The organism is Lysinibacillus sp. BSL11 (assembly GCF_052928325.1).
In genome coordinates, this window is sequence record NZ_JAVGCX010000013.1 from 115343 (window position 1) to 168484 (window position 53142).

Consider the following 53142-nt stretch of genomic DNA (forward strand, 5'->3'; position numbering starts at 1 on the left):
TAAATATACGATGCTTTCCAAGCAGCCTGTGAAGGATAAGGAAATTCAATTAACTTTATCCAAAACACGCGAAACCTTAACTGATTTGAATGACACAATTCAAATTGATTTAAAGGATGCGCTTGCAAATGATATCGATCATCTGCAAATGGAGATTGAATTCGCAAATCGTTCCAATCTTAGACGTAGAGAACAATTGGACTGGCGAGGCGATGATAAATGACAGCAAACGAACACGCTTTTCAACTAAATACCATACCAGGGCTTTCTCCACTAGTCCAATCCTATTTAGAAACAACTCCGCAAAACGAGGCGATAGCGACTTATGAAACGCTATCGCCTCTTGCACAAAGTCGTGCATTATTGTATGCCAGTCAAATCGATTTGGCTGATTTTGAATCTTTGCTGTCCCTTGGGCAAGATTCACAGCGAGCTCTGTCTCAATTTGCCGACCGTATGCTTGCTCAAGTAAAGCAAAAAGATGTCACTAAAATTGGTCAAATGCTGGATTCTTTAATGCAGACGTTAGATCGAGTAGATCCGACTGCTTTGGAACCTAAGAAGCAAACCTTTTTCAAAAAAATCTTTGGCAAAACCGAGCCTAATGTGAAGCAAACACTCACAGAATTTGAGCGTATTAGTATACAGGTGGAACGTATTGGTGTACAACTGGAGCGTGCACAGCTCCAGCTGATCAAAGATGTCGAAAACTTAGAGGCGCTTTATGCCCATAATCGAGGATTTTTTGAGGAATTGGCAACAGCCATTGCCGCAGGACAAATGAAAAAGCAGCAAGCCATTGAGGTAGAACTACCTGCACAAATAACGAGTGTCCAAGCAACCAAACAGCCACTTGCAATTCAGCAATTAAATGACTTTGCTGCTCAAATCGAAAGACTGGATCAACGTATTTATGATTTACAAGTATCACAGCAAGTCGCCCTGCAAACAGCTCCTCAAATCCGTATGATTCAACAGGCCAATCAAACCTTAGCTGAAAAAATTGAGTTTTCTATCGTTACCTTGATTCCGCTCTGGAAAAACCAACTGGCGATGATGTTGTCGATGCATATGGATCATCATTATGCACGTTTAGAGGAGCGATTATCAAGGGCTCATGATCGCTTCTCAAGTCCCACGTTTGAACAGCAAGTTTCGAAGTTTAAAGAAACACAGCAAGAACTGCAAACAGCAATTAAAGATGTTTTTGCCCTGCATACCGCAACTGAACAAGAGAAACAGCAGCTACAGGATGTGGCGGGTGCTAGCAGCTATCAGCGAGATTAACAAAAAAATGGGTGGCTCAGCAAATGTTCTGAACCACCCTGTTTGTTTTTATTCAAAATATTCTTTATAGTAGCCACCGACATTACCTGTGTTGTCGATGATAAAAATGAACTCTTCTGTTTCATTTTTCACTTCATACTCTTTCCCTACAGTTAATACGTTTGATACTAAGTATTTCGATGCATTTGTATGTTTGCAAGTAACCGTTCGTAATGTTGGCGCATCTTTCCATTTTAAATGTAACATATTCTCTCTACCTCTCTTTACTAGCAAAAGCTAATGTCTATTGTTTATTTTATAATATTTTTGGTCTTTTGTGGAGAAAAAAGAAATACTATACCTATTCTATCCAAAAAAATGAATATTTGAGGTGTTATGATGAGTTTTGGTGGAGTACCGCAATGGTTTTTTATCATTGCTGTAGCATTCGCAATCTGCTTTGTACTTTATGCAGAATGGAATTCTAGAAAATAAGTGAGTCCAACAGGTTGGACTCACTTTTTTGTGCTTATTTTAATGTACGCTTTAAAAATTCCTTCGTACGTTCATGTTGTGGATTGACTAATACTTGTGCTGGAGGGCCTTCCTCCACAATTACACCCTTATCCATAAAGACAACACGATCTGCTACTTCTTTGGCAAATTCCATCTCATGTGTCACAATGAGCATCGTATTGCCCTCGTTTGCTAGCTTACGCATTACCTTTAACACCTCACCCACCATTTCTGGGTCTAATGCGGATGTTGGCTCATCGAATAGCATAACATCAGGATTCATTGATAAGGCACGAGCGATGGCCACGCGCTGCTTTTGTCCACCTGAGAGTTGACGAGGCTTGGCATTCACATATTGATCCATGCCAACGATTTTCAAGTATTTAAGCGCCGTTTCTTCTGCTTCTTTTTTCGAACGTTTTAACACTTTGATTTGGCCCACTGTGCAATTACTTATGACATTATGGTTGTTAAATAAATTGAACTGCTGGAACACCATGCCTAAATGTGTACGATATTCTTGAATATTGTGCTTTTCATCTAGGATGTCTTCCCCTTTATAAATAATTTGACCGCCACTTGGCGTTTCTAATAAATTTATGCAACGAAGCAATGTGGATTTACCAGAGCCAGAGGAGCCAATTAAACAAACTACCTCTCCTTTTTCCACTTGGAAATTCACATCTTTTAACACTTGGTTACGTCCAAATGATTTACTTAAATGTTCGATTTTAATAACTGCCATTTGTGCGTCCCCCTATACGGCTTCTTTTTGTTCTTTTTGATAGGCATCAGGACCATCTAGACGTTTTTCAACATAAAGAAGGATGCGAGATGCGGTAAATGTCATGATGAAATAAAGAACACATGCAACGAAGAATGATTCGAAATAACGGAAGTTGTTACCCGAAATTGATTTTGTTTGGAAGAATAATTCCGTTACTCCAATGACATTTAATACGGCTGTATCTTTAATATTCATGATTAATTGGTTACCTGTTGCTGGTAAAACATTACGCGCTACTTGTGGTAAGACTACATGAAGCATAATTTGGAAGTGATTCATGCCAATTGCTGATGCTGCCTCGTATTGCCCATTATCAATGGATACAATACCGCCACGAACAATTTCTGCCATATAGGCCCCTGTATTGAGGGAAACGACTAAAATACCTGCTGTAATAAAGTGCATATCGATACCGAATGCGATATCTAATCCGTAGTAGACAACCATAGCTTGTACAATCATTGGTGTACCACGGAAAAATTCAACATAGCATGTTAGTATAAAATTAATGAGCTTTAAGCTATAAAATTTCACACCTTTTTTACGAACTGGAATCGTATGCATAATTCCGATGAAAAATCCGATAAATGCACCAATAATTGTACTAATACTCGAAATCAGTAACGTATAATACGCACCTCGTAAAAACATTTGCCAGTTGTTTTCAATAATTGAAAGTATCCATTCAAGACTCATGATGTTCCTCCTAACAATGTCATCTTGCTCGCTTATTTCTTTTGTGTCCTAGCTCTTTCTACCATTCTATGATTTGTCACGCTAGGACATTATCATTATGTAGAGAGGTTCTCATTTTGATAATGATGAAATGATCATGTACGGACTAGACTGGTTGCTAGTCCGTGCCATGTCATTATTGTGCTGCGGGTTGTTGAGAAATAGCTTCTTCCATAATCGCTTGACGATCATCTTCTGAAATGCCTTTTAGGATTTCATTGATTTTTTCACGATTTGCGTCATCTTTACGTAAGCCTACAGCAATTGAAGTATTTGATAGGTCTGTATCAAAGCCTTCTTCAAATGCTACATATGTGAATTTATCGTTGGCTGCAGAAGCGGAAATGCCCTCTGGACGTTCAGCTACATAGCCATCAATTTTACCTGCTTCTAGTGCAACACGCATTGCTGGGAAGCTCTCCATTGCCGTTTGCTTTTCTACGCCTTTAATTTGATCGATAACTGTGTAGTTTGATGTATTTAATTGTGATGTAATTTTAGCACCTGAGAAGTCTTGAATCGATTTTGCGCCTTCATATTTGCTACCTTTTTTAATAACCATAACAAAATCAGAAGTATAATAGTTTTCTGTAAAATCAATTGTTTTCTTACGTTCTTCTGTTGGTGACATACCTGCAATAATTGCATCAATTTTATTCGATTGTAGCGCTGGAACTAATCCGTCCCACTCCATTTTAACAATGACTAACTCTTTGCCTAAACCTTCAGCGATTTTCTTTGCCATTTGTACATCATAGCCACCTGCATATTCTGCATTATCCGCAATTTTCACTGCGCCATTCGCATCGTCTTGCTGTGTCCAGTTGAACGGTGGGTAGCCAGCCTCCATGCCAATTCGGAATTCACCGCCGCCTTCTTCTTTGTCAGTTCCAGCATCACTTGAACTGCCCTCTTTTTTGTCACTTGTGCCACATGCAGCTAGCACAATTGCCGTCAAGATAGAGATCATTACTAACAACCATTTTCTTTTCATGAAAAACTCCCCTTTTCTGTAAAAAAATAAGACAACTGTACTAAAAAAGACCTAAGTTTATTGAACTTAGGTCTTACCTTTTATGACAGTTGCCCAAATCCTCACTATAATTTCCATGTTTCCGAGATAGCACAACCTAGTAAATCTGGAAATCCATTTACTAGGACAGTCCTGCACTTATTCACTGCAGACCCAGTATAAAAGTACGAGCTCCTTTTATACTTCGGCGATATTTCCTTCTTCATTGCGTCTTCGCTTGCTTTTACTCAACAATGAACTAATAAATACCGCGCCTCTACCTCACTGGTAACAATTCGTGAGGTTTGTTTATTTAATTGATATTTAGATACTACTATAAAACTAATATGTTCGTCAAGACGATTTTAACATTTTTCTGACTAATGACAATATTAGGATATTGTGCGCTCTGCTTCCACTTTAAATCGTTAAACTTTTGTTGATATTTCTGAAAATTACAACAAATATTTATTATAGAGTATGTTCTCTATGTGAGAAAAGTTGCGTTTTTTCTTTCTTTGCTCCTCTAAACGATACAACATTCGTACTCTTTCAAGCATAGAATCGGTCAATACCTTTTATCATACAAAAAACCCTGCTGAACATTGTTCGCAGGGTTTAATGGCATTATGAATTTAATAATAAATCTTCAGGATTTTCGATTAATTCTTTAACTGTTTTTAAGAATCCTACAGAATCTTTACCATCGATGATACGGTGATCGTATGAAAGTGCTACATACATCATTGGACGGATTTGAACTTCACCATTTACTGCAACTGGACGGTTTACAATTGAGTGCATACCTAAAATACCAGCTTGCGTACCGTTCATAATTGGTGTTGACATTAATGAACCGAATACACCACCATTTGTGATTGTGAATGATCCACCAGCCATGTCATTTAAGCCTAATTTTTTATCACGAGCTTTTGTCGCTAAGTTAGCGATATCTTTTTCGATTTCTGCAAAGTTTTTGCTATTTGCATCGCGTACAACTGGTACGACTAAACCTTCTTCAGTTGATACAGCAATACCGATATCAAAGAAGTTATTTAAATGAATTTCATCGCCAGAGATTTGAGCGTTTACGTATGGGTATTTTTTCAGTGCTGCAACAACAGCTTTAGTGAAGAATGACATGAAACCAAGTTTGATGTCGTTTGCTTTTACAAACTCTTCTTGTTTACGTTTACGAAGTGCCATGATGTTTGTCATGTCAATTTCGTTGAATGTTGTTAACATTGCTGTTGATTGTTTAACTTCTAATAAACGTTTTGCAATTGTTTGGCGACGACGGCTCATTTTTTCAATTGTTACACGGTCAGAATTAGCTGCTGGTGTGAATACTACTGGGCCACCTGAAGTTGCTACGGATGTAGGTGCTGCTGCTGGCGTTACAGCGGGTGCTGTACCGTGAGCTGCTACATCTTGTACACGTACACGTCCTTGTGGATCTACTGGAGATACCGCTGCAAGGTCAATACCTTTTTCACGTGCAAGACGACGTGCTGCTGGAGATGCAACAACACGCTCACCAGAAGTTTCTTCTACTACTGGAGCTGCTGCAACTGATGCAGGTGCTGCTTGTGGCGCTGCTGGTGCAGGTGCTGCCTCAGTTGGTGCTGCCGCTGGAGCTGCTGCTGCGCCTTCGCCTGCTTCTACTACTGCGATAACTTGACCAACTAGTACAGTATCGCCTTCTTCAGCTAAAATTTGTGTTAATACACCTGCTTCTTCAGAAATGATCTCAGCGTTTACTTTATCTGTTTCAAGTTCAACGATGAATTCACCTTTTTCAACGCGATCGCCCACTTTTTTTACCCACTGTGCGATACTACCTTCTGTAATCGATTCTGCTAATTCAGGGACTTTAATTTCAGCCACTTTCATTTCCTCCTTTGATTAACGTGCATGACGCACATAGAAGGGCTACTGCTTAAGGGCAAGTAGCCCGGTTTCAAAAATTGATATATGATTATTTAACCTTTACTGGCTCAGCAACCGCTTCTTCAATAAGAGCTGCTTGTGCTGCTTTATGAGAATCTGCATCCCCTTCAGAAGTTGAGCTCATTGCAGGACGGCCTACATAGCGAAGTTTTTTACCTTCTGAAAGTTCGTATAATGTTTCTAATGCATAATTCCATGAGCCTTGGTTTTTAGGTTCTTCCTGTACCCAAACAATCTCTTTTGCATTAGGATACTTAGCAATGATACCAGCAACTTGCTCTTTTGGGAATGGGTAAAGTTGTTCTACACGAATAATGTGTAGGTGATCGAAGCCTTCGCCGTCTTTCACGCGCTCTGCTAAGTCGATCATCACTTTACCTGTACCTAAAACGATACGCTCTACAGCTTCTGGTTTAGCCCCTAAGCCTGGTTGTTCGATCACTTCTTGGAATGAACCATTTGCTAATTGCTCAGCATTCGCCGCAGCTAGTGGGTGACGTAATAATGATTTTGGTGATACGACTACAAGTGGACGTACCCCTTCTGTACCTAATAATGCTGCTTGACGGCGTAATAAGTGGTAGTAGTTTCCTGCATTTGAACAGTTCGCTACAAACCAGTTATTTTCAGCTGACATTTGTAAATAGCGTTCCATACGGCTTGAAGAGTGCTCTGGACCTTGACCTTCATAACCATGAGGTAAAAGGATAACTAGGCCAGATTTTTGACCCCATTTTGAGCGTGCCCCTGAAATAAAGTTATCAAACATCACTTGTGCCATATTCGCAAAGTCACCGAATTGTGCTTCCCATACTGTTAGTACATGGCTATTTTCTAGGTTGTAACCATACTCAAAGCCTACCACCCCAGCTTCAGTCAGCGGAGAGTTGTGTACTGTAAAGGATGCGTTCGCACCAGAAATATGGTGTAGTGGCGTGAAGACATTGCCATTGTTTTTATCATGCAGTACTAAGTGACGTTGAGAGAATGTACCACGTTGTGCATCTTGACCTGTAAAGCGTACTGGTGTGCCATCTTGAATAATCGTTGCATACGCTAAAGTTTCAGCATGACCCCAGTCAACTTTTGCAGACGCATAAGCATCACGGCGTTTTTCTAAGATTTTACCAAGCTTTTTCTGTGGTTCGAAGTTTTCTTCAAACACTAAAAGCTCTTCATTGATTTTTTCTAAACGTTCCGCACCTACTGCTGTATCAATTTGTGGGAACTCTACTTTTAATTCTTCTGGCATTTCTAAATGATGATGATCATCTTTTTCTGCCATTTCTTTGACATGGTCATAGGCTGCTTGCATTTCGGCATAGATAGCTGTATCTAGTGCCGCTACATCATCAGCAGTTACAAGACCTTCTGCCACTAATTGTGCACCATATAATGCACGCACTGTTTCATGTTTAGACACTAATTTGTATGTTTCTGGGTTTGTCACTGTTGGGTCATCTGTTTCATTATGACCATGGCGACGGTAACCTACTAAGTCCACAATAATGTCTTTGCCAAATGTTTGACGGTAGTTTGCCGCAAAACGTCCGACTTGCACTACTGCCTCTGGGCTATCTGCATTGACATGGATTACTGGTACTTCATAGCCTTTTGCAGGGTCAGAAGAATACACAGAAGAACGAGAATCATAATGTTCTGTTGTGAATCCGATCATATTGTTTGCGATAATATGGATTGTTCCACCTGTTGTAAAGCCTTCTGTTTTAGCGAAGTTTAACACTTCTGTTACAATCCCTTGACCTGGGAATGCAGCATCACCGTGTACAAGAATGCCTAAGCCCTTTGTACGGTCAAAAATAGGTTGCCCTGGTTTAGATGTATCATCTTGTGTTGCACGAGTAGCACCAAGTACTACTGGATTGCCCACTTCTAAGTGAGATGGGTTGTAAGCCAATTTCACATTCATACCAGATTCACGGTTGTAAGAAGCACCCATGTGGTATTTCACATCACCTGTCCAGCCTTTTGTAATTTCAAGTCGGCCATGCTCTGGCATAAATAAATCATTGGAAACATGTGCAAAATCAGAGAACATCATGTCATAAGGTTTATTTAAAATATGTGTTAAAACGTTTAAGCGACCACGGTGTGCCATACCAATACGTACGTTTTCCACATTTTTTGCTTCTGCCGTTTTAATAATTTCATCAAATAGTACGATTTGCGTATCTAAGCCCTCACCAGAGAAACGCTTTTGTCCTACAAAAGTTTTATGAATAAATTTCTCGAAATTTTCAACGCGAGTTAAACGATCTAATAAGGCTTTCTTCTCATCCGCAGATAATGCTTGTTTGAATGAGCCTGATTCGATTTGCGCTTGAATCCAATCACGTTCTTCAGTAGCTACTACGTGACCATATTCAAATGCTACTTTATCTGTATAAATAGCTTTTAAATAGTCGATTGCATCCTTACCATTTTTCACGTTTGCTGGCACATCTTTGAAGAAGATTGCTGCAGGAATTTCAGCTAAATCTGCAGCGCTTAAGTTGAACGCGCTTTCTTCAATTTGAGCTGTTTGTAGTTCACGGTTTTTCAGAGGATAGATATCTGCTGCTAAATGACCGCGTGAACGAATTGCATCTGCTAGTTTTACAGCGGCTAACACTTTTTTGTAATCGCCAGCAGGAGCCGCTGCTGTATGACTAGCTACAGCTACTTCACCTTCTACTACTACTGGTGCACCAAATTGTTGGAATAAAGAAACTAACTCCGGTTCTACTTCTTCAGGAGACTGTAAGAATAAGTCGTATTGCTCCATCACATATCCTAGGTTAGGACCAGAGAAAGCTGACCATGGAGAACTTACAGTTGTAACGTTGTTCGACATGAAAAATGACCTCCAAATTTTGCCTTTCGGCAGTTCCATTAATTAAATTGCAATTAATTATATAATATTTAGCCGTTCTTTAAAAGAATGTTTCACACTACTTTTCCATATTTTAAAGAACGTTTTTTCCATCTCAATCTTACTACTCTTCACAAAAAATACAACTCTTTTTAGCAAATTAAGCAATTTTTTTCGCAAAGGATAGAATAATGAAATAAAGCATGTATTTTTCTTAATATTTTAGCGGGATTTTCAGCAAGAAAACGGTTCCAATATTAACCTCACTCTTGACTTCTACTGTGGCATTATATTTTTCAAGTAACATCTTCGAAATACTAAGCCCTAAGCCTGTTCCACCAATTTGGCGATTTCTTGCTTCATCCACTCGATAAAAACGATCAAAGATAAACGGAATATTGTCTTGTGCTATTCCTATACCATTATCAGTAATTTCTAAACATGCATAATTTCCAGCAACAGAAATAGAAATTTGTATCTCAGGAATTTTTTCACAATAACGAATAGCATTCTCTATTATATTACGAACGATTTGACTTAGTGCATTTTCGGTAATAAATAACGGACCTATTTCACCATGTTTCGACAGCGACATTCGCGCTTGAGGATGAACAAGCTTTACCTCATCCATCACTGCTTCGATGACCACTAGTGCATCGGCCTCACTTGTTTCATCTTTTTCCTCACGCCGTGCAAGTTCTAATAATTCTTCAATCATTTTGCGCATACGAGCAATTTCTGTTAAGGAGGTATCAATGGATTCCTCTAATATAGCAGGATCATGTTTGCCCCATCTTTTTAAAAGAGAAAGATGCCCTTCAATTGCTTGAATGGGCGTACGCAGCTCATGAGAAGCATCGGCGACAAATTGTTGCTGCTGGGTAAATGAGATTTGCAGCTCATTCATCATGGCATTGTACATCTTCAGTAAATCACCAATTTCGTCATGTGATGTATAGGATAGCTGTATAGGCTCGTTAAATCCTTGATCCATCACAGTTTTCATGGATGCTCGCAATTCGTGCAGTGGCTTCATTAAATAGTTCGCGAGATAATAGCCAATAGAGCCAGATAACACTAAGGCTCCTAACCCTGCAATCAGCATGGCTGTCAAGAGATAACGCATGAGAGATTGAAAACTAGTTAACGGGTGAATCACTTGAATATAGCCTTGGAAAAAACCCATCCGAATCGGTTCATTAATGACCAACACATCTTGCTTATCAATGGTCATCTCAAAAATTTCTTGCAATGAATTAAGTGGTGCAGCAGCAGAGGTATCATTGATTCGTAAAATATCCACCCCATCAGCATTAAATATTCGGACCGTCTCATCACGATCCGCAATCGATTTGAGCAAGCCCGTATTGTGCTGAATTTGCTGAATGGTAATTGTAGGACCTTGGGACTCTAAAAAAGAAATGATATCCTTACTTGTCCGATTGACCTTACTCTCCTCATCGTTTAATAACCATGTATGCAGAGAAAGATAGACGACTACACAAATAATCGTAAAGCTAATAAAGATGACACTGCTTGAGGTCAGCATCCATTTTTTTTGCAGGGACTGATGACGTAAATAATTTCTTAACTTATTCATTCTCGCATCACATACCCAACACCGCGAACGGTTTCAATATAATCATTCATCGCCCCAGGGAGCTTTGTACGTAAATGTCTGATATAAACATCTACCACGTTGGTCTCGATATCCGTATCATAGCCCCAAACGGATGTTAAAATATGCTCTCGTGTGCATACTCTATTTTTGTGCTCGATTAATAGTTTCAATAAGTCATATTCTGTCTTTGTTAGATCAAGTTTATTCCCCTGAACGAAAACTTCATAGGCAGCTACATCTATTTCAATATCCCGTAGGCATAAAGATTCACTGTTTGTCTGCTCTGGCGTGACACGACGTAAAATCGTCCGTATTCTAGCCAGCAGCTCTTCAATCGCAAATGGCTTGACGATATAGTCATCAGCCCCAGCATCGAGTCCTGCTACACGATCCATCACAGCATCTCGTGCCGTTAATAAAATGATCGGCACTTGTGATTGTGTTCGGATACGGCGGCAAATCTCTATCCCATTAATACTTGGTAACATCACATCCAGTAAAAGTACATCAAAATTTTCCGACGTTGCCAAAGACAATCCTTCTCGACCATCAAAGGCAGTTTTCACTTCATAGCCTTCGTGTTGTAATTCAAGTTCCACAAAACGAGCGATATGCTTTTCATCTTCTACCAACAATATCTTCTTAGGCATCGTATCACCTTCTATTCCAAAATAACGATGTAGGATTTTTATCCCTATACTGTTATAGCATAACATCAAATAAAAAGTCTGTCTCACAAGGAAAACCTTGTGGACAGACTTTTTAGTGTATGTCGGAAATAGAGAGGTTGTTTTTCCCCGACTCTTTTGATTTATATAATGCTTGGTCAGCTAAATCCATTAGCTGATCCAATGTTTGAGCATGGTCTGGGTAATAGGCAATGCCAATTGAAGCAGTTGGTGTAAAAAGATGGTCCTCTATCATCCAGCCTTCTGCTAATTCATCGCGTATGCGTCGAATTATATGCATAATTTGATGATGTCTTTTTTCTTGATCTCTTGTTAAGCCAGTTAAGATGACAATAAATTCATCGCCACCTATTCGAATAACCATATCATGGCTACGAACAGTTTTGTTCAAGGAACTGCCGAATCGCTGAATAAACGCATCGCCAGTCTCATGGCCAAAGTGATCATTTACTTCTTTAAAATCATCACCGTCTATATAGAGCATCGCCACACAGGTTTGATTTTCATTTGCTTCTGCTAGGATTTTAGGAAACTCCTTTTCTAAAAAACGCCGATTAGGTAGCTGAGTTAAAGCATCATGATACGCTAGATATAGCAAATCATTTTCCCTTTCTTTGCGATGCGTAATTTCACGAGACACCATCATAATTTGGGAAACTTTTTCACGTTCAGGATCATGCACAACCGTGACATTTCCTTCTGTCCATATCGGGGTTCCATCTTTCGCCTTCAGTAAAAGTTCAAACTGTGAATCTGTTTGCCCTGTATAATTATTTAAGAATGTTTGCCATTCGTCTTTACTTTCTCGATCAATAATGTCACTGTAAAACTGTCCTTGTAGCTCTACATTTTCATAACCTAAATAAATACCATAGGACGGGGAAGCATAAATAATGATGCCATCTTCATTAGTAATCACAATTAAATCATTTGTATTTTCTGTGATAAGTCGGAAAGTACGTTCAATATTTTTTAATTCTGTGAACATTCTTTTCTTATCCGTAATATCATAGTTAATGGTTAAAATTTGTTCAATTTGACCAAACTCATCTTTTAATGGAACAATGGTAGCTTCTACCCAGTAATCGGCATGATATTTCGTTCGATAGCAAAGTTCTCCACGCCACACTCCCATCGTATCCAGCTTATCTTCAATTATTTGAAAAAGGTTTTGCCCACGGAATCGAGGTTCGATCAATGCGTAGGGCTGACCGATTAACTCCTCCGCCGTGTAGCCAGAAGCCTGTAAAAACATCTCACTCACTTCGGTAATGTTACCCTTACGATCTAATACAGCAATGGCCGTAGCTGAATTTAATGCAGATTTAAAGACCTCTAGTCCATGAGACTTCGAACGTAATTCTGCTTTTTGTAAAGTAAATTGTGTAAAATCTTGCATGATAAGAAAAATGGCAAATGAATTATCATCCTGCATCACTGGTGATAGTGACAGTAAATACATACGTTCCTGCTGGTCCAATGTATGCAATTTAATAAACTTCTCACCAACGTTTTCCCCTCTTGCAGCTTTTTGCAAACAAATTTTAATTTGTTCAACTTCTTCCTTTGGAATAATCGGTAAATCCACAAACATTTTCTGTTTGACGGCTTCATTATCTAATTGAAAATCTTCCATAAAGCTTGAATTCACTTCGTATATCATTCCTTCAGCCGATAAAATGACTGTTGAGAAAAAGGCATGGTCAAACATGGACCGCATAAATAAAAATTTATCTTCAATACTGCGGTCATAGAGTATTTCCTTCGTGATGGCTAATATATAGTCTTCATTCTTATATTTCAACGGTCTGACGGATGTTTCATATTTACGAACCTCCGATTGAACATATGCATAATCTACATAGTCAACCTGTTTATGTTGTCTAATGGCCTCATGGTAATTTTTCTGAATGATCAAAAAATTACGCTTTGAGGTAACGGTCGAAATCATTTTGCCAATCGCCTCATTCGATAACAGATCTTGAGCTGCTTGATTTAAGCGAATATATTGATAATCGTCCCCTACTTTTTTCACGAGAAAAACAAAATCCTTGCCAATAAATAATGAGTTAAAGAAATCTTCGCTTAAAATATACTCCATGCTGTCACCTCCAGAAAAGCCATTGCCATCATGATAGAAATGTTCGTATGTATGTGTTGTTAGAATAAAAATAATACTACTATTATAACATAAAAATAAAAAATTACCTTTCTAGAATCATAAAAATTATATCCTTTTAAGGATAATATTTGATATATTACCTATTCTAACAAGCAACCAATCCTACTAAAGATGTAGATAAATGATTAATATTAGATAAAATTGATAGGTTAGACTTAAGGCTATAAAACAACAATTTTATGGATAATCTCGCTTCACTTGTCAGAATATACTGACAATTAACCTCAAATTTTGTTTTTTTACGAGCAAAATGATTGCATCGAACAGATAATATGTTATATTATATTTAAAAAACTAGCCTTTTTTCGGTATGGTCGAAATCAGTAAGACAGCGGGAGATTATGGAATATCATAGTTATAACGTCTAGTTCTTTGGGTTTTAATTCCAGTACGAATTTTAGTTTTCTTCTTTATGCTTCAACGGAATTGTTTTAACTACCCTAGTAAAGGAGGCGTTTCGTATGCTTAAACATCGAGACCTGCATGAATGTACAGAGCTTTATGAGCTATTATCACACCCTTCTGTATTCCCTTTTGTCCGTCAAAAAGCCACATCCGCTGATGAATATTGGTTTATGACAAAACAACTGATTGAAGAGGAAGCGAGAGGACTCGCTATCTCGAGGACCATAACTGATGATTGGGGTCAACCAATCGGCACCATTAGTATTCACGATGTGGAGGACGGTGCAGGCTTTCTAGGAACGTGGATTGGACTCCCTTACCAAGGTAAAGGTTATAATCAAAAAGCAAAAATGTTATTTTTGAACGAGTTATTTTTTGACTATAATTTTCATACGGTCTTTCTCCGTATACGTGTTGAAAATTTAAAATCACAGCGTGCTGCTTTAAAGCTTCCTTATGTGGTGAGTGCCAATGAAAGTCATCCAACATTATTAGCGCAGGTTAATAGCGGTGAGGCACAATTTAATTTATTTAAAATACCAAAAGATTTATTCTACCTAACAACAGCACATCAAATGCAAGAAGGCGAAGAGCAAGCAATGTAGTGTGTATATATAAAAGAGAAGCTATAAGGTTTTGTCATTTCGACCTACCTCATAGCTTCTTTTCTTTTTTCAAATAGCACTTATTTCTTATACCGTAAAATTAATGACGCCATTTCATCTGGTGTTTTTGGTTTTTGCGTTTTTGCCATTGTCTCCACCATTTCCACTTTACGCTCTGTTAGTGTATGAACAGACTTCATAAAAGATTCCTTTGTCAACTCGTCTTCCTGTAGCACTTCTGCGTAACCTTGTTTTTTAAACAAGTTGGCATTTAAAATTTGATCCCCACGGCTTTTTTGCGCTGAGAGAGGTACTAATAGCATCGGCTTGTGAAGCGCTAAAAATTCAAAAATGGAGTTAGAGCCTGCTCGTGAGACAATAAAGTCTGCAGCATGTAGTAAATCAGGTAACTCTGTTGTCACATACTCAAATTGCTTGTAGCCTGGCATTGCCTCCAATGCTTGATCATAATTCCCCTTCCCACATAAATGAATGATGTGAAACTGCTTGAGGAGCTCTGGTAAGTTTTTACGTAGTGCCTCATTTAAGACAACAGAGCCTAAACTCCCTCCCATAACAAGTAAAACTGGCTTTAAAGTGGAAAAGCCGCAGAAAGATAGCCCCCTTGCTCTTTCTCCCTCAAATAACTCAGGACGAATAATGGAGCCTGTGCAAGTAGCCTTCTCTTGAGGTAAATGCTTCAGTGTTTCTTCAAAAATCGTGAATACATGTGAAGCAAAAGGTAAGGCTATTTTATTGGCAAGACCAGGTGTGACATCAGATTCATGGATGACGACTGGCACACCTGCTAATTTCGCTGCCATCACAACGGGTACAGAGACGAACCCTCCCTTTGAAAAGACAACCTGTGGCTTTACTTTTTTTATAATACGAAAAGCCTGCATCATTCCAGCAAGCACTTTAAATGGATCTGTAAAATTTTTCATGGAGAAATAACGACGCAATTTACCACTCGCAATGCCATAAAACGGAACATCGGGGAACGCCTCGCCAATTAATTCTTTTTCAATACCTTGCTCTGAGCCAATATAGTGGACATCATAACCAAGTTCTAGTAAAGACGGGAGTATCGCCTGATTTAACGATACATGGCCAGCTGTCCCACCACCGGTTAAAATGATTGTTTGTTGTTTCACACAAATTCTCCTATTCCTTAAAAACCATTGTAGTTAGCACTACTTTTTGTTTACAGTGTTCTATTTTACTATATGCTGACGAAAAGATATAGATGAAGCATGAAAATTTCAGCTTTTCTCTCTTTACATATGCTATACTTGTTCATTATGTTCATGAAGGAAGTAGAAAATATGTATCAAACATCCACAATTAAGGAAAAATACGTGCTGCTTTTAAAAATGATTGTCCCTATTTTAGTGACACAGGTAGCTATTTATCTTATTTCATTTTTTGATATTTTAATGTCTAGTCGTTACGGGACGGTTGATTTAGCAGGTGTTTCGATTGGTTCCTCCATATGGATGCCGATTTATACTGGACTTTCAGGTATACTCCTAGCTATTACCCCAATTGTCTCCCAGCTTGTGGGAGCGAAAAAAGAGATGGATGCAAAAAAGGCAGTCCAGCAAGGCATTTATGTCGCCATATTGCTAGCGATCCTTATTTTTACAGGACTCTTCTTTGGCATTGATTGGATACTTAGTAAGATGAACTTAGAATCTGCTGTACATAACATTGCAAAAGGCTACATCTATGCGATGTGTGCTGGTCTTTTGCCACTTTTCTTATTTTTTGTGATGCGTTGCTTTATTGACGCTCTTGGTCAGACACGGGTCACGATGATCATTACCTTAATGACAACGCCAATTAATATCATGCTGAACTATATCTTTATTTTCGGCAAATTCGGTGCACCTAAGCTTGGCGGCATCGGGGCTGGTGTAGCGACAGCAATAACGTACTGGCTAATATTCATGATTACTGTATGGATTATCGCTAAACGAGTACCGTTCGAACGATTCCGCCTGTTTCATGATTGGCCTAAGCTTGAATGGCTTCGATGGAAGGAAATTTTATTAATTGGGGTACCGATCGGTATTTCCCTATTTGCAGAAACGAGTGTATTTTCTGCTGTGACCATGATGATGAGTAATTTTAGCACAGAAATCATCGCAGCCCATCAGATTGCTATCAATTTCACTTCTCTGTTATACATGGTTCCGCTCAGTATTTCTATGGGTGTCACAATATTAGTAGGTTTTGAGATCGGCGCTGGTCGCATGCGAGATGCTCGTATGTATAGCTATCTATGTGTCGGCACAGCCATTTTATTTAGCTTTATATCAGCTTGTATTTTGTTTATTTTACGTGAACCTGTAGCACATATGTATACGACAGATAAGATGGTACTTGAATATGCCGTACAATTTTTAGTCTACGCAGCCATTTTCCAGCTATCTGATGCGATACAAGCACCAGTACAAGGCGCATTGAGGGGCTATAAAGATGTCATGATCACGTTTATCATGGCCATTATATCTTATTGGGTGATTGGCTTGCCAGTTGGGTATACCCTTGCCACACACACGGATTTCGGGCCATTTGGCTATTGGATTGGCCTTGTGGCAGGTTTAACAATGGGTGCGGTTACTCTTTTAATCCGTCTGTTGATTGTTCAAAAAAGAGTCACTGTTTAACGACAAAAAAATCGCTTTTCTCTAACTTGAGAAAGGCGATTTTTTAGCGTAAAACACCTGTACGAATGATTTTCACTTGAACAGACGGCACTAGCTGTAAGGATGCATAGATAGTATGCCAATCCTTCTGAAACATCTTGGGGTGATAAGCACGAATATATCGACCAATCCCCAACATATCCGATTGCTGAACTTGAAGAATTCGCAAAACCTCCTCAAACTCTGCCTGCACATGGTCTTGAATCAACTGCTGAACCTCCTTGAAAATGGGGTCTTTATATAAATGGTCATGTGCAAATTCCTCAATTTCTACCTCGATGAGATAATCCATGTCTATTCTTTTTAATTCCTCATTCACCCTCCATTGACGCTTGATATGAATGACATCAGCCGTTATTGGCATCGCTTTTCCATCATGTTTCCACATATAGCTCATCCGTGCTTGTTTGCTAGGTTGATTCATTAAGAGAAGCATCGTGAGCGATTGTTTTGGTGTTAATACTGTACCCGTAAACGTTTGACCTGAGAACAAAGCAACGCCTGCCGCAACAGCATGCTTTTTATCCTCACTTAACTGAATATAAGGTAGTGCAATATCAATTGTCTGTTCAAATAGCATGGAGCCAACCGTCTGTAAATCTAATTTCGGAAAAATTGTATTTTCCTCTGTGCTTTCCATAAAACGTTCATAATAGCCTCCTGCACCCCCTGCTAAATCCTTTGTTAGCTCAATAAACGGCTTGACATCCCCTTCAGTTACAGCTATTTTTATCGAAATCGGGTTTTGGGGATCACGAAAATAAATATCTAAAATATCATAAAGAGGCTCTCTTACCGTTTGATCCGATACAAGGATGGTCGATAGCTCAGATAAATCAAGTGTTTGTTCTACTTTTAAATTGGCTTGATTCCGTACATCTCTTGGTGAAATACCGTCCGCTTCAATCACTTCATTTTGCTGAGCTGCTGTATTCGGATAGGCATAATATCCCTTGTATGCCCCTATATATCCGTCCACCCCAACGAGCGTCACAACGGAAGCGTTTTTATAAAGTCGTTCATCCCAACAGCCAGCTAAAAGTAACATAGACAAGAGGAGCATAATCCCTTTACGATACACGTTTTCCCCTCCATTTATTCCAACAAATTATCATCATTGGTAGTAGAATCGTAAACACTATGAGTACGTAGTGTATAGAATTTTTGATAAACTCAATGCGCTGAAATTGCATGACAAGTAGCGGTAGGATGGCTAAGAGAAGATGATAAATAACAATAAATCTTTTCGGATGCTTTCGCTTTTTTGACAAATAAAGCACACGAAAGGACAAACCAAAGATCATAACCGTAACAATGGACCACGAAAGCCAAATATAGATGAAAAAAATATCCAGCCGTTTTACAAAAGTCACTTCCTGTGATTTTAATATATACATAATAGGCTCTGGTATCAGTTGAACCTCCTCCAAAGCAAAGAACATTTGTGTAAAGACAACCGAAATAAAATAAAAGATAAAAATGACAAGTTGGTAAATCAATAAGGGCTTTCCCTTCACTTGTACATCCTGTTTGAGAAATGGACGATAAAGGAGGTACATTTCAATCCCAAAATAAGCATACATGCTATGAATCATGCCCGCCATGATTTGCCTAGTATTGTTCCACTCAACGGGAAAAAGATTACTCCACGTTAAATCTGGAATAGCCAGCATTAAAAAAATGACAAAGAGGAAAATGATAGGAATTAGCATGACACCAATATTGATGATGGTTTCTGGTCTAACTAAATTGGCATACAAAGAGAGCCCTACAATCATCATGACAACAATCCATTCAGGTGTTTGGGGCAAGACCCATGAGGCCAGAACATACCCCATATAGGCAATTAATACAGCTGATATTAATAACCAATAGATAAGATAGACCCAGCGAAAGAACCCATTTAAAAAGAAAAATTGATAATAGCGTTCAAAAAATAACAGCAAGCCGTAATGGAAGATGCTAGCAAGGAAGAAGACATACCATGCACTATGTTGGCTGTATATGATTAACGGTGTTTGAAAGGCAATGTAGACAACACCTGTCTGAATGATAAAGAGTAGTAAAAAAAATTGTGCCTTTGATAGAGAAAAATTCATGGTGTATCCTCATTTTTTCCCTTTTCATCCTTGGGTGGTTGAAAGGAAGTGACTTGGACTGTCGGTTTAATGAATGGCCAGCGTAAAAAAATTTTATAAACAGCTTTCGGTTGAAAAGGTACGATAGGTGAAAAATACGGCTGTTTCAATGACGTTAAACTAATTAAATGAATTAATAGGATGACAACCCCTACCACAATGCCTAAAAACCCAAATAATGAGGCAAGTAGCATAAACGGAAAACGGAGCATGCGAATCGTGCTATTCAATTCAACAGACGGAACAACATAGCTTGAAATGGCCGTTAAGGCGACAACTATGACCATTAAGTTCGACACGAGTCCCGCACTTACAATGGCATCTCCTATCACTAATCCCCCTACGATCCCAATCGTTTGCCCTACTGATTGTGGTAAACGAATACTTGATTCTCGAATGAGCTCCATAATAATCTCAAGTATAAGTGCTTCAATTAACGGTCGATAAGGTATATCATTAACATCATTCTTTACTTGATTACTTAATTCTAAGGGTAATACCTCAAAGTGAAAGCTAATCACAGCAATATAAAATGCTGGTAAAAAAACCGCCGTTACAAACGACAGTAAACGCACTATTTTATAAAAAGAGCCAACCACTACCCGACTATTATAGTCATCAGGTGTTTGATAGAAAGAGAAAAATGTCACAGGGCCAATCAAGGCAGACGGCGAAATATTGGTCATGACCACAACTTTACCCTCCACTAAGTGGGCTACCACACGATCTGGATGCTCTGTATTTAACAATTGTGGAAATGGCGATAACACGGAATCCTCTAGTGCATCACTTAACTGGCCAATGCTATAAAAATAGTCGATTTTAATGTCCGCAATCCGCTTTTCCATCTCTTGTAAGGTTTCAGGCTGTATAACCCCATCCATATAGAGATAATAAGCTTTAGTGTTAGTTTGTTGTCCAATTGTAAAAGATTTGACCACAAGAGCGGGATTATTCACTCGTTTTCGTATCAATGTTAAATTGGTATCCGCCCGCTCCACAAGACCCTCATGGGAGCCTCGCAGAATATGTTCATTGTTTGGCTCCTCAAGGTTACGACGAACTTCATTGGTAATCGCTAACGTCAGCATTTTTCCCGTATCAGGCAAAATCACGAGCGTTTCACCTTGGCAGACCCGTTCAATCGCTTTCGGTAGCGCAAAATTATCAAGTGTTGTAAGTAGGGTTTCACTCCAAAAAGGTTTTTCTGTATCTAAACGTGCATAAATCGTATCCAGTATTTTTTGTACTTCCTTCGCATCAACAAGAGAAGCGTAAAAGCATAAAATAGCCGTGTCCCCTTCATGCCAATCTATTTGTCTGACGGTCAAATCCGAGGAATGGTAGAATGCTTTTTGTAGGCTTTTCATCATATACTCCACTTTATCCATAAAACGCCTCCTCTACTGGAGAGTATAAGCATTTTTCGTGTATTTCAAACGCTTAGTTCGTGTGATTCCACGCCATGAAAAAAAGATGCCCTCTAGAACATTTGGGCATCTTCATGATCAGCTATTTTTTAAAATAAGCTTCAATATCCTCATACATAAAGGGCGTTCCCTCTATTTTTTCATGGTGATTATGCAATGCTGTCATTCGATTGATAATTGGGGCTAATTTTCCTTCATCCTCCTGCGTCAAATTGAAGGCGACGCCATAAGAATAGATTTGGTATTTTTCTTCTAAGGTCCATCTAAAAGTACCCTCTAGGTTAAATGATTGATTCATTAAAATAAAGCTAAATTTAAATTTCATCGTTTGATTAACGGGTAGCTTCAAAGAAGAGCGAATCTTCATCCCGCCTAAGCTAATATTTTCAATGATGATCGGCGTATGACCGATATTAATTTTTTGCTCATTCATTTCGATAATCGTCATGAAGCCCTTCACATAGGCCGGGAATTGAAAACGATAATATTTGCGCCGTTCCACCACAGGTTTTTTATGAACAATGGCTTTTTGTGGTGTTAAAATGCCTTGTACCAGCATTTTTTCAAAGGCTTTCGCGGGAACAGCCTTCGTATAAATACTACCTTGCAAATAATCACATTCTTGCTGCTTTAAAAAGATAAATTGCTCGTAACTTTCAACTCCTTTTGCCACAACCTGAATACCAAGCATTTTGGCTAAATAAATCGTTGTTGAAATGAGTCCATTTTCAATCGGACGATCATAACGAATTTCACGGATAAACGCTTCATAGATATGGAGTGTCGTTGGTTGGAATGTTCGCAATGATTCTAAGGAAGAGTAGCCTGTTCCAAAATCGCCAATAGCAATTTTAACACCGATGTCTTGTAATTCTTTGAGAACGGCCATCACACTTGTACTATTTTTTAAGATGGTACTTTCGCTAATCTCGAACTGTATATAATGAGCGTCAATCGAATTTACCTGTAATTGCTCTTGGACAAACTGAATAAAGCCCTTTTTCATCAGACGGATTGGCGATATCTTAATACTAATTGTTCGCAGCACATGCCCTTGCTGCTTCCAGTGCTGTAACAACACACATGCTTTTTTAATCACCCAATCTGTAATGATGTGAATCATATGGTTTTCTTCCGCTAATGGAATAAATTCACCAGGTGACACAAGGCCCCATTCTTTATGATGCCAACGAATTAACGCTTCTGCACCGTTGATAACCCCCTTTTGCGGCTCCACCAATGGTTGGAAATATAATTCGAATTCCTCATTTAACATGGCTTGTCGCATATCTCGGTCTAACACGTACTGTTTATAGGAAGTAATATCCTCTGTAAAGGCATAAATATGAAAACGATTCCTTCCCTGCTGTTGCGCATAGCATAAAGCTGAATATGCATTTTCTAATAAAATATTTCTCGTTAAGCCCTCCTCTGGGTAAAAAGCAATACCTATGCTAGCAGATAGGTGCAAGCGATAGTCTTTTATCGAAAAAGGTGTATCAAAGGTTTTCAGTATACGGCTAGCCAGCGCGTAAATATGTTGCTTGCTCACATATTTTTTAATGACAATGATAAAATGCTGATTGTCTAAACGTGCCATGTAACTGTGATCATCTGTTAGTGTTGAAAAGTAGTTGGTCACCGTGCGCAGAAGCTCATCACCAATTTTTGTACCTAGCGCATTATTTAAGATATGAAAGCGGTTAATCGAAATATATAATAGTGCGAAGGGTTCGCCAGCTAAGCATAAGGTATCAACTTTATCATGTAAGCTCAAGCGATTTGGTAAACCTGTCAATTCATCATAATACACTAAATAATTAAGCTTCTTTTCCCGTTCAATCTCCTTTGTAATATCCGTTACTAAGCCGAAAATATGGTTGACCTCCCCTTGCTGATCTAGTCTCGGCACAATCTGTTCCAGTAACCACTTTGTCTGATTCTCCCCCGTTAGGATACGATAAATCACTTGATAGCTTTTGCCTGAAGCGAGATGATCTGTATACGCTAATACTTCCTCACGATGCGCAGGATGAATCATATTAATCCATACTTCTGAGTCTTCGTAAAGCCTGGCTAATGGAATACCTAGAATTCCTTCCAGTCCTTTAGAGGCGAACAGCATATTGCCACGAATAGAATCTCGCATCCAAATCCCTGCATCTAAATTGTCAAAGATAGAATGATAGTTGGCTAATGTATCATTTAGCGTTTTCTCAAGTAATTTGAAAGCCGTTTCGTCTTTGACAACCCCAATCATCTTAAAGGGCTTGTCATCCTTCCAAATGACTTCAGCGGCCGCCTGTAGAAAACGCAGTTCATTGGTTTTACCGTGATAAATTCGGAAGTCACTGTCAAAATTAGTCCCTTTTCGAGCATGATTAAATGTATCATATGTCCTTTCATAATCATCTGGATGAATGAACTGGAAAACGTGATCAATACCATCGTTATCTGAACGTGCAAAGCCAAAAATATGATAAAAATTATCCGAGCAAAACAGTTTGTCATGCTGAATAAAGTACTCCCAGCTCCCAACTGCCGCAATATGCTGGGCGTAATTTAAATGCTTCTCATGGAGCATTAACTGATGCTTCATGGCTGAATACGTGGACATATCTTCAATGATTAAATAGAGCCCCTCCGCCTGATTGTCGTCATTTTTGATTGGTATAAATGTCAGTACTAGGCTTAGATTTTGTCCTTGATGCTGTAGTCTTTCAATATCAATTTTGACCGACTTTCCTCGTAATGTTCGATTGAACGCTCTTTTTAATCGTTTATAATCTACATCAGTCAGAATTTTCTTGAAATCTTCAGCATGACTAGGTCGATCTTGTAATACTTCATAGAGTGCTTCTTGATTGACGTAAATAATTTCGCCATCTGCCGAAAACACAATCATCATATCGGGGTGATACTTGGCAAAGGACATGGCATATGAAAATAAACCATGGTCTTGAGCTGTTGCCAGCGCAATCGTATGTGGTCTTTCTTCCTTTGTAAAAAATTGCTTTAATAGATTCGGCTTTTTCATCCATCTCACCTCTCCCTACTTTTTACCCACTACTTATTTATCAATTCCCCCAAAATACAGTTTAAAAACTACTATTTAGAAAAGGGAAAGAAAAGTTTCATCGACCTTTTTTCGCTGGAGAACCGCTCTTTTTTTAGGGGGACTGCTCTTTTTATTTGGATAACCGCTCCTTTTCGAGGGTGAAGCGCTCTTTTTTTCAGGATAACCGCTCCTTTTCGAGGGTGAAGCGCTCTTTTTATCAGGATAACCGCTCCTTTTCGAGGGTGAAGCGCTCTTTTTATTAGGTGATGCCCCCTATCCAAAGAAATAGTTCATGTGTTTTTCTTAAGGTACTACGATTAATTCCATATCCAATAGCCAGCGATCAATGGCTTGCTTCGGATAATAGACTTTGTCTCCTACCTTCACATGAGGGATTTCGCTTATGTAACTATTTGATCCATCTGGCACTTCTGTTAATTTTAGCACTTCCACTACACTGATTCCTAAATAATCAGCTGCCTCTTCTTGTGACAAAAGCTGGTGTTGCACGGATTCCTTTGGCTGCTCTTTTAAACTAGTGGCGATGAGCCAGCTTCCTATTAAAAACGACACCGCTAAGGAGAAAATCGCCATTGTTATGCTATATTGTTTCAATTCTATCCTCCCTTTCTCATCAAATTTTACCATTAATTCAATAAAAAAAGATGCTCTATAAGCCTTTAAAGACTTGTAGAGCATCTTTCTATTCATAAATGATTATTTTTGGATAAATTGTTGTGTCCAGTAGTTACCTGATTTCACATAACCTACACCGATGTGTGTAAATTTACCGTTTAAAATGTTCGCACGGTGTCCTGGTGAATCCATCCATGCTTGTACTACTTCTTGTGGTGAACGTTGACCTTGAGCAATGTTTTCACCTGCAGCTTTATAAGCGATGCCTAAAGCTTTCATACGATCAAATGGTGAACCAAATGTTGGGCTCGTATGTGAGAAATAGTTTTTACTTTGCATATCTTGTGATTTTTCACGAGCTGCAGCCATTAATTTTGCATCTGTTTGAAGTGGTGATAAACCAGCTTTTGTACGCTCAGCGTTTGTTAATTTTACTACTTCTTGTTCAAATGCGTTCACATCTGAAGTTGTTGTTGATGGTGTTGAAGTAGTTGGTGGTGTTGCTGGCTTTTCATTTTGTGATGATTGATTATTATTTGGCTTTGTTGGTGTTGTATTATTTGTTGTTGGCGTCTCATTAGATGGTGTAGATGCCTGTGGAAGCTTAATCGTCCACTTATGATTATTGTTTGACCATTTATAATAATAAACATTACAGTTTGTTGATTGCTGTACGGAATTCCCCTCTGTTGTATTGGCAGCAGCAGAAGCTATTTGAATTGGAGCTGCTAAAAGAAATGTTGCACAAATTGCAGTTAGTGTTTTTTTCATGTTTGCAATTCCTCCTTCTCTGCCACTAATCGTAAGGGATGATTTTCATTAAAATCTTACCAACATCTGCTAACTGCACCAACGAAGAAGAAAATGCGCGAAAAACCACGTTTTTTTCGCGTTATTTTTTAGCAGGTTTCACCAATCTATGAAATACTTACGTTTGAAAGAGGGTTGACACCCCTCCTAAACTCGTAAATATTTTAGAAAATAAACAGCTAATATGAATAAAAAATGTATGTTTTATACACTCATTTTTTAACCGCCTTGCTTCATTTTTCTCTTTGCATCACCCTAGAAATGGCTAGTGTCGTAGCCTCATGTCAACCTAATATTACAATCGTGTTACAAAATCGTTACATTCCGTTTACATAAAAATAAAACAACCTGTGTAAAGCTACACGGATTGTTCCGGTGCAAAATTCACAGGTTGCTTTATTCTTCAATTAGTCCCAATAACAGGTAAAGAAACGACATTCTCTCCTATAATAACAAGTTTTGCTGGCATTTTTAGATATTCTGGGAGCCATTGCACCATTCCATAAGCATATTGGAACAACATTGGGTTTTTGATGCCCTTAATTGGTACATAGCCTTTCATACGATAAATCGTTTCAGGTAATGCACGCACCCAATCTTCAAACTGCTCCTGTGTAAATTCCTGATCTGTGAAATCTACTAAGCGAGAGCCTAGCTGCATTGAGGCTATTGGTGCTTTAACTATATCTGCTTTATCGACCTGTGTCGTTGCCTTCAGCCCCTCTAATAAGCTGAGTGGTACACGTCCATTTGTTGTTTGCAATATAAAGGCATGGGGGTTTAAGCCCTGCAGTTCATAGACCACCTGACCTTGCTCTGCCTCTGTTAATAAGTCTGTTTTATTTGCTAATAATAGATGTGCATGGCGAATTTGCTCTAGAAATAAAGAGCGCACTTGAGGTGTTAACGTATCACGGTGTAGCCAGAGCTTAGAATCCGCCACCGTAATAATACCTTTCACATTGAGCTGATCTGCAAAAAGCGGTGAAAAAACGGCATCCAAAGCTTCTACAGGATGTGCTGCACCTGTTGTTTCGATAATGAGCACATCAAAATCACTATCTAATAGAAGAGATTGAATTTGTGCCTCTGTTTTTTCAGCACCTGAACAGCAAATACAGCCCTCTAGCATCTCCTTGAGCGGGATATCTTTTTCCACTGCCTGTGAGTCAAATGGTAGCTTCCCGAGCTCATTCATAATAACAGCAGGCTTTAAATTCTTTTCTTTTAGCTGGCGAATGACATCTGTCAGCATGGATGTTTTGCCACTCCCTAAAAAGCCACTAAATAGGTACACATCTTTCATGTTAGCTCCTCCTATAAAAAAAGCTGTCGCAGATGCCGTGAAAGACAACTGTTGCGACAGCTACATTGTTAGTTTGTTGTTTCCTCTGTTTTTTCGGCTGTTCCTACAAGAAGCTCTTTCGCTTTTAGTAACTGAGGATCATCAGCTTTCATTTTTGCACGTAACGCATCCATTAATGCATACGTTGTATTACCTGTTAGAATGCCTGTTTCTTCAAGGTTGTTCGCTGCTTGTAGTTTTTCTACTGCCTGTGCGGTATTGTCATCAAAGATCCCATCTACTTCACCAGGCTCATACCCTAGCACCTGAAGCATCTCCTCTGCTGCTTTCACAGATTCAGATTGTAGGCCTGCCTTCATTTCTAAAGAGGCATTCAAGTATGGTAAAGAGGCATAGGATGGATACGCAACTTTGACATCAGGCACAATTCCTTTTTCATTAATCCAGTTGCCCTTCGGTGTTAACCATTTACCTGTCGTAAATTTCAAATTAGAGCCGTCTTTTAATGGTGTAACATTTTGGACAGTTCCTTTACCGAATGATGTTTCACCAACAACTTTAGCACCAACTGACTCTTTTAATGCTCCTGCCAAAATCTCAGAGGCTGAAGCACTGCCACTATCAACTAGTACCGTAATCGGTAGGTTATATTTTTTACCTGCAATGGCATTTGTAATTTGAGGCTCCGCATCTTTTTCTTGTACCTGCACAATCGCCTTTCCTTCTGGTACAAAGAAATTAGAGATATCGACTGCAGCCTTTAGGTAGCCACCAGGATTTTGACGTAAATCTAATACAATGCCCTTCATTCCTTTGCCTTCATACTCAGTAAGGATTTTTTCAAGCTCTTGGGCAGTTTGTTCACTAAATGTTGTAACTTGAATATGGGCAATATTGCCATCCAGCATTTCACCATAAACGGTTTCGACTGGGATGTCATCACGAACAATCGTCATTTGAATAGGTTCCGTATTTTCGCCACGTTTTACCGTTAATTTTACGGGTGTTCCTTTTTCGCCACGAATGAGTGCAACTGCCTCTGTTGCACTTAAGCCCTGAATACTTTTCCCATCAACTGTTAAGATAATATCTTTTGGTAATAAGCCTGCCTTTTCAGCAGGAGAATTTTTGATAGGTGACACAACTGTAATATAACCATTACGTTCTTGGATTTCTGCACCAATTCCTTGGAAGCTCGAAGATAAGCCAGAATTAAATTGATCCGCTTCTTCCTTTACCATGAAATCGGAATAAGGATCGCCTAATGCATCAAACATACCATTGATCGCACCATCGACCACTTTTTCATCGTCAATATCTTGGTAATAGTTATTTTTCAGTAAATCAAATGCTTCATATAATTTTGTAAATTCCTCTCGTTCAATCGGAACTTTCACTTCTACTACTTTCTTATCACCAAAGGTTAACGCAAATATTGTTAAACCTGCCGTAATAAGAATTGTAAAGAACATTAGCATGATAAATTTAAACGGTTTCAGTTGTATAAATTGTCCTGCTGGCTTTATTTCAGCTGGAGTCGGCTCCTGCTGCTGTTCTGTACTTTCTTTTTTCTGTTCATCCATCTTGATTGTCACCACTCTCATTTACACTAACTTGTTGTCACACTACTACCATCTTAACAGGTTATCCAGAAGACGAAAAGAAAAAGACTGTCAAAATTTCATGACAGACCTTGTCCGATCATGCTTCATTCTAACTAGCATTCCAGCACCTATTCAGCCATCATACTACTAAGTTTAGGCATATTATGGTACTGCCTTTTAATTTTACTCATTTCCTAGTAGCAGTCAACAAAAAACTCAAAGAATCATAGAAATGCTATAAGAATATAACGTGCCAGTGTCCAAAAAAGTTGCATCCTATCAGGAATTATTCATGAGTTTTTGCAGTTTTTTATATACGGAATGCACGGTTAATCGATGAAAGGCAATCAATTGTCCTTTATAAACCACTGAAAAAATACCATATGGTGTCGGTGATTTCTCCATCAGCTCTTCTCTCGTTTGAAGATCCACCAGCACTGGCTGCAATCCTAATTTTTCTGCAGCTAATTGAATATTTTCCGTGGCGACGTCTACATATGGACATTGAAAGGAACGTAAAATCGTTAAATGAGGAAATCTCGTTAATCGTTCCTGCCAATTATCAGGAAAGTATGGCCGTTCAACGCTTTCATGAAATGGAAAGGCCCATAATTCAAAATCATTGAGTGCTGTTGCCATATGTTGAAACTGGTGCTGTAAAAATAAATCCTTGCTTGGCGTCCAGGAAGTTTGGTCATTTGTAATGACCACCACTCCCTTTTTCCCACGTTCCTTGGCATCCTTTAAGCACCTCTTCAGTAATTGTGTACCATAGCCCTTACCCACTGCACTTACCCATAAACAGTGAATCACCACATAGCCATCTGCATGTACAACTCTTGAAGAGTATTCCGCGTCTGTATATTCTATAAAACCTACTTGTTTTTGATTTTCAAGTACTTGTATGTAATGTAAGCCCTTTTCAAATTGTTGATTAAGCCATTTGTTTTTGTTCTGATAGCCTTTTGTTTTTTTCTTGCTTCGTAAACAAAAGCTGCCCTTCCCCTCTAACAGCTCACTATTCATTTCAATCAGCTCTATATGTTGTGTCAATGCTAGTCCCCCCATCCATTGATTGTACTAATTTTACCATTTTAAGTGAATCATTCAACGATCATCGGAATCGCCTTTTCACTTGTTGTCGCATATGATGCAAGTAATGACAAATGTAAGGAGGAAGAATAATGGGGAGAAATAATAAACCGAGCCAAGGCAATGAATCCATAGAAATTTATGCGGCTAAGCTAGCCTATATTGGCACAGCCATTTCAACATTAGGGGATGGTTTACAAACCATTGCAGCGGGACTCGCATTAGAAGCGCTCCAAAACGCGAACAATGATTCTTCTCAACCTAATAATGGCAATGGAAATGGGAATCAAACAGTTAAAATAGATAATATGCAGAAACAAATTGATTATTTAATTGCTGAGCTTAAAGAAATCAAAAAAATGCTTAAATAACCTTTACATAAAGAAAAGTGTTGAAGACGTTTCAGCTTCAACACTACTGTTTTTTTTCCATTTTCTTATGTGTCCTTTGGATTTCCAATAATTCAGAAACTGTCACAAACTGATAGCCCTGTTTTTCAAGCTCTGGTATGATTTGTTCCATTGCCTGAACCGTTTGTGCTCGATTTCCCCCACCGTCATGAAATAGGACAATATTACCTGCCTTCACACCTTTTAAAACCGTATTCACGATGCGATGAACACCAGGGCTTTTCCAGTCAAGCGTATCTAAATGCCAAGACCACATAACAACCTTATAGCCTTTTTTTGAAATTGCATCAATCATCGCATCTGTATATTGTCCTTCAACTGGTCTAAATAATGTTGGCTGATAGCCTGTAATCCCTGCAATCACTTCATCTGTTTGCTGTATTTCTTTCATTAAATTGGTAACATTTGTTCTTAAAGGGTGTGTATAAGTATGATTGGCCAATTCATGCCCTTCGTCATACATTCTTGTAATCAGCTCAGGATTTTTTTCTGCATTTTGACCGACAATAAAAAAGGTTGCTTTTGCATTATACTTGTCTAAAACATCAAGAATTTCCGCTGTATATTTGCGATGTGGCCCATCATCAAAAGTTAAGGCAATGATTTTTTCATCTGTCTGAATTTCCCAAAGAATTTGACCTGCTTCCTCATAATACTTTCTTCCTTTATTTTCAGAAGAACTCACTTTTACATAAAAAAGCGACACCGTGATTAGACTAAGTGGTAGTAAAAGCAATAAAAACTTTTTCACATTTTCACGTCCCCAAATAATTATTTTCGTACTTTATTATTTGAGGATTTCCTAAAAAAATGCTTATGTTTCGCATTCATTCATTAAAAATTTGATGATGGATATGATGGGCCGGATGTTGCATATACTCCTCTATCAACCATCTCAACGTTCTTTGTTGTTGATTCAACACACATGGCTGGGCCAATGTCTCTTCAGCAAGGTGGTCCAGTACATACATGATTTTTTTATTGATGCTTGTCCACAACATTAAAATATCTTCTATTGGTAATTCCTGATAGCCCTGTAACGCGACCCATTGTACTTGGTCGTATGTAGTCACTACATAGGGTGAAGCTTCATACTGCATTTGAAGAAATCGTTCGAGATTGACAATAGCCGAATCACATAAATGACCAATTACTTCTTTTTTGGACCATTTATTTGGAGCAGGTCGTTGTGTTATTTCCGCTTCCGTCATCACACGAAATACTTCTGGTACTTTTATAAGCCAATAATGTAATTGTTCAACTGTCTTTTGCATGAAGGTCACTCCCTTCGGAAACAATTGTTACGTAATATTCTAATAATGCAATCACTGCCTGCACCCGCTTATGTTCGATTTCAATTTTAAAGGAAATCCATATAATGGCGACATTAAAACTCAAGACGGCTAATGCAACGATTTGGACAAGTGACATGCCGATCATGAGCTTGCTATTCATGGTTGTAGCTAGCAATGTTAGCACGGATAAAATAACACCACTCATGGTAATAAACATGGGCTTCATGCGGATTATCTCATTTGCCTGTACCATTAACAAATGGACAATAAATCGCAGCTCTTGCCTTGTATATTGTTGTTGAAGGATAACAAAATAGGACTGATATACATCCTCATCAAGCTGTTTATGCAATATATTTTTATGCATCTTCTGCACAAATTGATCACAGAAATCATGCGCCAACGCTTGCTCTGGCTGTAGCTGTTCTTCTTTGTGTTCTATAAAAGCGACCCTCAAACCTCCTCATCCTCTCATATTAAAACTTTCACTCCATTTATTATATGAAGGAAAGAGAGCCGTGTAGTACGAATTGAAGCAAAGTCGTTTATTTTTGAGTGTCTTTTCGCCGTCCTCTACTTAATCCAAAAATAGCTGTTGCGAAAACAAAAACCGCCGTACAGAGCCACATAGTTAGCCCATTCCAAGTGCCTTTAGCAATCGTAAAATTCACCAATAGCGTTATTTGCATGATACAAATGGCGATATAAAGCATAAATGTGTAATTCAACCGAGAACCTCCATTTTCTAAGATCCAAAAGCGAATACAAGATCCGTCTCACAAACTATTTCTCCATCTACCAGTGCAATCCCTCTGCCTTTCCCGACAGCGCCCTTCACACGCGTAATCTCCACCTCTAGATGTAGCTGATCACCAGGCTTTACTTGCTTTTTAAAGCGACAATGATCGATTCCTGCTAATAAACCTAATCTTCCCTCATTCCCAGCCTTTGTCAGCATAATCACTGCACTAACCTGTGCTAATGCTTCAACAATTAGCACACCTGGCATCACAGGATACTGTGGAAAATGACCTTTAAAAAACGCTTCATTAATCGTTACATTTTTCAGCCCCACTGCGCGCTTGCCCTCTTCTAACTCCACAATACGGTCTACCAAAAGAAATGGATAACGGTGTGGCAAAATAGCTTGTAATTGTTGACTTGTTAACATATGAATTCCTCCAACGTATTTTTATAATCTTATTCTAACACTAAATATTAGTACTAGGTAATAAAATTTCATTAGTATTATTCATTAGTTTTCTGAATTATTTTTCATTATTTTTTCAATATTTCTTTATCGACAGCTACACAATAGCTAGAATATAATATTCCATGCATTCACCCTAGAATGATTAGTTTATTAGAATAGGATGGTTTCGCATGTTATCTTTTATCGCAATAGTTCTTTTATTATTTTTAATTCCAGGTCCTGCAGTAATTATTACCATTACACAAACATTAAAAAGCGGAAAAAAGAATGGTATTTATACAGCTTTAGGTATCGGTCTTGGTGACTTGGTTCATACATTAGCGGCTGTTTTAGGTCTCTCTGCTATTTTAATGAAATCAGCCACTGCCTTTGAAGTGGTGAAATATATTGGTGTGGCATACCTTGTTTACTTAGGCATTCAGATGCTCCTCACAAAGCCAAAGAAAATTGAGCAACCGACTGTCGAACAAAGTCCTGCTAGTACTTCATTCCGTCAAGGCTTTTTAGCAGAAATCCTCAATCCAAAGACGGCACTGTTTTTCCTTGCCTTCCTACCGCAATTTGTTCAGCATAACGAGCAATCTGTCACAAGCCAATTGCTAACACTCGGTATAACATTTGTCGTGATGAGTGCTTTATATACAATCCTACTCGCAGTTATTACAAGCTTCATTGGTGAAAAAATCTTTACAAAAACAAGCGGTAGCTCACACTGGCTCGAAAAGACAGTTGGCTTCGTTTATATCGGTCTCGGTGTGCGTTTAGCATTACAGACACAAAGTAGATAATTTGGAGAAGAACACAAAAAGTGTTCTTCTTTTTTTGCAGGAAAATGGAGGATTATAGCCAATAATATTAAAAAGGAGGGTTACATGTGAATCAACGTCAAGAAAATTTATTTCAGCAGCTAGCCAATTATCGTGGCGAGCTGCTTCACTTACTGGAGCATGTGTCAGAAGAAAAAGCGAATATCATCCCAGCTGGATTTCATAATAATATTCGCTGGAATATGGGTCATGTTTATCTCGATCAATATTTATGGATAGATGCATTAACAAAAGAAAAGAATACAGAACTAGAAGCTCTCAAGAAATGGTTTGGGTTTGGTACATCGCCAAGGCATTTTGACGACGAAACGCCATCCTTTGAGGAGTTAAAAATGTATTTGGCTCAGCAGCCTGCCCAATTAAAGGAGCAGTATGGTCACCGATTGTCAGAGGAATTCCGTCCTATTGATATGGGTATGCAAACCATTGAACAAGTACTGTTACGCACCATCTTTCATGAAGGGATGCATTTACAAGCAATTTTAACCATTCATCGATGCCTAAACGAAGCAACAGACCGAGTTTGATACTGGGTCTGTTGCTTACTTGTTTATTGATAATTTTCAAGATAGTTGCCTTTTTCAAAAATTTCTTTCGGACTTAAAGCAGTCCACTCCTCTATCGATACATCGGGATGCAAATCAAGATAGGATTTTACCATTTTATATCCCTCACTATACCCATATTGATAGGGTAGATCATTTCCACCTCTAATTATATCTAATGCACGATTCAGATCAGGCTTATCCAAATCTGCTGCAACATCTGCCCAGTAGACTTTGTTGTAATCTAAATCAACTCGCGTAAAGTTCAAATCAGGGTAAACTAATTTTTCAAACATCACAGCCCTTCCTTCAAATATGAGATGATCTAGCACTTTATCTTCACCACGTGGGCGGTTTTCAGTTGCAACACTATGATGATATTCATGAGCGATAATGGCCCTGATAGATTCATCGGTATAATATTTATTATAGAGGGCTGTTATTTTACCTGCACCTATCGTTACCATATTCGCGTTAACATCTGTGGCTGGAAACACACATACCGTTGTTTCATTATTAGTTGGAAGAAATTCAGAAGATTTGAATAGACCCTCTTTGATACTCTTTTCAGTTGCTTCCCTATCAATTTTTTCGCTTAATAATTGATTTTCTTTCAATTGTTTGGGCGTGATATTCAACACCGTCTCAGCCATATTTATATATTCACCATTCTCAAAACATGCACTATAAACAGGATCAATGACCTCTTCTCGATAGATGTCCAATGGCGAACGATCTGGGTCACTTTCTACCTTTTCTGTATAGTTTTGAAAAAGCTCATAAGCATGAATTATTTTAAATGGTTGCTTTGTTTCAGGATGTTCGAATGAAACTGTGATACTTTCTACATCTGGTTTCTCATGAGAAGGCTTTTCTGTTTGTGCACAGGCACTAAGCATGAAACATAACATTATTAATACGATAAAACCCTTTACATAATTCATCCTTTTCATCCATCCTTTTCATCAATAAATATTTTAACCATGCTAAAGTCATTAACGATATGCCCTGTCGCTCGACTGTTTGTGTTTGCATGATTTAGTATCCTTTCCGTTCAAAAAATGGGCTCGCTAGAAGACTAGCATCCGTGCAAATATGCGTAAGACCAAGCTTTTTTGCATGCGCTTCTATTTCCTGTCCCTGAAAGTCCTTATGTACATAAAGGCTGATCCTAATAGCCTCCATTGTCATATCCCCAAAGCCAACAATTTGATGATGCGCCCTTGCGACATAGGTCTTATTACGGTCTTATTATTTCTTAAAGACTGTTGCCAAGCCGCTACATTAACTGGCTGAATTGCTAACGGTGCCCAAGCATCCAATTGTGTCTGTGAATTATCTTGAGCGTTTACATTATGTACGGTTTCGTAAAATAATTGCAAAATTTCTTCTAAATCATCGTCATAATAGTTTGTAAAATCGAGCATTTATACACCACCTCTTCTCACAATCAATTATACCAATGATAGATATTTATGTAAAATTATAGTAAGCTTATAGATCAAAGTAATCTATAAGCTTTTGTTCTACTGTTTCGGTGTATTGGCTGTCAGCGGATTCGCATTGGCAACTAATTGTACAGGCGTCGTTGTTTGTTGAAAGCTATCCTTCTGTCCTTGATTGGATTTCCCGTAGCCTTTCATCACAGCAAATAATGCCGCACCAACAATGCCCCATGTCAAAAACTTCATTCAATAACCTCCTTTCAGCGTTAGTATTCGAGAACAAATACAGATTATACGCTGTCAAAAAGTAGCTATTAGCGATGGTGACTTTGTTTCATTATACATCTGATAATTAAAACGGTTATTGAATTTAGAGAAAAAATAGTAAGATTTTTATTATATATTGAAGAATATTATGGTAAAATTTCCGATGGTGGTAAATGTTAAAATATAAGGAGGTTATATACCATGAAAAAATTTTTTACAGGGCTATTTTTAACATCTACATTATTTGTAGCAACACCTGCTGATGCAGCAACTCCACAAATCAAAATCGACGATGTTGTGGTAAAATCTGATACAGCACCTGAGCAAAAAAACAATCGAACAATGGTGCCATTACGTGTGATCAGTGAAAATCTTGGTGCACAAGTTCATTGGCAGGATTCACAAATCACCCTTTCAATGGATCAAGCAACCGTTAAATTGAATCTTAATAACCGAACAGTCATTAAAAATGGTGAAAAAGAGCAATTGGATGTACAACCATACATGAAAAACAATCGCACCTATGTACCAATCCGCTTTATTGCTGAAACATTCGGCAGCCAAGTGCATTACAATGAAGGCAAAGTGAATATTACGACTGAACCATTGCGAATTGAAGATGAAAAAATCAAGGTACTACGCTATGAATACCATATGACAATGGGTGGTGTCATTCAGGACATCAAGGGCAATGCCTATCACCAAGCACTTTTCAAAATTTTCCAAGAAAAGAAAGGCGACAAAGTAGAGGCTCCGAAAGATTATTATTGGCACCTAAATCTAGAAACTCCTGGATCTTATTATAAGCTTGGTCAATTTGATTTTATGAGCCATGATCATAACAGTGTCAAACAATATGATATCTATACATTAAATAAACCTTTCCCAGAGGAACTATTACAAGGCTATCCTGAGTATTTACTCCATGATTTCGATGGCGATAACTGGTATATTTTCTCTGAGCAAGCAGTAAAGTCAATACAGCAGCTGATTAATAGTGCATATAATAATGGCTTTAGCAAAATAATTAGTAATACGGTCGCTTAAAAGATTTTTTAATGGCAGCTATACGCAACATATTCTGTAAAAAAATGTGCAAAATATTCATATCAACAATTGATTGATGGAGGTTTGCCTCATGCAGAAATTCCTGTCATTTAGTATAGCGCTACTATTCCTTTTATCTGCTTGTTCGTCGGAAGAAGCTCCGCCCAGCGAGGAAGCAGAAGCCAAAGAACAGACCGTAAATGCACAGCCAAAGGAAAATCTAAACGTTTTGAACGATGATAAAGGTTTGGTAATGGCTGAGTAATGAGAAAAGCGTGTTTTGATATTTTTTATCAAAACACGCTTTTCTACACTATCTTTGTATAATCTGAATAAGGTTGCCACATGTATCATTAAAAACTGCTATTGTGACTTCTCCCGCTTTTGTCGGCTTAAGTGTAAATTCAACGCCTTTCTCCTGTAAACGACTATACTCCTTTTCTAAATCAGCAACTCCAAACATTGTTGCTGGAATGCCTTCAGCGAAGATATTCCTTTGATAGTCCTTTGCTGCAGGATGCTCATCTGGCTCGAGTAATAACTCAGTGCCCTCTAAATCATCAGGCGACACAAGCGTTAGCCATCTATATTTTCCTACTGGGACATCCTCCTTTTTTACAAACCCTAGCTTTTCCGTATAAAATGCTAGTGCCTTTTCCTGATCTTGTACAAAGATACTGTTGACAATAATATTCAATTGCTTTTCCTCCTTTTGAGCGTTTAAGAAGCATCCTTCACACGTAAGCTTTACTCTACCCATCCTTTCAGTAAATCTTTAAGTGGTTCCTTATTGAAGAGAATGACTCGATATTTTCCCTGCCGCTGTGATAGGACGAGTCCAGCACTTTCCAATACAGAGAGATGCTTAGCAATCCCCTGCCTCGAAATTGAAAGTTCATGTTTCATTAGAAGACGCACCGTCAATTCATACAACGTCATCTCATCACACTCAGCCAGTTCATCTAATATCAGTCTCCGAGTCGAGTCCCCTAGTGCTTTAAAAACAGCGTCTGTATCCCAATTCATAGCTTGAGTATAGGCAACTTGCAGGTTGCGTGTCAACTATAAGCAACTTGCAGGTTGCGTGATTTTTGTACGTGTGATCTCTTTATTTGAAGCAGAGCTAATCTCTCGTGATTTGGGTTCTACTAATTTAGAGCGGAGTTCTACCCATTTAGAGCGGCTACTATCCTTTTTCAAGCGCTTTTCTACTCATTTGGAGCGGCTGCTATCCCTTTTTCGAGCGCTTCTCTACTCATTTGGAGCGGCTGCTATCCTTTTTCGAGCGCTTCTCTACTCATTTGGAGCGGCTGCTATCCTTTTTCGAGCGCTTCTCTACTCATTTGGAGCGGCTGCTATCCTTTTTCGAGCGCTTCTCTACTCATTTAGAGCGGCTGCTATCCTTTCATGAGTAAAAAAACAGCAAGCCTGAGTTACCTTACTCAGGCTTACTGTTTTCTTCGATCGGTAACACTGTAGAATATTTAATTTCCCGTAAGGATAAATTCGTTTGAATTCTAGAAACGCCAAGCTTATTTAGTTTTCGGATGAATTGGTCTAAGTCTTGGCGGTCTCGAATGACGACCTTTAACAAATAATCATAGGCACCTGTTAAGCAATGACATTCCAAAATTTCGGACATTGTTTTCAAGCGGTTTTCTAATTCCTCTATTTGCTTTTCCTGATGAATATTCGTGCTCATAAAAATATAGCACAATAAATCAAATCCTAGTTTTTCCTGATTTAAAATCGCAACTTGTTGATCAATATAGCCTTCATTTTCTAGACGTTTCACTCTTGTATGAGTTGCTGGTGGGGACAAATTCACCCGTCTAGCTAGTTCCGCATTGCTAATCTGAACCTCTCGCTGCAAAATCGCTAAGATTTGCAGATCCACATTATCTAATCCTTTATTTTTTATATCCTCCATTGTTTTCTCCTCTTTTGATTATTTTTAGACAAGGAAGTTTTTAACACGATTTCAAAACATTATTTTGATATCTGTTAAATAACTTTCGATTATTTCGAATTTATTCAATTACACAAAATATTATACTGACAAATCACTTATAGTGCTATGATTCTTATTATACATAGAAGTAAAAGGAGTGTACCTATACTGTGGTTAAATTTTATATGGGCTTAATGCTTGTCACGAGCTTACTTTGGGGAGGCAATTTTGTTGTGGCTAAGACGCTAGTGGCTCATGCCTCACCGATGACCTTAACGTTGGTCAGATGGCTGATCGCGGTGATCGTCCTGCTACCGTTCGTTTGGTGGAAAGAGAAGAAATTGGTTCCTGCTAAGGCCGCTCTTGTGCCATTATTCCTCATGGGCATTACAGGTGTTGCCTTGTTTAATATATTTCAATTTTTAGCGTTGGAGCGGACAACATCCACGAATGCTGGTCTTATTTCTACAATGAATACCATGTCCATCGCCCTCTTTTCCTTCGCCTTTCTGAAAGAAAAAATAAATGGCTTGCAGCTTCTGGCCATGGTACTCTCTTTCATTGGTGTTTTTCTTGTTCTTTCAAAAGGAGATTGGCAGCTGTTATGGCACTTCCAATTGAATACAGGAGATTTATGGATGATGGCAGCCGTTTGCGTATGGGGACTTTATTCTGTATGTAGTAAGTGGGCTATGCAAACAACCTCTCCATTAATGGCGACATTGTATGCAGGTTTGTTTGGGGTGCTCATCCTAGTCCCATTCACAATCAATGATTTTACCTTCTCTGAAATCGACTCTACTTTCATTCTTTCGCTTTTTTATACAGGGGTCATCTCTACAGTAGTTTGTATGGTATTTTGGAATATTGGCGTTCAACAATTAGGTGCTACAACCTCTGGTATTTTTCTAAACTTTAATCCCATTTTCACAGCATTGCTCGCCTTTTTATTTGTCGGTGAACAGCTAAGCTGGCTGCAAGGCATTGGGGGTATCATCGTGATTTTGGGATGCTACTTATTCACACATTTTAAAACGAAGACGCCTCAGGTTGTGCTCTAAGTCAGCGTGTGATGTTGGAAATCAAAATCTCGTAAATCCATTGGGCAGGGCATGCTTCCCAAACTTTTCGAATAAGTCATTCAGAAAAACTAGTGAAGGCAACGCCACAGGAAGTGGTTATTTTTAATGACGGACCTTTTTAATAGATGGCTGAAAGAAGCAAAGTAGTTTTCTAATCCCTGACCCAATGCTCTCAGTACAAAAAAACACATTATTCGCTTTTGCCTATTTCACCTCCTAGGTCAGCGCCAATAATAACTAACGTATGTTCTGTGAACGCAACCATTGTACTAATCGCACATCTACAAAATCTGAACAATCAATAAATAGATGAGATTAGCCCTAGACTACAGGTATAATGAAAGAAAAATCAAAATTGATTGGAGATGCCATGAATATTCGATTAGAAAAATTAACACAGGGTGATTATGAAAACTTATATGCATTTGAGGTTAAAAATAGGGCCTATTTTGAAAAAACAGTACCAAGTCGAGGGGATGACTATTACCTATTACCAAATTTTATAAGAAAAAATGACATGCTTTTAGAGGAACAGGCACAACAGCAATGCTATTTCTATCTAATAAAAAATGAACTTGAGGAAATTGTAGGAAGGATCAATGTAATCGATATTGATAAGGATCAACGATTAGGTCATATCGGTTATCGAGTGGGAAAAGAATATAGTGGGAAAGGGGTTGCCCATACAGCCTTACAATTAGTATTAGACCTTATGCGCCAGCAAGGCATGCTCATCCTTGAGGCTCAAACAACGACGAACAATATAGCCTCTCAGAAAGTATTAGAAAAAAACGGCTTTAAACAATTGGATAGAAGCGGTGAATCATTTGAAATGAATGGTCAAAACTTCACTTTTACTTATTACCGGTGGATTAATTCCTAGGATGATCTGGCAAACCGTATTGTCAGATCATCCAATATAAAAGAATGTGTCTAGTCTAATGAAACACCTTTAATCGCTGTTTTCAATTTCTCTAAACTCTTAATCATTTGCAGTAAAGAATGATATTCAGCTGCATTCAAGTGGTCACCATGCACTGTTATGTATCTTTTTATGCTACTTTCCATCGTTTGAATTTCTAGCATAGCATTATCTTGAAGGTCAGGTTCTAGTTGTCTACTCTTCTTTGTATTTTGTTGGTTTCGATTTTGGGGCACTGCGGTTTGATAGCTCCTTTAACATATCGTATACCTCCACAGATATACATATTTTGCATGACAAATCACTAATAACGAAGGGTAATTCTAGTATAATAGTTACCCTTTTACTCCTTTCTAATTGTAAAAATACAATTATTGAAGCCTATTCTATAATATAGCACTCTACAAATTCTATACAACGCAAAAAAATCAAAATGAGCACCCAGCCATCTTGATTTTTTGCATGTGGAAGCCAATAACTTTCACACCTTTTGTGGTGGAATAATGCCTGTTACAAGTAAAATAAAGAATACCAATCCAATAAGGAAAAATATCAGTGACGCTATAAATACGGGTCCAAGTTTAACTTTGAACCGTTCTCGCTCATGAATGATCCCTGTTTGCGCACTCACTTGGGATGCATAAAGCCTCGACATCGCTCCACCGCTACTCGAAAAGTACAACGTTCCTAAGGTAAAGGCAACGCCCGTGAAAAACATCACTTCGATAAATCGCACAGAGAACATGGTGGCAACCCAATACGTCAACGATATTTCTACAATCCATGCCATGATGATAATAATAATTTGTTTCCGTGGCATTAAAGGAGCTCCCTTCCTTTTTCTTCAGCTACTTCTACGTATCTTTTTAGAAAAAGTTTCATTTTTCTAACTATATTGTCTATAAGACTTATTTGTTCTTAGAGATTATCAATCAATTGTGTTAATTGTTGTTGAGTGAGTTCGCCTTTCACGCTGTGCTGTAATTTCCCTTCTTCGTCAAAGATAAAGGTACTAGGATAATTCATCACTTCAAACGATTTCTGTAGTACTCCCTCTTCGTCTAGAAAGATAGGAAATGATAAATCATAGGTATCCTTAAATGCTGCCGCTTTTGCATAGCTATCATAGGCTGTAGCATTGATGGCTAGTAGCTCGACATCCTTTGATTTTTGTTGATAGAATGCCTCTAGTTCAGGTGCTTCCTGTTGACAAGGTCCACACCAGGACGCCCAGAAATTCACTACTAAAATTTTGCCCTTATATGCTTCAAACGTTGTGGCGGATTGATCTAGCTTTGTTAAAGCAGTTTCATAATTAATTTGTTTGGTCCCATCCTCCAAAACAGTCATAGAGGGTATAAGAGATGCTTGAAAAAAAACATTTTTTAATGCCACACCAATAAAAATTGCAATGATAAGGGCTGAGATAATGAAACTTATTTTTTTACGATTCATCCTACTTCTCCTTTTAAAATATACAAATATTTGTATATTTTACCATACTATCAACTAACAGGATATAAACTTTTTCTAAAAAATAGCCCCTACTCTAAAAGTAAGGGCTACTCTTTCTTACGTGAAAGATGTTTTATTTTTATAGGCAATCACACTTACGAGAAGTAGCATACTAGCTGAAAGGAAAAAAACAACTCGTATCCCATACCATTCTGACAACATGCCCATCATTAAAGATGAAAGGCCGAATACCCCTGTCACAATGACATTCAACGATGTATACACCGTTGGTAATTTCTCCTTTGAAACACTTGTTTGAATGATGGTTTGCTGTGGAATGTTTTTTAATTGCCCACATAAGCCAATCAGCAAAGAACAGAGTAAAGCCATAAATGATGTGATACTAACCGCAAAGAATAGTGTAAAAATAGCGGACAACAGCGCTCCTCCACTTATGAACATAGCTTTCTTACGCTCAATAAATTTGGTCCATTTTAAACAAATCATACTCCCTAAAATCATGCCGATAAAAAAAATGCCGTTGAGATAACCCCACCATTGAGAAGAAGCCTGCAATGCTTCTTCTACAAAAACAAGTAAAATCGCTGCGACCCACACTGCACCTGCCATCGATTCCAGTAAATCCATACGTGCAGCAATTTTTAGTACAGGCGTTTGATGGATGGTTTGCCACCCTTCCATAATTAACACCCATTTCTTTGTTTGTGGACGTTCCATACGTGCCACATCTGGTAGAAGTTTTAAAAGCAATGTTGCGATGAAAAAAAGGACGACAACACCCCATATAAGCTGTGATGGTGTAAAGAGAAGAAGCAAGGAACTGCCAACAAACCAAGAACCCACCTGAATGGATTGGATAACCGTTTCAGCAATACTATTTGCTCGTAATAAATCCTTTTCTTCCACATAATGAGGCACCAAGGATTGACGAATAGGATTGGCACAACCATCCAAGAACGCAACCATCGCAATCAGTAAAAACACAAAGCCAAACATCGGCTGATCTCCTATCAATTCTACATACAAGGCAAGACCCAAAAGGACAGCTGTTTTAAAGCCCTGAGAAATAGTTAGCAATTGATTCAACGACACTTTCGCCGTAATAAGAGGTGTTAGCAGACTGGAAATCAACATACAAGTAGTAATAATAAATGGTACAAAGGAAGTAGCAATCGCCGAGTTGGTTAAACGATAAATTATACTAATCACGCTTACTATATAGAGAATATCACCAATATCCGCTAAAGATTGACCTGTCAATAAAAGTGAAAAAGATCGGTTTTTAAACACGTTTTATCCCCCAAAATTAAGATTTTATTTTTACTTGGGAGATTTTTAAATTGGACGAACCTGCATGTCTGAACTCCTTTTTACGCCTAGTTGAAAAAACGATGGGGGATTTCATTTTTTTCAATTTCTATGCGTGATTTTAATTAAATTTCAAGAACATTCTAAAGTATTTTTCTTATTTTAGCATTACTTCCACTTTGTTGCCAGCACGCAAAAAGACCAGGTGTTCTCAAAAAAATTTGAGACCTGGTCTTTTTGTGAAAAGTGAAACCTACTAATTTGCTTTAGTGTTTTGTATTCTACTAATACAGTAGTCGTACCAGCTTTACAAAGGTTACACATTTTTGAAGAAAATTTAGGAAAACTTATTTTTCTCGTTGATAGATTTCCGGTTAATGTCTGGTTGTATGGAGCAACTTGCGACAAACGCTTTTGCTTCATCTAGTAAAGTTTTTATAACACTCACATTTTACTTACAATATAATGCTACGGACAATAAATTAAGCTATCCTATTATTTTACAAACAGTTTTGATATTTCTTCAGGTGGGTATGGTTTGGTTAAGTATTTTTTAATTTGAAATTGGTCCACCATTTCTTTTACCTCATCTAATGCTGAAGATATAATAATTGGTATCTCTTTTGTATGCTCTCTTTCTCTTAGTGCACGGACTAAATCCCAGCCGCTCATTTCTTCGCCAAGCATTATGTCAATCACAATACCAAGTAAAGGTGTATTGAGTGTATCTTCAAAAGCTTTTTTTGGATCATGATGATGAATCACGGTAAAGCCCTTGCTTTTTAGCTCTTCAGACAACAGTAGAGCTAAGCTTAAGTCATCCTCGACAATCATAATGTTTAAGCCATTGCTATCCTCCATTACATCCTCTTCATCGAAGGTGACAGTGTTATTTGCAAGTGGTAAAGTAAAGTACACAATAGTACCTTGTCCCTCTTCTGACTCTATCCATATTTCTCCCTCATGCTTTAAGATGATTTCTCTACAAATGGAAAGACCCAGTCCAGTCCCTCCTATTTTACGTCTTAAACTATTATCGATTCGTTTGAATTTTTGGAACAACTGAGCAATATCCTGTTTAGATATGCCAATGCCCTCATCTTTTATACTCACTTGGATACTATTATTTTTGTTTTCTAACAAAATCTCCACATCCCCTCCTTGTGGAGAAAATTTAATCGCATTTCCTATTAAATTAATAAATAATTGAACGAGTCTATCTTGATCTGCATTGACATAGACCTCTCTTGCCTTATCAATTAGATGGACATTATGCTTTTGCTCATGTCGGAAGCGATTGACAATTTCAAAGGCTATTTCATTTAATTGTAATGTCTCCATGTTATATTGCTGCTTGCCTGACTCCATTCGCTGTAAATCCAAGAAGTCATTTATAAGATTGGTTAGTCGTACCGCTTCTCTATGGATTGTATCGATATACTTATTTTGCCGTTCGGGTTTTATATTTTTTGTTAACAGAAGCTCTGTAAAGCCAAGTACACTCGATAAAGGGGTTCGCAGTTCATGACTTACCGTACTCACCAATTCGGATTTCATTTGATCTACTTCATATTCTCTTGTAATATCACGATGCACAAAAATTGTGCCTACTTTTTCCTGCCCATCAAAAAGACAAGTTGCATATACCTCGACAAAGATTTCATGTTCAGCCGTCATACAATAGCGGTATTTTCGTGTATCCTCAAAGCTCTCCATAATAGATGCCTCTATAAATTCAATTAATTCATCTGGTTGGGCACTACATTTTTGAAAATGCTGTAGCCAATCCTCTTTAGGGATACTTGTTTCTGTTGTCAAGTTAAAGAAGTTGACAATACCACATAGCGCTCTATTGATAAGAATGGTATCGCCTGTAACAGAAACTAACTGGATACCTTCGTTGACATTATCAATAATCGTTTGATTTAACGTCCTCGATTTTTCTACCTCTTCATACATAAGAATGCGTTCAAATGCGATGGACACACGATTTAATAGTCCATTTAAACTATCTATATCCCGATCATTATGGGGATGCCCCTCTCGTGTGGCCATTAATATAGCGACTAGCTCTCGTTTAGAATTAAACACGGAAGAATACAAGTCATAGGCATAATAAGACTCTTGTGCAATTCCTTTTTCATTTGCTGTCAATTGACGTTTAATAACAAAGGATTTTTCCTGCTTTAATCTTGCTTGTTTATCCATGTCAAAATTTTCAACTAGGGCTGCAGCAGATTGGTGTGATAAACCTTTTGTCGCATACACATTGCCCTCCATCCAATAAAGCACACTCGTATCATATTGATAAATGTCGTTTAAATAATTATGGAGATTATCGATTAGTTTCTGTTTATTTAACGTAAACGTCAGTACATGATTTAATTGATTATACTTTTCTAAATAATTTAATGAATTTTGTAATTGTAATTGATTTTCTTGAAGCTCGTCCTGCTGCGCTAAAAGCTCCTCATTTTGGGTTGTCAGTACCTCTTCCTTATCCTGAATAGAGAGTATCATTTTAAGAAATGAGTTCGCTAAAATGCCTAACTCATCTTCCTTTTGTACAAGATTACCTAAATCAATAGATTTCCCTGACGCCAAAGCGTTTGTCGCAAGTGTTAATTGTTCAATTGGTCGAATCATATTATTCAGCACTCTTCGTAAAATGACGCCAACAAAGAGTAAAATGAGACCGCTGATCATTAACGAAATAAAAGTGAATAATTGCCCCTGCTCCACTGTCTTGCTAAAAATTTGGTTTAAGGAGTGGTCTGTTTTTTTCTTATAGGATTTTGTATAGGTAATAAATTTATTGACAAGGTCATTTGCTCCGCCATTCGAAAGCTCTCTCAAAGCCTCATAATCCCCCATCTTCGCAAAGCTTAACGCTTTTGGGAGAGTAACTGTTTTATAATTATAATGAAAATCAACTAGCTCATTATAGAGCCCTCGTTCTTCTTCCGTTAAATCCAGTTGCGAAAACTGCTGTAATAGAACTTCGAAATTCTCCAAATTTTCATACAATAGCTTTAATTCCTGCTCATTTTGAAAGGCATAGTAGCCCCTTGCTCGAAAAAATATGCCATTAAAATTTTCTTCCAATTCATCCACAAGCATTGATTTTTCATACATTTGCTCTCTCTTCTGCTGTAAGGCATTTTGACTTGCATTGACTACGACAAGAAAAGCAGCAATGATGATTAAAAAGCTAACAACTAGAAAAAGCAGCATTTTAAAGAATTGGCTTCGTATACTTTTATTCAGCAAGGATGTCGACTTAATCATTTAAGATGTCCTCCACCAAATTCATTAGCTTAATGGGACTAAACGGTTTGGACATAAAGTAATCTGCCCCTAAATCAAATACCTTTTGACGATCACTTTCTTGTGATTTAGCTGTCAGCATGAGAATAGGCATCGACATTTTAATCTCTTGTGGGAGAAGCTCGATCACCTCAATTCCTGTTAAATTCGGCATCATATAGTCGAGTATCATTAAATCATAGGAGCTTTCCATCATTTTTTTAAGGGCTTCTTCGCCATCCTCTGCCTCATCAATATCAAATTCTAAATCTTCTAAGGTTTCACGTATTAACATGCGTAATATTTCTTCATCATCCACTACTAAAATTCTAGCCATCCTGTCTTTTCTCCCTTTCCCATTAAAGAAACATCTGATGAATTAAACGAATAATGCGTTCCGATACTTCAGCCACATTAAACGGCTTCACAATATAATCGTCCGCCCCATTAATGAAAGCCTTCATGACGTATTCTTCCCCCACACGTGAAGTTAGCATGGAGACGATTACATTACTTGAAGCATGTTGCTCTCTTATCTTACTTAGCACCTCGATGCCGTCCATTTTCGGCAATATCCAATCTAATAAGATAATGTATTTGCACTCAGGGTCATACCAATTGGCTTCCAGAAAACTAATGCCATCAGGGTATGCCAGTGTTTCAATCATATAATCCTCATTTTCCTCCAAATGCTTAAAATGATTGGTAATCAGATCACGAATAATATACACATCATCAATGACAACGATCTTGATTTTCACCTTTCTTTTCTCCACAGCAGCTATGTTATCAAAGATGATCGTTTGATTTCTCCCTAATTGCTTGGCCGTATATAGTGCTTGATCTGCCTCTTCTAGCATCTTTTTAGGATGTAAATTGGTAGAAGTTGCTTCTGCGATTCCACTAGAAAATGTAACATGGAAGCTAGTTCCATTTGCTGTAAATATCTTTTTCTCCATGGAGGTACGAAGTTTTTCAATAAAAATAAATGCCTCTTTTTTAGTAGTACGGGGCATTAAAATCACAAATTCTTCTCCACCAAAGCGACAAGCAATTGCTTCAGCTCCTTTTAGCTCCTTCACCAATGAAGCGAAACCCTTCAGCACCTCATCACCTACTAGGTGACCATATGTATCATTTACTTTTTTAAAATAATCTAAATCGATAATCGCAATTGAAAAATGTTCTTTGTTTTGCTGATGGTGTTTAATGAAAAGCTTTATTTGCGATTCCATAAATTTACGATTATAAATTTGGGTTAATTCGTCAATGACAATAGCCTGCTCTAATTCTCTTTTATAGGCTAAGCGATTGGAAACATAAGCAACTAATAGCTCTTCATCAATGGGCTTTGCCATAAAATCCATAGCACCCATCTCCAATGTGCGAACGCGATTTTCTTTACTATCATTACTACTAATCACTGTCACAAACATGAGCTCTTTTTTCGTTTTTTTAATATTGTCTAAAATAGAAAAGCCATTAGAATCTGGAAGCATGATATCTAGAAATACGATGGATGGTTGCAATTCATAAATTAACGCTAATCCTCGTTTACCATTATGAGCTGCAATGACAGAGTAGCCCTTTTTCTCTAAAACATTTTTTAAATAGGAAATAAATACCACATCATCATCTATTATCAGAATAAAATCTTGTTTTGCTGGATTTTTAATGATGGTTGTAGGATGTTCTATATGTTGAGCCATTGAATCATTTTCTTGATAAAAATGAACGCTTTCAATAAACGGAGCAAGGTACTTTTTCCATTCTGATTTGGTCCATTGCTTGTTACGGTCTTCATTCAAAAGCTCTAGCTTTTCACTAGCAATCGAAGTTAATTCATGTAAACCGATTGATCCAGCGGTGCCTTTTAATGTATGTAAAAATGAATAGAGTTCGTCTTCTCTAACAAAGTCACTATTATCCCATTTTTGTAAATTTTCACATATACGTGTATAAACCATTCGGTGATATTTAGCTGTTTCCATCCTCTTTCTCTCCAATCAATCATACTTCTATAAATTATAACTTACTATTTTGTAAAAACCACGGCAGATTTTGAACGTTTATTGTAATGAATTCCTTACGCTAAGCCCCCTTTAGTTGGTTTTAAAAGAAAGGGTTCCAACTTTCCTCTTTTCGATTGACTTATAGAAGCGTTTAATGCTAAATTTACTAAATCAGTAATTTACTAAATTACTAAATTAGAAATGATAAGGAGTACGGATACATGAAAATTCCAACACATTTAAAACATAAACCTGTCATCGTGGCAGAAAATTATGCCAATATTGATGGGCGCACGGCTTATCAAACCGATGCACAAGGACTTTCCCTTGGTCTGGCACAATGGAATGATCGAGGAAAGGTTGATATTTCTGCCAAGGTTTGGCGGCATACAGGTGGCAAGTGGTCTCGCCAATCAGAAGAACTTCCCCTACACCGCGTGCTTGATCTCGCTATTTTAGTGTGTGAAACGGAACTTTATTTTAAGGAGGCTTATCGTCATGAGCATTTATATGATGAAGAAAACCCTGTGATTAATCGTGTAGGCTTACAGGGAGATGCCATGACAGTGGAAGTTTGTACAGAAAATGAACAGATTAAAGAGGATATCCAGCTTTTTCAGCAAGCACTTACTAATGATGGTGAGCTAATTGGAGAACGCCTACGCACACTTTCAAGAATCTTAAAAGAAATGGGTTATTAAAACTCAAGAGGAACTTATTTATGAACGAACAAATGTTACAGGATGATCAACAGCTACGCAAAGCTTTTTTTAATTTCTTAATTCCCGTGATGCTAGCAAATGTGCTGCAATCTGTCGGCCAGGTATTTGCTATGTTTATCGTCGGACGCAATTTAGGGGTCGATGCCCTAGCAGCCATTTCGGCATTTTTTCCATTTTTCTTCTTTTTAATGGCCTTTGCAATTGGCATTGGTTCAGGAAGCTCTATTTTAGTCGGTCAAACATTTGGGGCTGGTAATCATGCCAAAATGAAAGAGGTTGTTGGTGTAACACTCGCCTTTACAACCATTTTATCCATTGCTGTCGCGATTTTTGGTGGCTTTTTCATTGAATGGATATTACGCTTTATGCAGACACCTGCGAATATTTTAGACATGAGTATTAGTTATGCCCAAATACTTTTCTTCACGTTACCGATTATGTTTTGGTATTTGGTGTATACAACCTTTATGCGAGGAGTCGGTGATTCCAAAACCCCATTTTTATTTTTAGTAATTAGTGTCGTGTTAAATATCGTCTTCCTACCACCTTTAGTATTTGGATGGTTGGGGTTGCCTGCGTTCGGCTTAAATGGGGCTGCCTATGCTTCCGTGTTATCAAACCTGGTGACAATGATCCTGTTGTTAGCCTATTTGCATAAAACAAAGCATTTACTACGTTTTGATAAAACAATCTTACAGCATTTTAAATTAAAGAAAGATATTTTAACGTCCTTATTAAAGCTAGCCATTCCAGCCAGTATTAGCATGGTTGCCATTTCAGTGGCCGAAATTGCCGTTATTGGCTTTGTGAATGGCTATGGTTCAGATGCTACTGCCGCTTATGGCGTTGTCAATCAGGTAGCTAGCTATGCTCAAGTCCCAGCTATGAGTATTGCCATTGCTACATCTGTCTTTGTAGCACAGGCGTTAGGGGCTAATTCCACAGAGATGATTAAAAAAATCCGACAAATGGGTGTGCGAATTAATTATTTTCTAGGTGGCGCGATCATCCTCATTATGTATCTGTTTGCAGAGCCTATTTTGGCTTTCTTTATCGATTCACATGAGACTGTGCTTATTGCCAAGAATTATTTATATATTGCCTTTTGGAGCTATTTAATTTTTGGACACACACAAACTGTTTCTGCTACAATGCGTGCCACTGGTGTCGTATTATGGCCAACTATCTTCTTAGTCATTACGATTTGGGTTGTACAGGTACCATTAGCGTTCCTATTATCTCACCATACGTCACTAGAACTAAATGGCGTTTGGTTAGCCTATCCAATCACCTTCTGCGTCCACTTCATTATGCAATATGCATACTTCAAGCTAGGCTGGCAAAAACGAACATTAAAAGCTATGCTGAGCGAATAAAATCGAAGAGGGTATGCCATGTGCGAGCCCTCTTTTTATTATGACAACAAAATAACCAGGCACTCAAAATTGAGCCCTGGTCATTTTGTGAAAAGTGAATGTTACTACTTGCTTTAGTTCTTTTGTATTCTACTAATAGAGTAGTCGTTTCACATTGAAAAAGGTTACAACAAGTTTCAAATTTTTTCTCGCTTTTTCTAATAGGAATAATTACCAAAACAAAAAACTGTTACCTCGAATATAAATCTCCTTCTAAACCGTAACTAGATGTTTAATTCTCCTTGCAAGACTGTAACTGCTGCGCCTGCAATCAATACCTTGTTGTGATGAGGGGTCACATAGAGTACACCACCACGTTTAGAAAGTTGTTTGCTGACAAGCTGTTGTTTAGATAATTTCTCACACCAATAAGGGCCTAGTGCACCATGACTTGAACCATTTACATGATCCTCGTCAATACCTTGTGCTGGAGAAAAAAAGCGAGATACGATATCAATGCCTTCTTCCTTCGACTGACTAGTTAGACAAATTCCTCGAACAGAAAACTGCTTCATCGCAAAAAAGTCAGGTTCAAACTGTGCAATTTGATCTTCATTGCCTACTTCCACGATATAATCCAATTCGGTCCTCCCTACAAAGATGGGCTTACATCCTAACCAGTCCTCCAATGCTGAAGGACATTCCATTTCAGCAATTGGATACGTTTTGATGGCGATTTCCACTCGTTCATGTTGCCACTTGGCATGTAAAGGACCACTTGCTGTATGAAATGTAATTGTGTGCTCCTTTGGCACAATTCCTTGCTGCCAAAGCACAAAGGCACTAGCAAGGGTGCCGTGACCACAAATGGGTATTTCCTTATTTGGCGTAAACCATTTCAGCGAAAAATCAACCTGTTTTTTTTCAATAAAGGCTGTTGTCGGGACAGGTATCTCCTGTGCAATTTTTTGCATGGTCTCCTCAGAAATAGCTTCATCTAATAGACATATTGCTGCAGGATTTCCTTTATATAGCTCATTCGTAAATGTATTAATTAGACAATATGAAATACTAGTCACCGTTCTCCCCTCCTTGCCTCATCATACCTGAAAATCGGCTCATTGGATATGATTTTCCAAATACCATTTCCTCAGCAAGCACTTTATAAAAAAGCCATCTTTTGTCTAAGCTAACACTATAAAATACAACTAAAGAGCAATTCGAGTGGAGAAACCATGAAAACTTATTTCAACTTTTTATTGATCATCGGATTGACGACCTTACTCGCTGGATGCTGGGATATTACGGAGCCACAAAGAATGTACTATATAAATGCAGTAGGTGTAGACTACGAAAACGACGAGTATATTGTCTATTTACAAGTGATTAATTTCGCTGATGTCGCGAAATCTATACAACCTAGCGCATCGGTGGCGCCTGCAGAAGTAGGACGTGCCACTGGTAAAACAATAGAAGAGGCCATTTACAAATTATATCGCTCCTCAGATCAGGAAATTTTTTGGGGACATATGCGATATATGATTTTTTCAGAGCAAGCTATGGAAAATGAACACATTATTCCTGTCATCGATACATTCATACGTTTTCGCGATACTAGGTATCAAATCTGGGTGTATTGTACAAAAAACCCAGTAGAAGACATACTGCTTGTCACACCTATCTTAAGAAATTCGTTATCCTCATCAAAATTAAGTAACCCAATCAACCCAACAGAACAAGAAACATTTATTGAACCAAAGGACTTAAGAGATGTTGTCATTGGTTTAAATGAGCCAAGCTATGAAGTAACAATTCCTTATGTGTCCATTAAAGACGATTGGGAAACAGATGAGGAGCAAGTAGAGGAAACCTATTTTTCAGGGGTTGGTGTCCTGTCGAAAGATGGCTTTAAGGGGTTCGTGCAAGACACTGCGGCTCGTGGCAGTCAATGGATGCATAACTATACAAATCGTGGAGAGATTACCTTTCAATTAAACACAGGTGACCAGGAAGAACTAACGGTGAGTATTGAGAAAATACATGTCGATGTGGAACCACTTGTTAAACAAGAGGTTGTTACATTTGAAGTCAAATTGAGAATCAATGCGACCATCAATGGTTTTAAAGGAAGAGTAACCGAACAAGAGCTGAAAGAGCTTATTGTAAAAGAAGTGAAAAAGGAAATCCAGGAAACCTATAAAGAAGGTCTAAAATTAGATGTGGATATCTATCGATTGTCAGAATATCTCTACCGCGATAACGTCAAGGTTTGGAAAAAGCTTGAGAAAGATGGAAAAATCCCATTATCAGAGGATTCAATTAGCAAAATTGATGTGGATGTAGCCAAAATCAATCCAGGTCGAAAAACTTTTACAGAAACCATCAAAAAATGACCAGATGTCCTTTGAACTGCACCCCGTCAAGTAGACAGTGGAAATAATAAAAAATGTATTAAGCGGCTTGAGTCCTGAATTCTAACGGACTCAAGCCGCTTAACCTTTTCTGATAACGATCGTAATTATAAAAATGAA

General features: G+C 38.1%; 55 protein-coding genes and 1 riboswitch (1 of these 56 running past the window's edge). Of the genes, 15 read left to right on the forward strand and 40 right to left on the reverse strand.

Features of this window, described 5'->3' with window-relative positions:
• Together RCJ95_RS16325 and RCJ95_RS16330 are read left to right on the forward strand one after the other, a co-directional pair.
• A protein-coding gene (locus tag RCJ95_RS16325) for a 5-bromo-4-chloroindolyl phosphate hydrolysis family protein (RefSeq protein WP_221682181.1) crosses the window boundary here: on the forward strand, nt 1–223 show its 3' end. It extends 428 nt beyond the left edge of the window; 223 of the gene's 651 nt are visible here — the last part of the coding sequence; its start codon lies beyond the left edge, outside the window; it ends in the stop codon at nt 221–223.
• Nucleotides 220–1287, forward strand: a complete 1068-nt coding sequence (locus RCJ95_RS16330; protein ID WP_221682183.1) for a toxic anion resistance protein — start codon at nt 220–222, stop codon at nt 1285–1287. Before RCJ95_RS16325 ends, RCJ95_RS16330 begins: the two co-directional genes overlap by 4 nt.
• A 48-nt stretch (nt 1288–1335) precedes the next feature.
• On the opposite strand, the gene RCJ95_RS16335 is transcribed toward RCJ95_RS16330, so the two are convergent.
• From RCJ95_RS16335 to RCJ95_RS16375, 9 genes are all read right to left on the reverse strand, one after another.
• On the reverse strand, nt 1336–1533 hold the full coding sequence (locus tag RCJ95_RS16335; RefSeq protein WP_221682185.1) for a DUF6501 family protein: 198 nt from the start codon (nt 1531–1533) through the stop codon (nt 1336–1338).
• Nucleotides 1534–1795: 262 nt separating this feature from the next.
• Nucleotides 1796–2527 (reverse strand): amino acid ABC transporter ATP-binding protein, encoded by a 732-nt coding sequence (locus RCJ95_RS16340; RefSeq protein ID WP_446722487.1) that lies wholly within the window; start codon nt 2525–2527, stop codon nt 1796–1798.
• Nucleotides 2528–2539: 12 nt separating this feature from the next.
• On the reverse strand, nt 2540–3265 hold the full coding sequence (locus tag RCJ95_RS16345) for an amino acid ABC transporter permease (protein WP_004230111.1): 726 nt from the start codon (nt 3263–3265) through the stop codon (nt 2540–2542).
• Nucleotides 3266–3440: 175 nt separating this feature from the next.
• Nucleotides 3441–4298, reverse strand: coding sequence for a transporter substrate-binding domain-containing protein (locus RCJ95_RS16350; RefSeq protein WP_446722488.1), 858 nt, complete (start codon nt 4296–4298; stop codon nt 3441–3443).
• A 119-nt stretch (nt 4299–4417) separates the two neighbouring features.
• A riboswitch (Lysine riboswitch) is annotated at nt 4418–4604 on the reverse strand.
• A gap of 339 nt (nt 4605–4943) precedes the next feature.
• A complete protein-coding gene (odhB, locus tag RCJ95_RS16355; RefSeq protein ID WP_446722489.1) occupies nt 4944–6203 on the reverse strand; it encodes a 2-oxoglutarate dehydrogenase complex dihydrolipoyllysine-residue succinyltransferase in 1260 nt (419 codons plus the stop codon).
• A 91-nt stretch (nt 6204–6294) separates the two neighbouring features.
• Complete coding sequence (locus tag RCJ95_RS16360; RefSeq protein WP_048392890.1) at nt 6295–9120, reverse strand: 2-oxoglutarate dehydrogenase E1 component; 2826 nt, start codon at nt 9118–9120, stop codon at nt 6295–6297.
• A gap of 232 nt (nt 9121–9352) precedes the next feature.
• Nucleotides 9353–10738, reverse strand: coding sequence for a HAMP domain-containing sensor histidine kinase (locus tag RCJ95_RS16365; RefSeq protein WP_221682189.1), 1386 nt, complete (start codon nt 10736–10738; stop codon nt 9353–9355).
• On the reverse strand, nt 10735–11409 hold the full coding sequence (locus RCJ95_RS16370) for a response regulator transcription factor (protein WP_004230122.1): 675 nt from the start codon (nt 11407–11409) through the stop codon (nt 10735–10737). Before RCJ95_RS16370 ends, RCJ95_RS16365 begins: the two co-directional genes overlap by 4 nt.
• Nucleotides 11410–11521: 112 nt before the next feature.
• The gene (locus RCJ95_RS16375; protein WP_446722490.1) at nt 11522–13549 is read right to left on the reverse strand and encodes a diguanylate cyclase domain-containing protein; all 2028 of its coding nucleotides are present in this window, start codon (nt 13547–13549) and stop codon (nt 11522–11524) included.
• Nucleotides 13550–14091: 542 nt separating this feature from the next.
• Here RCJ95_RS16375 and RCJ95_RS16380 point away from each other — a divergent pair.
• On the forward strand, nt 14092–14640 hold the full coding sequence (locus RCJ95_RS16380; protein WP_004230128.1) for a GNAT family N-acetyltransferase: 549 nt from the start codon (nt 14092–14094) through the stop codon (nt 14638–14640).
• Between the two features lie 80 nt (nt 14641–14720).
• Here the strand turns inward: RCJ95_RS16380 and RCJ95_RS16385 are convergent, their stop codons facing one another.
• Nucleotides 14721–15797: an undecaprenyldiphospho-muramoylpentapeptide beta-N-acetylglucosaminyltransferase gene (locus RCJ95_RS16385; RefSeq protein ID WP_263082485.1), complete on the reverse strand. Its 1077-nt coding sequence runs from the start codon at nt 15795–15797 to the stop codon at nt 14721–14723.
• Nucleotides 15798–15968: 171 nt separating this feature from the next.
• On the opposite strand from RCJ95_RS16385, the gene RCJ95_RS16390 reads away from it, so the two are divergent.
• Nucleotides 15969–17315 carry an MATE family efflux transporter gene (locus tag RCJ95_RS16390; protein WP_446722491.1) on the forward strand — a complete coding sequence of 449 codons (1347 nt, stop codon included), beginning with the start codon at nt 15969–15971 and terminating at the stop codon, nt 17313–17315.
• Nucleotides 17316–17358: 43 nt separating this feature from the next.
• On the opposite strand, the gene RCJ95_RS16395 is transcribed toward RCJ95_RS16390, so the two are convergent.
• The 9 genes from RCJ95_RS16395 to RCJ95_RS16435 all read right to left on the reverse strand — a co-directional run bounded on the left by RCJ95_RS16395 (nt 17359) and on the right by RCJ95_RS16435 (nt 29389).
• A complete protein-coding gene (locus tag RCJ95_RS16395; RefSeq protein ID WP_312130388.1) occupies nt 17359–18435 on the reverse strand; it encodes a Ger(x)C family spore germination protein in 1077 nt (358 codons plus the stop codon).
• Nucleotides 18425–19453: a GerAB/ArcD/ProY family transporter gene (locus RCJ95_RS16400; protein WP_446722492.1), complete on the reverse strand. Its 1029-nt coding sequence runs from the start codon at nt 19451–19453 to the stop codon at nt 18425–18427. Before RCJ95_RS16400 ends, RCJ95_RS16395 begins: the two co-directional genes overlap by 11 nt.
• Nucleotides 19450–20883, reverse strand: coding sequence for a spore germination protein (locus RCJ95_RS16405; RefSeq protein WP_221682209.1), 1434 nt, complete (start codon nt 20881–20883; stop codon nt 19450–19452). Before RCJ95_RS16405 ends, RCJ95_RS16400 begins: the two co-directional genes overlap by 4 nt.
• A 121-nt stretch (nt 20884–21004) precedes the next feature.
• The gene (locus RCJ95_RS16410; RefSeq protein WP_446722493.1) at nt 21005–23959 is read right to left on the reverse strand and encodes an EAL domain-containing protein; all 2955 of its coding nucleotides are present in this window, start codon (nt 23957–23959) and stop codon (nt 21005–21007) included.
• Between the two features lie 324 nt (nt 23960–24283).
• Entirely contained in the window at nt 24284–24595 is a 312-nt protein-coding gene (locus RCJ95_RS16415) for a helix-turn-helix domain-containing protein (protein WP_274773222.1), read from the reverse strand.
• Between the two features lie 102 nt (nt 24596–24697).
• Entirely contained in the window at nt 24698–25387 is a 690-nt protein-coding gene (locus RCJ95_RS16420) for a CAP domain-containing protein (protein ID WP_221682217.1), read from the reverse strand.
• 442 nt (nt 25388–25829) lie between these two features.
• Nucleotides 25830–26732, reverse strand: a complete 903-nt coding sequence (locus tag RCJ95_RS16425) for a CobW family GTP-binding protein (protein WP_004230148.1) — start codon at nt 26730–26732, stop codon at nt 25830–25832.
• Nucleotides 26733–26800: 68 nt separating this feature from the next.
• Nucleotides 26801–28315 (reverse strand): lmo1851 family serine protease, encoded by a 1515-nt coding sequence (locus RCJ95_RS16430; protein ID WP_446722494.1) that lies wholly within the window; start codon nt 28313–28315, stop codon nt 26801–26803.
• Between the two features lie 300 nt (nt 28316–28615).
• Complete coding sequence (locus RCJ95_RS16435; RefSeq protein ID WP_274773217.1) at nt 28616–29389, reverse strand: GNAT family N-acetyltransferase; 774 nt, start codon at nt 29387–29389, stop codon at nt 28616–28618.
• A gap of 131 nt (nt 29390–29520) precedes the next feature.
• Here RCJ95_RS16435 and RCJ95_RS16440 point away from each other — a divergent pair, with 131 nt between their 5' ends.
• Nucleotides 29521–29799 (forward strand): translation initiation factor 2, encoded by a 279-nt coding sequence (locus tag RCJ95_RS16440; protein ID WP_221682229.1) that lies wholly within the window; start codon nt 29521–29523, stop codon nt 29797–29799.
• A 43-nt stretch (nt 29800–29842) separates the two neighbouring features.
• On the opposite strand, the gene RCJ95_RS16445 is transcribed toward RCJ95_RS16440, so the two are convergent.
• The 5 genes from RCJ95_RS16445 to fabZ all read right to left on the reverse strand — a co-directional run bounded on the left by RCJ95_RS16445 (nt 29843) and on the right by fabZ (nt 32304).
• Entirely contained in the window at nt 29843–30589 is a 747-nt protein-coding gene (locus RCJ95_RS16445) for a polysaccharide deacetylase family protein (protein WP_221682237.1), read from the reverse strand.
• Between the two features lie 76 nt (nt 30590–30665).
• Nucleotides 30666–31112: a DinB family protein gene (locus tag RCJ95_RS16450; RefSeq protein ID WP_446722495.1), complete on the reverse strand. Its 447-nt coding sequence runs from the start codon at nt 31110–31112 to the stop codon at nt 30666–30668.
• Nucleotides 31096–31590, reverse strand: coding sequence for a hydroxymyristoyl-ACP dehydratase (locus tag RCJ95_RS16455; protein ID WP_446722496.1), 495 nt, complete (start codon nt 31588–31590; stop codon nt 31096–31098). The genes RCJ95_RS16450 and RCJ95_RS16455 overlap by 17 nt, the downstream gene beginning before the upstream one ends.
• Nucleotides 31591–31678: 88 nt before the next feature.
• Entirely contained in the window at nt 31679–31861 is a 183-nt protein-coding gene (locus RCJ95_RS16460; RefSeq protein WP_221682243.1) for a hypothetical protein, read from the reverse strand.
• Between the two features lie 17 nt (nt 31862–31878).
• Nucleotides 31879–32304, reverse strand: a complete 426-nt coding sequence (gene fabZ, locus RCJ95_RS16465) for a 3-hydroxyacyl-ACP dehydratase FabZ (protein ID WP_221682244.1) — start codon at nt 32302–32304, stop codon at nt 31879–31881.
• A gap of 212 nt (nt 32305–32516) precedes the next feature.
• On the opposite strand from fabZ, the gene RCJ95_RS16470 reads away from it, so the two are divergent.
• Nucleotides 32517–33134: a LysE family translocator gene (locus RCJ95_RS16470; protein WP_221682245.1), complete on the forward strand. Its 618-nt coding sequence runs from the start codon at nt 32517–32519 to the stop codon at nt 33132–33134.
• 86 nt (nt 33135–33220) lie between these two features.
• A complete protein-coding gene (locus RCJ95_RS16475; RefSeq protein ID WP_446722497.1) occupies nt 33221–33700 on the forward strand; it encodes a DinB family protein in 480 nt (159 codons plus the stop codon).
• 23 nt (nt 33701–33723) lie between these two features.
• Here the strand turns inward: RCJ95_RS16475 and RCJ95_RS16480 are convergent, their stop codons facing one another.
• The 4 genes from RCJ95_RS16480 to RCJ95_RS16495 all read right to left on the reverse strand — a co-directional run bounded on the left by RCJ95_RS16480 (nt 33724) and on the right by RCJ95_RS16495 (nt 35409).
• The gene (locus RCJ95_RS16480; RefSeq protein WP_221682247.1) at nt 33724–34662 is read right to left on the reverse strand and encodes a DUF2268 domain-containing putative Zn-dependent protease; all 939 of its coding nucleotides are present in this window, start codon (nt 34660–34662) and stop codon (nt 33724–33726) included.
• Nucleotides 34610–34753 (reverse strand): hypothetical protein, encoded by a 144-nt coding sequence (locus RCJ95_RS16485; protein WP_257522119.1) that lies wholly within the window; start codon nt 34751–34753, stop codon nt 34610–34612. The genes RCJ95_RS16480 and RCJ95_RS16485 overlap by 53 nt, the downstream gene beginning before the upstream one ends.
• A gap of 152 nt (nt 34754–34905) precedes the next feature.
• A complete protein-coding gene (locus RCJ95_RS16490; RefSeq protein ID WP_255601598.1) occupies nt 34906–35145 on the reverse strand; it encodes a hypothetical protein in 240 nt (79 codons plus the stop codon).
• Between the two features lie 99 nt (nt 35146–35244).
• Entirely contained in the window at nt 35245–35409 is a 165-nt protein-coding gene (locus RCJ95_RS16495; RefSeq protein ID WP_004230164.1) for a hypothetical protein, read from the reverse strand.
• Nucleotides 35410–35631: 222 nt separating this feature from the next.
• Between RCJ95_RS16495 and RCJ95_RS16500 the strand changes: the two genes are divergently transcribed.
• Nucleotides 35632–36477, forward strand: coding sequence for a copper amine oxidase N-terminal domain-containing protein (locus RCJ95_RS16500; RefSeq protein WP_446722498.1), 846 nt, complete (start codon nt 35632–35634; stop codon nt 36475–36477).
• 91 nt (nt 36478–36568) lie between these two features.
• A complete protein-coding gene (locus tag RCJ95_RS16505; protein WP_221682249.1) occupies nt 36569–36742 on the forward strand; it encodes a hypothetical protein in 174 nt (57 codons plus the stop codon).
• Nucleotides 36743–36790: 48 nt separating this feature from the next.
• Here the strand turns inward: RCJ95_RS16505 and RCJ95_RS16510 are convergent, their stop codons facing one another.
• Both RCJ95_RS16510 and RCJ95_RS16515 read right to left on the reverse strand, forming a co-directional pair.
• Entirely contained in the window at nt 36791–37174 is a 384-nt protein-coding gene (locus tag RCJ95_RS16510) for a VOC family protein (RefSeq protein WP_221682250.1), read from the reverse strand.
• A gap of 50 nt (nt 37175–37224) precedes the next feature.
• Entirely contained in the window at nt 37225–37503 is a 279-nt protein-coding gene (locus RCJ95_RS16515; protein WP_221682367.1) for an ArsR/SmtB family transcription factor, read from the reverse strand.
• A 58-nt stretch (nt 37504–37561) separates the two neighbouring features.
• Between RCJ95_RS16515 and RCJ95_RS16520 the strand changes: the two genes are divergently transcribed.
• Complete coding sequence (locus tag RCJ95_RS16520; RefSeq protein ID WP_446722499.1) at nt 37562–37888, forward strand: hypothetical protein; 327 nt, start codon at nt 37562–37564, stop codon at nt 37886–37888.
• A gap of 27 nt (nt 37889–37915) precedes the next feature.
• Here RCJ95_RS16520 and RCJ95_RS16525 read toward each other — a convergent pair whose 3' ends face one another.
• Nucleotides 37916–38407: an Lrp/AsnC family transcriptional regulator gene (locus RCJ95_RS16525; protein WP_004230168.1), complete on the reverse strand. Its 492-nt coding sequence runs from the start codon at nt 38405–38407 to the stop codon at nt 37916–37918.
• 206 nt (nt 38408–38613) lie between these two features.
• On the opposite strand from RCJ95_RS16525, the gene RCJ95_RS16530 reads away from it, so the two are divergent.
• Nucleotides 38614–39489 carry a DMT family transporter gene (locus RCJ95_RS16530; protein WP_255601658.1) on the forward strand — a complete coding sequence of 292 codons (876 nt, stop codon included), beginning with the start codon at nt 38614–38616 and terminating at the stop codon, nt 39487–39489.
• A gap of 391 nt (nt 39490–39880) precedes the next feature.
• On the forward strand, nt 39881–40393 hold the full coding sequence (locus RCJ95_RS16535) for a GNAT family N-acetyltransferase (protein ID WP_221682252.1): 513 nt from the start codon (nt 39881–39883) through the stop codon (nt 40391–40393).
• Nucleotides 40394–40443: 50 nt separating this feature from the next.
• Here RCJ95_RS16535 and RCJ95_RS16540 read toward each other — a convergent pair whose 3' ends face one another.
• From RCJ95_RS16540 to RCJ95_RS16570, 7 genes are all read right to left on the reverse strand, one after another.
• Nucleotides 40444–40668, reverse strand: a complete 225-nt coding sequence (locus tag RCJ95_RS16540; protein ID WP_257522117.1) for a hypothetical protein — start codon at nt 40666–40668, stop codon at nt 40444–40446.
• Between the two features lie 245 nt (nt 40669–40913).
• Nucleotides 40914–41252: a hypothetical protein gene (locus tag RCJ95_RS16545; RefSeq protein ID WP_337975758.1), complete on the reverse strand. Its 339-nt coding sequence runs from the start codon at nt 41250–41252 to the stop codon at nt 40914–40916.
• Between the two features lie 98 nt (nt 41253–41350).
• A complete protein-coding gene (locus tag RCJ95_RS16550; protein ID WP_446722500.1) occupies nt 41351–41887 on the reverse strand; it encodes a TlpA family protein disulfide reductase in 537 nt (178 codons plus the stop codon).
• Between the two features lie 117 nt (nt 41888–42004).
• Nucleotides 42005–43198 (reverse strand): MFS transporter, encoded by a 1194-nt coding sequence (locus RCJ95_RS16555; RefSeq protein WP_257522115.1) that lies wholly within the window; start codon nt 43196–43198, stop codon nt 42005–42007.
• Nucleotides 43199–43711: 513 nt separating this feature from the next.
• A complete protein-coding gene (locus RCJ95_RS16560; RefSeq protein WP_221682257.1) occupies nt 43712–46504 on the reverse strand; it encodes an ATP-binding protein in 2793 nt (930 codons plus the stop codon).
• The gene (locus RCJ95_RS16565) at nt 46497–46859 is read right to left on the reverse strand and encodes a response regulator transcription factor (RefSeq protein ID WP_048392951.1); all 363 of its coding nucleotides are present in this window, start codon (nt 46857–46859) and stop codon (nt 46497–46499) included. The genes RCJ95_RS16560 and RCJ95_RS16565 overlap by 8 nt, the downstream gene beginning before the upstream one ends.
• A gap of 22 nt (nt 46860–46881) precedes the next feature.
• Complete coding sequence (locus tag RCJ95_RS16570) at nt 46882–48513, reverse strand: diguanylate cyclase (protein ID WP_221682258.1); 1632 nt, start codon at nt 48511–48513, stop codon at nt 46882–46884.
• 242 nt (nt 48514–48755) lie between these two features.
• Here RCJ95_RS16570 and RCJ95_RS16575 point away from each other — a divergent pair, with 242 nt between their 5' ends.
• Entirely contained in the window at nt 48756–49235 is a 480-nt protein-coding gene (locus RCJ95_RS16575) for a DUF6530 family protein (protein ID WP_004230188.1), read from the forward strand.
• Nucleotides 49236–49255: 20 nt separating this feature from the next.
• On the forward strand, nt 49256–50632 hold the full coding sequence (locus tag RCJ95_RS16580; RefSeq protein ID WP_257522110.1) for an MATE family efflux transporter: 1377 nt from the start codon (nt 49256–49258) through the stop codon (nt 50630–50632).
• A 263-nt stretch (nt 50633–50895) separates the two neighbouring features.
• Here RCJ95_RS16580 and RCJ95_RS16585 read toward each other — a convergent pair whose 3' ends face one another.
• On the reverse strand, nt 50896–51690 hold the full coding sequence (locus tag RCJ95_RS16585) for a PhzF family phenazine biosynthesis protein (RefSeq protein ID WP_221682260.1): 795 nt from the start codon (nt 51688–51690) through the stop codon (nt 50896–50898).
• A 156-nt stretch (nt 51691–51846) separates the two neighbouring features.
• Between RCJ95_RS16585 and RCJ95_RS16590 the strand changes: the two genes are divergently transcribed.
• On the forward strand, nt 51847–53004 hold the full coding sequence (locus RCJ95_RS16590; protein WP_446722501.1) for a Ger(x)C family spore germination protein: 1158 nt from the start codon (nt 51847–51849) through the stop codon (nt 53002–53004).
• A 58-nt stretch (nt 53005–53062) separates the two neighbouring features.
• Here RCJ95_RS16590 and RCJ95_RS16595 read toward each other — a convergent pair.
• A partial coding sequence (locus tag RCJ95_RS16595) for an IS3 family transposase (RefSeq protein ID WP_446722502.1) occupies nt 53063–53142 on the reverse strand: 80 nt, incomplete at its 5' end.

Coding starts and splice junctions, on each gene's coding strand:
- RCJ95_RS16330 (WP_221682183.1), top strand. CDS start 220: ATGACAGCAAACGAACACGCTTTTCAACTAAATACCATACCAGGGCTT.
- RCJ95_RS16335 (WP_221682185.1), bottom strand. CDS start 1,533: ATGTTACATTTAAAATGGAAAGATGCGCCAACATTACGAACGGTTACT.
- RCJ95_RS16340 (WP_446722487.1), bottom strand. CDS start 2,527: ATGGCAGTTATTAAAATCGAACATTTAAGTAAATCATTTGGACGTAAC.
- RCJ95_RS16345 (WP_004230111.1), bottom strand. CDS start 3,265: ATGAGTCTTGAATGGATACTTTCAATTATTGAAAACAACTGGCAAATG.
- RCJ95_RS16350 (WP_446722488.1), bottom strand. CDS start 4,298: ATGAAAAGAAAATGGTTGTTAGTAATGATCTCTATCTTGACGGCAATT.
- RCJ95_RS16360 (WP_048392890.1), bottom strand. CDS start 9,120: ATGTCGAACAACGTTACAACTGTAAGTTCTCCATGGTCAGCTTTCTCT.
- RCJ95_RS16365 (WP_221682189.1), bottom strand. CDS start 10,738: ATGAATAAGTTAAGAAATTATTTACGTCATCAGTCCCTGCAAAAAAAA.
- RCJ95_RS16370 (WP_004230122.1), bottom strand. CDS start 11,409: ATGCCTAAGAAGATATTGTTGGTAGAAGATGAAAAGCATATCGCTCGT.
- RCJ95_RS16375 (WP_446722490.1), bottom strand. CDS start 13,549: ATGGAGTATATTTTAAGCGAAGATTTCTTTAACTCATTATTTATTGGC.
- RCJ95_RS16380 (WP_004230128.1), top strand. CDS start 14,092: ATGCTTAAACATCGAGACCTGCATGAATGTACAGAGCTTTATGAGCTA.
- RCJ95_RS16390 (WP_446722491.1), top strand. CDS start 15,969: ATGTATCAAACATCCACAATTAAGGAAAAATACGTGCTGCTTTTAAAA.
- RCJ95_RS16400 (WP_446722492.1), bottom strand. CDS start 19,453: ATGAATTTTTCTCTATCAAAGGCACAATTTTTTTTACTACTCTTTATC.
- RCJ95_RS16405 (WP_221682209.1), bottom strand. CDS start 20,883: ATGGATAAAGTGGAGTATATGATGAAAAGCCTACAAAAAGCATTCTAC.
- RCJ95_RS16410 (WP_446722493.1), bottom strand. CDS start 23,959: ATGAAAAAGCCGAATCTATTAAAGCAATTTTTTACAAAGGAAGAAAGA.
- RCJ95_RS16420 (WP_221682217.1), bottom strand. CDS start 25,387: ATGAAAAAAACACTAACTGCAATTTGTGCAACATTTCTTTTAGCAGCT.
- RCJ95_RS16425 (WP_004230148.1), bottom strand. CDS start 26,732: ATGAAAGATGTGTACCTATTTAGTGGCTTTTTAGGGAGTGGCAAAACA.
- RCJ95_RS16430 (WP_446722494.1), bottom strand. CDS start 28,315: ATGGATGAACAGAAAAAAGAAAGTACAGAACAGCAGCAGGAGCCGACT.
- RCJ95_RS16440 (WP_221682229.1), top strand. CDS start 29,521: ATGGGGAGAAATAATAAACCGAGCCAAGGCAATGAATCCATAGAAATT.
- RCJ95_RS16450 (WP_446722495.1), bottom strand. CDS start 31,112: ATGCAAAAGACAGTTGAACAATTACATTATTGGCTTATAAAAGTACCA.
- fabZ (WP_221682244.1), bottom strand. CDS start 32,304: ATGTTAACAAGTCAACAATTACAAGCTATTTTGCCACACCGTTATCCA.
- RCJ95_RS16470 (WP_221682245.1), top strand. CDS start 32,517: ATGTTATCTTTTATCGCAATAGTTCTTTTATTATTTTTAATTCCAGGT.
- RCJ95_RS16480 (WP_221682247.1), bottom strand. CDS start 34,662: ATGAATTATGTAAAGGGTTTTATCGTATTAATAATGTTATGTTTCATG.
- RCJ95_RS16485 (WP_257522119.1), bottom strand. CDS start 34,753: ATGCAAACACAAACAGTCGAGCGACAGGGCATATCGTTAATGACTTTA.
- RCJ95_RS16490 (WP_255601598.1), bottom strand. CDS start 35,145: ATGCTCGATTTTACAAACTATTATGACGATGATTTAGAAGAAATTTTG.
- RCJ95_RS16495 (WP_004230164.1), bottom strand. CDS start 35,409: ATGAAGTTTTTGACATGGGGCATTGTTGGTGCGGCATTATTTGCTGTG.
- RCJ95_RS16500 (WP_446722498.1), top strand. CDS start 35,632: ATGAAAAAATTTTTTACAGGGCTATTTTTAACATCTACATTATTTGTA.
- RCJ95_RS16505 (WP_221682249.1), top strand. CDS start 36,569: ATGCAGAAATTCCTGTCATTTAGTATAGCGCTACTATTCCTTTTATCT.
- RCJ95_RS16515 (WP_221682367.1), bottom strand. CDS start 37,503: ATGAATTGGGATACAGACGCTGTTTTTAAAGCACTAGGGGACTCGACT.
- RCJ95_RS16525 (WP_004230168.1), bottom strand. CDS start 38,407: ATGGAGGATATAAAAAATAAAGGATTAGATAATGTGGATCTGCAAATC.
- RCJ95_RS16530 (WP_255601658.1), top strand. CDS start 38,614: ATGGGCTTAATGCTTGTCACGAGCTTACTTTGGGGAGGCAATTTTGTT.
- RCJ95_RS16535 (WP_221682252.1), top strand. CDS start 39,881: ATGAATATTCGATTAGAAAAATTAACACAGGGTGATTATGAAAACTTA.
- RCJ95_RS16545 (WP_337975758.1), bottom strand. CDS start 41,252: ATGCCACGGAAACAAATTATTATTATCATCATGGCATGGATTGTAGAA.
- RCJ95_RS16550 (WP_446722500.1), bottom strand. CDS start 41,887: ATGAATCGTAAAAAAATAAGTTTCATTATCTCAGCCCTTATCATTGCA.
- RCJ95_RS16560 (WP_221682257.1), bottom strand. CDS start 46,504: ATGATTAAGTCGACATCCTTGCTGAATAAAAGTATACGAAGCCAATTC.
- RCJ95_RS16565 (WP_048392951.1), bottom strand. CDS start 46,859: ATGGCTAGAATTTTAGTAGTGGATGATGAAGAAATATTACGCATGTTA.
- RCJ95_RS16570 (WP_221682258.1), bottom strand. CDS start 48,513: ATGGAAACAGCTAAATATCACCGAATGGTTTATACACGTATATGTGAA.
- RCJ95_RS16575 (WP_004230188.1), top strand. CDS start 48,756: ATGAAAATTCCAACACATTTAAAACATAAACCTGTCATCGTGGCAGAA.
- RCJ95_RS16580 (WP_257522110.1), top strand. CDS start 49,256: ATGAACGAACAAATGTTACAGGATGATCAACAGCTACGCAAAGCTTTT.
- RCJ95_RS16590 (WP_446722501.1), top strand. CDS start 51,847: ATGAAAACTTATTTCAACTTTTTATTGATCATCGGATTGACGACCTTA.